General features: G+C 37.7%; 55 protein-coding genes and 1 riboswitch (2 of these 56 cut by a window edge). Of the genes, 8 read left to right on the forward strand and 47 right to left on the reverse strand.

Annotated features, from left to right (window positions below; genetic code table 11):
• The 9 genes from IGM04_RS10010 to ssnA all read right to left on the reverse strand — a co-directional run.
• Positions 1–1134, reverse strand: partial view of a nucleobase:cation symporter-2 family protein gene (locus IGM04_RS10010; protein WP_002356594.1) — the 5' portion only. The gene continues 186 nt to the left of window position 1, outside the view; only the first 1134 of its 1320 coding nucleotides appear in the window; its start codon is at positions 1132–1134; its stop codon lies off the left edge, out of view.
• Between the two features lie 93 nt (positions 1135–1227).
• Complete coding sequence (locus IGM04_RS10015; RefSeq protein ID WP_002362244.1) at positions 1228–1608, reverse strand: RidA family protein; 381 nt, start codon at positions 1606–1608, stop codon at positions 1228–1230.
• 14 nt (positions 1609–1622) lie between these two features.
• Positions 1623–2567 (reverse strand): carbamate kinase, encoded by a 945-nt coding sequence (gene arcC, locus IGM04_RS10020; protein ID WP_002362589.1) that lies wholly within the window; start codon positions 2565–2567, stop codon positions 1623–1625.
• A 240-nt stretch (positions 2568–2807) separates the two neighbouring features.
• Positions 2808–4001 (reverse strand): knotted carbamoyltransferase YgeW, encoded by a 1194-nt coding sequence (ygeW, locus tag IGM04_RS10025; protein WP_002359643.1) that lies wholly within the window; start codon positions 3999–4001, stop codon positions 2808–2810.
• A gap of 38 nt (positions 4002–4039) precedes the next feature.
• On the reverse strand, positions 4040–5365 hold the full coding sequence (locus tag IGM04_RS10030; RefSeq protein WP_086318032.1) for a YgeY family selenium metabolism-linked hydrolase: 1326 nt from the start codon (positions 5363–5365) through the stop codon (positions 4040–4042).
• Entirely contained in the window at positions 5356–6549 is a 1194-nt protein-coding gene (gene dpaL / locus IGM04_RS10035; RefSeq protein WP_086318031.1) for a diaminopropionate ammonia-lyase, read from the reverse strand. The genes IGM04_RS10030 and dpaL overlap by 10 nt, the downstream gene beginning before the upstream one ends.
• A 23-nt stretch (positions 6550–6572) precedes the next feature.
• Positions 6573–7946 (reverse strand): dihydropyrimidinase, encoded by a 1374-nt coding sequence (gene hydA / locus IGM04_RS10040; RefSeq protein WP_002376596.1) that lies wholly within the window; start codon positions 7944–7946, stop codon positions 6573–6575.
• A gap of 29 nt (positions 7947–7975) precedes the next feature.
• Complete coding sequence (gene ygfK / locus IGM04_RS10045; protein WP_002356587.1) at positions 7976–10981, reverse strand: putative selenate reductase subunit YgfK; 3006 nt, start codon at positions 10979–10981, stop codon at positions 7976–7978.
• A 30-nt stretch (positions 10982–11011) separates the two neighbouring features.
• Positions 11012–12346, reverse strand: a complete 1335-nt coding sequence (gene ssnA, locus IGM04_RS10050) for a putative aminohydrolase SsnA (RefSeq protein WP_086318030.1) — start codon at positions 12344–12346, stop codon at positions 11012–11014.
• A gap of 403 nt (positions 12347–12749) precedes the next feature.
• On the opposite strand from ssnA, the gene IGM04_RS10055 reads away from it, so the two are divergent.
• The 5 genes from IGM04_RS10055 (at position 12750) to IGM04_RS10075 (ending at position 17387) form a co-directional block, all read left to right on the forward strand.
• Entirely contained in the window at positions 12750–13388 is a 639-nt protein-coding gene (locus tag IGM04_RS10055; RefSeq protein WP_002381503.1) for a helix-turn-helix transcriptional regulator, read from the forward strand.
• Positions 13389–13593: 205 nt separating this feature from the next.
• Positions 13594–14946: a Mur ligase family protein gene (locus tag IGM04_RS10060; protein ID WP_086318029.1), complete on the forward strand. Its 1353-nt coding sequence runs from the start codon at positions 13594–13596 to the stop codon at positions 14944–14946.
• A complete protein-coding gene (locus IGM04_RS10065) occupies positions 14936–15628 on the forward strand; it encodes a type 1 glutamine amidotransferase (protein WP_002356583.1) in 693 nt (230 codons plus the stop codon). The genes IGM04_RS10060 and IGM04_RS10065 overlap by 11 nt, the downstream gene beginning before the upstream one ends.
• A gap of 114 nt (positions 15629–15742) precedes the next feature.
• Positions 15743–15787, forward strand: a riboswitch (PreQ1 riboswitch).
• A 77-nt stretch (positions 15788–15864) separates the two neighbouring features.
• Positions 15865–16839: a nucleoside hydrolase gene (locus tag IGM04_RS10070; protein WP_086318028.1), complete on the forward strand. Its 975-nt coding sequence runs from the start codon at positions 15865–15867 to the stop codon at positions 16837–16839.
• Between the two features lie 2 nt (positions 16840–16841).
• Positions 16842–17387 (forward strand): ECF transporter S component, encoded by a 546-nt coding sequence (locus tag IGM04_RS10075; RefSeq protein ID WP_086318027.1) that lies wholly within the window; start codon positions 16842–16844, stop codon positions 17385–17387.
• 55 nt (positions 17388–17442) lie between these two features.
• Here IGM04_RS10075 and manA read toward each other — a convergent pair whose 3' ends face one another.
• From manA to licT, 10 genes are all read right to left on the reverse strand, one after another.
• Positions 17443–18414, reverse strand: coding sequence for a mannose-6-phosphate isomerase, class I (gene manA / locus IGM04_RS10080; protein ID WP_002356580.1), 972 nt, complete (start codon positions 18412–18414; stop codon positions 17443–17445).
• Positions 18415–18455: 41 nt separating this feature from the next.
• The gene (locus IGM04_RS10085) at positions 18456–19499 is read right to left on the reverse strand and encodes a serine hydrolase domain-containing protein (RefSeq protein WP_086318026.1); all 1044 of its coding nucleotides are present in this window, start codon (positions 19497–19499) and stop codon (positions 18456–18458) included.
• A gap of 129 nt (positions 19500–19628) precedes the next feature.
• Positions 19629–20498: a VOC family protein gene (locus tag IGM04_RS10090; protein ID WP_161970843.1), complete on the reverse strand. Its 870-nt coding sequence runs from the start codon at positions 20496–20498 to the stop codon at positions 19629–19631.
• Between the two features lie 162 nt (positions 20499–20660).
• The gene (locus IGM04_RS10095) at positions 20661–22529 is read right to left on the reverse strand and encodes an ABC transporter ATP-binding protein (RefSeq protein ID WP_086318025.1); all 1869 of its coding nucleotides are present in this window, start codon (positions 22527–22529) and stop codon (positions 20661–20663) included.
• Positions 22526–24253: an ABC transporter ATP-binding protein gene (locus IGM04_RS10100; protein WP_002356575.1), complete on the reverse strand. Its 1728-nt coding sequence runs from the start codon at positions 24251–24253 to the stop codon at positions 22526–22528. The genes IGM04_RS10095 and IGM04_RS10100 overlap by 4 nt, the downstream gene beginning before the upstream one ends.
• A gap of 20 nt (positions 24254–24273) precedes the next feature.
• Positions 24274–24951, reverse strand: a complete 678-nt coding sequence (locus IGM04_RS10105; protein ID WP_002367146.1) for a TetR/AcrR family transcriptional regulator — start codon at positions 24949–24951, stop codon at positions 24274–24276.
• 147 nt (positions 24952–25098) lie between these two features.
• Positions 25099–25668 carry a guanylate kinase gene (locus IGM04_RS10110; RefSeq protein ID WP_002384153.1) on the reverse strand — a complete coding sequence of 190 codons (570 nt, stop codon included), beginning with the start codon at positions 25666–25668 and terminating at the stop codon, positions 25099–25101.
• A gap of 181 nt (positions 25669–25849) precedes the next feature.
• Positions 25850–27295: a glycoside hydrolase family 1 protein gene (locus IGM04_RS10115; RefSeq protein ID WP_002395714.1), complete on the reverse strand. Its 1446-nt coding sequence runs from the start codon at positions 27293–27295 to the stop codon at positions 25850–25852.
• 24 nt (positions 27296–27319) lie between these two features.
• Positions 27320–29200 (reverse strand): beta-glucoside-specific PTS transporter subunit IIABC, encoded by a 1881-nt coding sequence (locus IGM04_RS10120; protein ID WP_086318024.1) that lies wholly within the window; start codon positions 29198–29200, stop codon positions 27320–27322.
• Positions 29201–29362: 162 nt separating this feature from the next.
• The gene (licT, locus tag IGM04_RS10125) at positions 29363–30205 is read right to left on the reverse strand and encodes a BglG family transcription antiterminator LicT (protein ID WP_002359608.1); all 843 of its coding nucleotides are present in this window, start codon (positions 30203–30205) and stop codon (positions 29363–29365) included.
• Positions 30206–30506: 301 nt separating this feature from the next.
• On the opposite strand from licT, the gene IGM04_RS10130 reads away from it, so the two are divergent.
• A complete protein-coding gene (locus IGM04_RS10130; protein WP_002367152.1) occupies positions 30507–31133 on the forward strand; it encodes an FMN-dependent NADH-azoreductase in 627 nt (208 codons plus the stop codon).
• Positions 31134–31194: 61 nt separating this feature from the next.
• On the opposite strand, the gene IGM04_RS10135 is transcribed toward IGM04_RS10130, so the two are convergent.
• From IGM04_RS10135 to groES, 28 genes are all read right to left on the reverse strand, one after another.
• On the reverse strand, positions 31195–32364 hold the full coding sequence (locus tag IGM04_RS10135; protein ID WP_002381494.1) for an AI-2E family transporter: 1170 nt from the start codon (positions 32362–32364) through the stop codon (positions 31195–31197).
• 4 nt (positions 32365–32368) lie between these two features.
• A complete protein-coding gene (locus tag IGM04_RS10140; RefSeq protein ID WP_002356567.1) occupies positions 32369–32737 on the reverse strand; it encodes a PTS glucitol/sorbitol transporter subunit IIA in 369 nt (122 codons plus the stop codon).
• Positions 32738–32864: 127 nt separating this feature from the next.
• Complete coding sequence (locus IGM04_RS10145) at positions 32865–33041, reverse strand: DNA-directed RNA polymerase subunit beta (RefSeq protein WP_002356564.1); 177 nt, start codon at positions 33039–33041, stop codon at positions 32865–32867.
• Positions 33042–33054: 13 nt separating this feature from the next.
• Entirely contained in the window at positions 33055–34356 is a 1302-nt protein-coding gene (gene murA, locus IGM04_RS10150; protein WP_002356562.1) for a UDP-N-acetylglucosamine 1-carboxyvinyltransferase, read from the reverse strand.
• Between the two features lie 102 nt (positions 34357–34458).
• Entirely contained in the window at positions 34459–34695 is a 237-nt protein-coding gene (locus tag IGM04_RS10155) for a DUF1146 family protein (protein ID WP_002356560.1), read from the reverse strand.
• Between the two features lie 188 nt (positions 34696–34883).
• Complete coding sequence (locus IGM04_RS10160; RefSeq protein ID WP_002356559.1) at positions 34884–35303, reverse strand: F0F1 ATP synthase subunit epsilon; 420 nt, start codon at positions 35301–35303, stop codon at positions 34884–34886.
• Between the two features lie 16 nt (positions 35304–35319).
• Positions 35320–36726, reverse strand: a complete 1407-nt coding sequence (gene atpD / locus IGM04_RS10165; protein ID WP_002356558.1) for a F0F1 ATP synthase subunit beta — start codon at positions 36724–36726, stop codon at positions 35320–35322.
• Between the two features lie 73 nt (positions 36727–36799).
• Positions 36800–37708 carry a F0F1 ATP synthase subunit gamma gene (locus IGM04_RS10170; protein WP_002359606.1) on the reverse strand — a complete coding sequence of 303 codons (909 nt, stop codon included), beginning with the start codon at positions 37706–37708 and terminating at the stop codon, positions 36800–36802.
• Between the two features lie 15 nt (positions 37709–37723).
• Positions 37724–39280, reverse strand: coding sequence for a F0F1 ATP synthase subunit alpha (gene atpA, locus IGM04_RS10175; protein WP_002356555.1), 1557 nt, complete (start codon positions 39278–39280; stop codon positions 37724–37726).
• Positions 39281–39308: 28 nt separating this feature from the next.
• Positions 39309–39851, reverse strand: coding sequence for an ATP synthase F1 subunit delta (gene atpH / locus IGM04_RS10180; RefSeq protein WP_002356554.1), 543 nt, complete (start codon positions 39849–39851; stop codon positions 39309–39311).
• Positions 39838–40368: a F0F1 ATP synthase subunit B gene (gene atpF / locus IGM04_RS10185; RefSeq protein WP_002365031.1), complete on the reverse strand. Its 531-nt coding sequence runs from the start codon at positions 40366–40368 to the stop codon at positions 39838–39840. The genes atpH and atpF overlap by 14 nt, the downstream gene beginning before the upstream one ends.
• A 137-nt stretch (positions 40369–40505) precedes the next feature.
• On the reverse strand, positions 40506–40727 hold the full coding sequence (atpE, locus tag IGM04_RS10190) for an ATP synthase F0 subunit C (protein ID WP_002356552.1): 222 nt from the start codon (positions 40725–40727) through the stop codon (positions 40506–40508).
• A gap of 48 nt (positions 40728–40775) precedes the next feature.
• Complete coding sequence (atpB, locus tag IGM04_RS10195; RefSeq protein WP_002356551.1) at positions 40776–41495, reverse strand: F0F1 ATP synthase subunit A; 720 nt, start codon at positions 41493–41495, stop codon at positions 40776–40778.
• Positions 41496–41797: 302 nt separating this feature from the next.
• Complete coding sequence (gene smpB, locus IGM04_RS10200) at positions 41798–42262, reverse strand: SsrA-binding protein SmpB (RefSeq protein WP_002356550.1); 465 nt, start codon at positions 42260–42262, stop codon at positions 41798–41800.
• Positions 42263–42274: 12 nt separating this feature from the next.
• Complete coding sequence (gene rnr, locus IGM04_RS10205) at positions 42275–44644, reverse strand: ribonuclease R (protein ID WP_002356549.1); 2370 nt, start codon at positions 44642–44644, stop codon at positions 42275–42277.
• The gene (locus tag IGM04_RS10210) at positions 44644–45417 is read right to left on the reverse strand and encodes an alpha/beta hydrolase (protein ID WP_002384145.1); all 774 of its coding nucleotides are present in this window, start codon (positions 45415–45417) and stop codon (positions 44644–44646) included. Before IGM04_RS10210 ends, rnr begins: the two co-directional genes overlap by 1 nt.
• 145 nt (positions 45418–45562) lie before the next feature.
• Positions 45563–45799, reverse strand: a complete 237-nt coding sequence (secG, locus tag IGM04_RS10215) for a preprotein translocase subunit SecG (RefSeq protein ID WP_002356546.1) — start codon at positions 45797–45799, stop codon at positions 45563–45565.
• 167 nt (positions 45800–45966) lie between these two features.
• The gene (locus IGM04_RS10220) at positions 45967–46242 is read right to left on the reverse strand and encodes a GNAT family N-acetyltransferase (RefSeq protein ID WP_002356545.1); all 276 of its coding nucleotides are present in this window, start codon (positions 46240–46242) and stop codon (positions 45967–45969) included.
• The gene (locus tag IGM04_RS10225) at positions 46232–46516 is read right to left on the reverse strand and encodes a (4Fe-4S)-binding protein (protein ID WP_002356543.1); all 285 of its coding nucleotides are present in this window, start codon (positions 46514–46516) and stop codon (positions 46232–46234) included. The genes IGM04_RS10220 and IGM04_RS10225 overlap by 11 nt, the downstream gene beginning before the upstream one ends.
• 91 nt (positions 46517–46607) lie before the next feature.
• Positions 46608–48437 (reverse strand): heavy metal translocating P-type ATPase, encoded by a 1830-nt coding sequence (locus IGM04_RS10230; RefSeq protein WP_002384144.1) that lies wholly within the window; start codon positions 48435–48437, stop codon positions 46608–46610.
• Between the two features lie 167 nt (positions 48438–48604).
• Positions 48605–49432 (reverse strand): ammonia-dependent NAD(+) synthetase, encoded by an 828-nt coding sequence (gene nadE / locus IGM04_RS10235; protein ID WP_002356540.1) that lies wholly within the window; start codon positions 49430–49432, stop codon positions 48605–48607.
• A 2-nt stretch (positions 49433–49434) separates the two neighbouring features.
• Positions 49435–50919, reverse strand: a complete 1485-nt coding sequence (locus IGM04_RS10240) for a nicotinate phosphoribosyltransferase (RefSeq protein WP_086318023.1) — start codon at positions 50917–50919, stop codon at positions 49435–49437.
• A gap of 77 nt (positions 50920–50996) precedes the next feature.
• On the reverse strand, positions 50997–51407 hold the full coding sequence (locus IGM04_RS10245) for a GtrA family protein (protein WP_086318022.1): 411 nt from the start codon (positions 51405–51407) through the stop codon (positions 50997–50999).
• A 218-nt stretch (positions 51408–51625) separates the two neighbouring features.
• Positions 51626–53173 (reverse strand): glucosaminidase domain-containing protein, encoded by a 1548-nt coding sequence (locus IGM04_RS10250; RefSeq protein WP_086318021.1) that lies wholly within the window; start codon positions 53171–53173, stop codon positions 51626–51628.
• A 16-nt stretch (positions 53174–53189) separates the two neighbouring features.
• On the reverse strand, positions 53190–53900 hold the full coding sequence (locus IGM04_RS10255) for a hypothetical protein (protein WP_086318020.1): 711 nt from the start codon (positions 53898–53900) through the stop codon (positions 53190–53192).
• Positions 53901–53923: 23 nt separating this feature from the next.
• Complete coding sequence (locus tag IGM04_RS10260) at positions 53924–54643, reverse strand: response regulator transcription factor (protein ID WP_002356534.1); 720 nt, start codon at positions 54641–54643, stop codon at positions 53924–53926.
• A gap of 302 nt (positions 54644–54945) precedes the next feature.
• Positions 54946–56571 (reverse strand): chaperonin GroEL, encoded by a 1626-nt coding sequence (groL, locus tag IGM04_RS10265; protein ID WP_002362559.1) that lies wholly within the window; start codon positions 56569–56571, stop codon positions 54946–54948.
• A 57-nt stretch (positions 56572–56628) separates the two neighbouring features.
• On the reverse strand, positions 56629–56913 hold the full coding sequence (gene groES, locus IGM04_RS10270) for a co-chaperone GroES (protein WP_002356531.1): 285 nt from the start codon (positions 56911–56913) through the stop codon (positions 56629–56631).
• A 232-nt stretch (positions 56914–57145) separates the two neighbouring features.
• On the opposite strand from groES, the gene IGM04_RS10275 reads away from it, so the two are divergent.
• Positions 57146–57322 (forward strand): hypothetical protein, encoded by a 177-nt coding sequence (locus IGM04_RS10275; RefSeq protein ID WP_002356530.1) that lies wholly within the window; start codon positions 57146–57148, stop codon positions 57320–57322.
• 18 nt (positions 57323–57340) lie between these two features.
• A protein-coding gene (locus IGM04_RS10280) for a CPBP family intramembrane glutamic endopeptidase (RefSeq protein ID WP_002356529.1) crosses the window boundary here: on the forward strand, positions 57341–57671 show its 5' portion. 323 nt of this gene lie beyond the right edge of the window; 331 of the gene's 654 nt are visible here — the first part of the coding sequence; it begins with the start codon at positions 57341–57343; the stop codon falls past the right edge of the window.

Below are 57671 nucleotides of genomic sequence, written 5' to 3' on the forward strand. Positions count from 1 at the left end.
TCGAGGAGTCATTTCCTGCGAAGCAATCATCCGAATACCTGTCATAGAAATAGAAGCAAAAACTGAAATCGTTGCGCCACCAATTACCGCGTAAGGAATTGTAGTTAATAATGCAGCTACTTTCGGAACAAAACCAGCAATTAATAATATAACTGAAGCGAAAACCAGAACATATTTATTAATCACTTTTGTTACCGTAACCAGACCAACATTTTGTCCAAAAGTTGCCACTGGGATTGATCCAAATAAACTGCCAATAAAGTTAGTGAAACCACTCCCCATAATTCCGCCAGATAATTCTTCATCCGTTGCATCCCGATCCATTGCCCCAACCGTTGTTGCTGTAAATTGACCGATGGCTTGAACAGCATCAACAATAAACATCACCACAAGCGTAAAGATTGGTACCAATTGAAAATCCAGTCCAAAGTGAAACGGGGTAATTACCTGAACGATTTTAGCATTTTGAACTGGCTCAAAACTAACCATCCCTAAAGCTAAAGAAATCAAATAGCCAATAACCATTCCGTTTAAAATTGCGGATAACTTCAAAAATCCTTTTGCAAAATAATTGAAGTAAAAGACAATCGCAAAGGTTAATAATGCAACTAACCAATTCCGGGCTGAACCAAAATCAGCACTACCAGCTCCTCCTGCCATATACTTAATCGCAACAGGAAACAGGGATAGGCCAATACTTAAAATAACCGTTCCTGTTACTAAAGGCGGAAACAACACACGGATTTTTTTAATGAACAAACCAACAATAATAACAAGAATACTGCCAACTAATTGGGAACCAAAAATTGCTGCAATTCCAAAATCAGCTCCGATGGCCATCAAAATCGGTACATACGCAAAACTTGCCCCCATCATAACTGGTAACCGTGAACCCACTTTTCCAAAAATAGGGAAAAGTTGAATTAACGTTGCAACTGCTGAAAAAATCAATGATGTTTGAATCAAAATAGTCGTATCACTAGGACTTAATTGGCAAACTTTGGCAATCATAATTCCCGGTGTGACAATCCCTACTACTGCTGCGACAACGTGTTGCAATCCCATCGGAATTGCTTCAGAAATTGATAGTTTCGCATCATATTCAAATAATGCTTGCTCTTTTTTTTCATTCATAGGATCGTTTCCTTCTTCTTTTTATTCTAAAAGGATTGTTCCCCTTAATCTGTAAAGAATGCAATCCTTTTTCCCTCAGAAACATCTTAAAAATTATCCTTTGACAGCAACTGCTTCAATTTCAAATAAACCATCTTTTGGCAACTTGGCTACTTCTACACAAGAACGTGCAGGCAAAACTTCTGAAAAGTAATTCCCATAGATTTCGTTAATTTTGCTAAAATCAGACATATGTTGTAAAAACACCGTTGTTTTCACAACATTATCATAGGTCATCTCGACCTCTTTTAAAATCGAACCTAAATTGATAAAAGCTTGTTTTGCTTGTTCTTCCACTGTAGTCTTCATTTCGCCCGATTGCGGATCTAATCCTAGTTGTCCAGAAATGTACAACGTATTTCCCGCTAAGACAGAATGTGAATAAGGCCCTACAGCAGCTGGTGCCTGTGCAGAATTAATCATTTTGTTTGTCATCGTTTTCCTCCATTCTATGATTCTTTATTTTCAATTAAAGTCCCTGTTTTTCCAGATAATCCTTCTTTGGCTTTTTCTAATAACGTAATCAATGTTTTTCGACCTGGCTTAGATTCAGCAAACTTAATCGCTGCTTCAACTTTTGGTAACATTGAACCTGGAGCAAACTGACCTTCTTGCGCATATTGTTTCATTTTTTCTGTTGAAACATTCCCTAAGGCTTCTTGATTTTCTTTACCAAAATTAATACAAACTTTTTCAACTGCTGTTAAAATCACGAGCAGATCAGCATCCACTTGTTCAGCCAGTCGTTCACTACAAAAATCTTTGTCGATGACTGCATTGACACCTTTTAGTCGGTTCCCTTCTTGAATGACTGGGATGCCACCACCGCCGCCAGCAATGACTGTTTGGCCAGCATCAACCAATGTTTGAATCGTGAGAAGTTCGACAATATTTTTGGGTTTAGGAGAAGCGACGACTTGGCGATAACCACGGCCAGCATCTTCCATCACTTGTATATTTTTTTCTTTGACTAATTGTTCTGCTTCTTCTTTTGTCATGAACCGACCAATTGGTTTCGTTGGTTTTTTGAACGCCGGATCATTTTCATCCACGACCACTTGAGTGACTATGGTGGTGACGGCTTTACTTATATTTCGTTGACGCAACTCTTCTTGTAGCGCATTCTCTAAATCATAGCCAATGTAACTTTGACTCATGGCTACGCACATGGATAACGGAACAACTGGATATTGTGGATTATTAAAGGAAAATTCTTCCATAGCTAATTGAATCATCCCCACTTGAGGACCATTGCCATGAGATAAAATAACTTCATATCCTGCTTCAATCAAATCTGCAATCGCTTTGGAGGTCTGTTTTACGGCAGTCATCTGCTCCGTCAAATTATTTCCTAAAGCATTGCCACCTAAAGCTACTACGACGCGTTTGCCCATTGCTTCACCTCATTTTCTGTTTTATAAAAAGGACGATGCTTTTTCTTTTTCACAACGAGTTTTCGTATTAACTGTCTGTTGTCGTTGCATGAAGTCAACGCACATGACTAAGCGTTCTTGACTCGAGACAATCACACATTCATGAATAGACTTGGGAAGGTCTTATTTGTTCATGTTGAAGAGGCAACTTCTAATGATTCATTGTGTAAAGAAAAAGCATCTGTCTTCATGCCAAATTCATTATTTTACTTCTCTTGGTGTCGCTTTATCCGCTAAGTCTGTTAAGGTTTTTTGCGGATTTTTTACTTTACTTAAGAAAATCATAGCCGCAATAACATACGGTTTGTAGCTAGCTTCTTTGTAAAGTTCGACCCGATAACGATCGAAAACAGAAGCTTCCACTTCACCTTCTTCACAACTTACACCAGTAATATCAGCTGGTAGACAATGCATATACAAAGCTTTGCCGTCTTTCGTTGTTTTCATCAATTCTTCAGTACATTCCCAATCTTTGTGCTTTTTATTTTGAGAAAGTAATTCTTGTTCTAATTGATCAATTCCTGCTTGGTCACCATTGCCATATAATTCAGTTCGCTTTTCCATTGCCGCAAAAGGTGCCCAGCTTTTCGGATAAACAACATCCGCATCTTTGAATGCTTCTGCCATACTATTCGTTTTAGTAAAGTTTCCACCAAATTCTGCCGCATTTTTCTTCGCAACTTCTTCTACTTCTGGCATAATTTCATAACCTTCTGGATGTGCTAAGACGACATCCATTCCTAAACGGGTCATTAGACCAACAATTCCTTGAGGAACAGATAATGGTTTTCCATAAGATGGTGAATACGCCCAAGTCATGGCAACTTTTTTCCCTTTCAGGTTTTCAATACCACCAAATTCATGAATTAAATGCAGCGCATCTGCCATTGCTTGTGTCGGATGGTCAATATCACATTGTAAATTCACTAACGTTGGGCGCTGTTCCAATACCCCATCTTTATATCCTTCTTGGACAGATTCTGATACTTCGTGCATGTAAGCATTGCCTTTACCAATGTACATGTCATCACGAATACCAATGATATCAGCCATAAAAGAAATCATGTTTGCTGTCTCACGAACAGTTTCTCCGTGAGAAATTTGACTTTTTCCTTCGTCTAAATCTTGAACTTCTAAGCCCAAAAGATTACACGCTGAAGCGAAACTAAAACGTGTTCTTGTAGAGTTGTCGCGGAATAAAGAAATCCCCAAGCCACTATCAAAGATTTTAGTTGAAATATTATTTTCTCTTAAATAGCGTAATGTATCGGCAACTGTGAAAACAGCTTCTAATTCATCTCTTGTTTTTTCCCAAGTTAGGAAAAAGTCATTTTCGTACATTTTTTCAAATTCTAATTTATCTAATTTCTCAATATATTCTTTAAACGTTTCCATTCCATCTGCTCCTTTTTTCTTGTCTAATAATCCTTTACTTAACCACAATAGACCGTTGGTAATGCCGCATAAACGGCTGCACAACGAACCAAATCATCTTTCCAAGTTTTTTCATTTGGTGCATGTGCTTGTGCTTCCGCCCCTGGCCCGAAACCAATACAAGGAATACCATTACGTCCCATAATTGAAACGCCATTTGTTGAGAAGGTCCACTTATCTAACAATGGGCGTTCTTCACGCATTTCCACTGTTTCTACAGAGCCTTTCCGTGTTTCTCCATAGAGATTTTTATGCGTTTCCATCAAGGCTTTTGTTACATCATGATTTTCTGGAATGACCCACGTTGGGAAATAACATTCAATTTCATAAGTTAAATCAGTATAAGAAGGACGATCATAGTTGTACATTGAAACCGTCACATCATCTCCATATTTTTTAACAGCTGGTAAATTGCGAATTTCTTCTAAACAACTTTCCCAAGTTTCTCCAGCAGTCATTCGACGGTCTAGTGAAACGGTACAGCCATCCGCAACAGCACACCGACTTGGTGAAGAATGGAAAATTTGCGAAACAGTCACCGTACCACGACCTAAGAAACGGGCTTCTTGCCACTCTGGATTGTACTTAGGATCTAACATACGAACTAAACCACGAATCGCTGTGCTTTCTGTATCTCCATTGTTGTTTAAGGCACGAACATCTTGTAAGATATCCGCCATTTTGTAAATGGCATTATCTCCACGTTCTGGAGCTGAGCCATGACACGAAACGCCTTTGACATCAACTTTAATTTCCATTCGGCCTCGTTGACCACGATAAATCCCACCATCTGTTGGTTCTGTTGAAACAACAAATTCTGGACGGATACCGTCTTCTTTGATAATGTATTGCCAGCATAAACCGTCACAGTCTTCTTCTTGGACAGTAACTGTTACTAAAGCAGTATATTTTTCTGATAATAGACCTAAATCTTTCATGATTTTAGCGCCATAAATAGCCGAAACAATCCCGCCTTCTTGGTCAGATGTACCGCGACCACCGATCTCAGTTTCTGTTTCATAACCATCGTAAGGATCAAATTTCCAGTTACTCATTTCACCAATTCCGACAGTATCCATGTGCCCATCAAAAGCAATTAATTTTTCACCAGACCCCATATAACCAAGTAAATTTCCTTGAAGATCAATGTCAATTTTATCGAAACCTAATTTTTCCATTTCGGCTTTTGCTCGCGCAATTTTGTTGCCTTCTTCTGCACTTTCTCCTGGAATTTTGACAAGGTCTCTTAAAAATTTGACCATATCTTCTCTGTAACCTTCTGCTGCTGCATTTACTGCATTAAAATCCATTCCTTTTACCTCCATAAAATTTTTTTATAATTGTCTGGATCAGTGTCCCCTTCGGTAGAAAACATTAAAACGTTTGACGTCTCATCCAGTTGCAATGCCTCACGTAATTCTTGATAGTCGGTATCTTGCATCACTGTAGCTACTAAGCCCATTGCTACTGCCCCAGATTCGCCTGATACAACTTGCGGATCCCCTTTTAATGGCGCTCCCAACATACGCATTCCCTTTTCAGAAACCCAATCTGGTGCTGAAACAAAGAAGGATGTATGATTTTTTAGAATATCAAAAGAAATCGTATTAGGTTCTCCACATGCTAGGCCAGCCATAATTGTCTGTAAATCACCATCGACAAAGCGAATTTCTCCGTCTTTTTTAATTGCTGATTGATATAAACAGTCAGCCGCCTGTGCCTCAACTACGACCATAATCGGTGGGTTTTCTGGAAAAGCATTAGCAAAATAACCAATCACCGCACCAGCTAAACTACCGACACCAGCTTGAACAAAAACATGACTAGGTCGTTCAGAGCCAAATTTTCTTAATTGTTGAGAGGCTTCTAACGCCATCGTTCCGTATCCTTGCATAATCCAAGTCGGAATTTTTTCATATCCGTCCCAAGCGGTGTCTTGAACCATGACACCGTTTTCAGTTTCTTCGGCCATTTTATTAGCCATTCGCACACATTCATCGTAATTAACTTCTTCGATTGTGACGGTTGCGCCTTCTTTTTCAATATTTTCTTTTCTCGTCTGTGTTGAACCCTTCGGCATGAGTACAACTGATTTTTGGCCTAATTTATTCGCAGCCCAAGCGACTCCTCGTCCATGGTTACCATCAGTTGCTGTAAAAAACGTAGCTTGTCCAAAAGCTGATCGTAATTGATCAGAAGTTAATTCATCATATGTTAGTTCCGAAACATCTTTCTTTAATTTTTCGGCAATATAGTTAGCCATGGCAAACGAACCACCTAAGACTTTAAAAGCATTTAAACCAAAGCGATAAGATTCATCTTTAACAAAGAAATCATTTAACCCCAGATAAGCGGCCATATGATTCAATTCTGCTAATGGTGTTTCTGAATACTGTGGAAAACTTTTGTGAAAAGCCAAAGCTTTCTCAATTTTTTCTTTAGACATCAGAGGTAAGTACTTATCCTCCGTCTTCGGCATTTCATTTACTGTCCATTTAATTTTTTCCAAAAATACTTCTCCTCCTTCTATTTTTAAGTTGCTTTACGAAAAACAAATTTTCCTTGATTTGCCAAGATGACTTGCCCAGCTTCAGCAACTTTTTGACCTCTTAAATAAACCATTCGAGCCTGTCCTTGTGTTTCAAATCCTTCATACGGCGTATAATCGACATTTTGTAACTGCGTTCTCGCAGCAATCACGCCGGTTGTTCTAGGATCCCAAACAACTAAATCGGCATCACTGCCTTCTTGCACCACACCTTTTTGTGGATACATCGAGAATTGTTTAGCAATATTTTCAGAAAGCAGAGCAACCATTTTTTCCAAGGTGATTCGGCCCTTCGCCACACCTTCCGTGTAAATTAATTCTGGTCTCGTTTCAACACCTGGCATCCCATTGGGAATTTTACTAAAATCATCTTTGCCAACTGTTTTTTGTCCGTGAAAATTAAAACTGCAGTGATCTGTCGATATTGTATTGATTGCCCCCTCTTTAATTCCTTGCCACAAAGCCTGTTGATCCTCTCGTTTGCGTAGTGGCGGTGAGCAGACATATTTTGCTGCTTCAAAATTAGGCGCATCATACAAGTGATCATCTAGTAAAAGATATTGAGGGCAAGTTTCTACATAGACTGATTGTCCTCTTTGACGAGCCCGTTCCACCGCTTCTAACGATCGTTTTGTGCTTAAATGCACAATATTAACCGGCAAATCAGCCATTTCCGCTATCATCAAATATCTTGCTACCGCTTCTGCTTCAACAGCCGCCGGTCTTGATAACGGATGATAGTGCGGGGCTAACTTTCCTTGAGAAACATATGATTGGATTAATTCATCTACTAAATCACCATTTTCACAATGAACGCCTAACATTCCATTAACTTTTTTTATTTCCTTCATCGCTTCAAAAATTTCCGCATCTGTGGTTCGCAAATTATCATAAGCCATATACATTTTGAAGGAAGTAATACCTGCAGCAATCATTTCCTGAATTTCAGCAGCTATCGTTGGTTTCCATTCAATCATGGACATATGGTAAGTATAATCACATGAACTCTTGCCTTCAGCCAATTGATTCCAAGTAGCTAAACAGTCTTTCAATGAGCCGCCTTTATTAGGTGTAGCCATATCAATAACCGTAGTCGTACCTTTGGCCACCGCCGCTTGGCTTCCAGTGGTAAAGTTATCCGCCGTACTTAACGAACCTTTGCCATTATTTAATTCCAGATGCGTATGCGCATCAATAAAGCCTGGTAATACATAACACCCCGTAACATCCTCAATCTGAGAATTTTCTACTGGTAAATTTGCCCCCATCTCTACAATTTGCTCGCCGTCAATTCGAATATCCAATTGACGACGATTATATGCAGATACGACGGTTCCACCTTTGAGCAGAATAGACATTTATTTATCCCCCAGTCGTAAATTTCCTTTTATGCTTGCATACAATAAGCATATTCTTCAATCATAGTTACCATTAATGCAATTAAATCTTCTGGTACATCTAATCCTTGATCTGTTAATTGAATCGTTGACACTGTTCCCCATAGACGCAGTAAACAAATTTTATCCACAGGATTTTGAACATAGAAACCTGAATTAGTACTGTCATAAAAATCAGATTCACTATTAAATAAGGTAAATTTGTCTTTGTAAGGGGCACTTGCATAAGGGCAAAATGTTTCACAGTTACCACATTCGTTACACATCCGATCAACATGGACAATTTGTGGTTTTCCTTCGACATACACAACAATATTTGCTCGGTTTGGACAGACATCCATACAAGATTCACAAATTGTGGAGCATTCTAAGCAACGACTAGCTTGACTACAAGACATCTCGTCTGTCACAAGGATACCCCGTTTGTTTCTAACAAATGCGACATCACTATTTAAATTATCTTTTTCATAGTGATGATTGTGGACAAGACAAATATTATTGGCCGCTTTGGTTGCATCAGCGATTGCTTCAACAATTGTAGCTGGTCCTAAATTAGCGTCACCAATGACATAGACGCCTGGTATATTTGTTTCCAATGTTTCTTGATTTGAAACGACTTTCCCATAGTTGTCTGTGTGAATGCCTAATGCTTGGTAAAATTCTGTATCTACTTTTTCACCAACAGCGGCAATCACTGTATCAGCAGGAATATCAATCATTTCTCCTGTACCAATTGGTCGACGGCGTCCAGAGGCATCTCGTTCACCTAGGACCATTTTTTCACAAGTTAATTGTTGATTTTCATGTTTAATTGGCGAAAGTAATTCTAAAAAGTCAACGCCATCTTCTAAGGCTAAATAAAGTTCTTCTTCATCTGCTGGCATATTGCGTTTATTCCGACGATAAACCACTGAGACTTTTTTAACACCAGGTAATGTTGTGGCTGCACGAGCACAGTCCATAGCTGTATTTCCGCCACCAACGACGACAATCTGTTCTCCGTAAGGATTAATCGTTGGATTTTCTCGATTTGCTTTTAAAAATTCTAACGAGTTCAATGCTCGACCAGATTCTAAACGAAGGACCCCATGTTTCCATGCACCAATGGCATAAATAACATTCGTATAGCCTTGGTTTTTCAATTCCGCCAATGATGGCGCCTCTTGTCCTGTACGGAATTCGGCTCCCATAAATTCCGCTAACTGAACGTCTTTTTGAACAGATTCCATAGAAATTCGAAATTCTGGTACAATCTGGCTACAAACGCCCCCAATTGTCTCGGATTTTTCAAACACAGTAACAGGCATGCCTTCACGTGCTAATAAATACCCAGCAGAGATCCCTGCAGGACCTCCACCCACAACAGCTGTTTTAGGTGCATTTTCTTTTGGCTGTGGCTTTTCTAGTGTCGTCAATAATTCATCATAAGCATGTTCAGCTGCTTCTAACTTCACTTCCCGAATATGAATAGATTCTTCATAAAATTGACGTGTACATTTAGTCATACAAGGATGTGCACAAATGGTTCCAGTAATAAAAGGCAACGGATTTTTATCGACAATTACTTGCAAGGCCTTTAAATAATTGCCTTCACTTACATAACGAAGGTAAGCAGGAATATCCTGATTGATTGGACAACCACCGTCACTTCGACAAGGAGCGATATAACAATCTGTTAGTGGAACTGTTTTTCTTAGTTTGGTACTTTCTGGTAATTTAATTGATTTTTGGTAACGCGCTTGTGTTTTAGCTTTCTCAACAACTTGGGCTAATTTATCCAAGTTGACATGAACCATCTGAGGATATTCTGCTGCGCTTAATACATTAGCAACTTGATTCATTCGTTGATAGCCACCAGGTTTCAATAGCGTCGTTGCCATAGTGATTGGCCAAATCCCAGCATCAAATATTTCTTTACTATTGAAAATATCTGCACCGCCAGAATAAGAAATTTGTAGTTTCCCATCAAATGCTTCTGATAATTTTTGTGCCAATGAAATACTAAGAGGAAATAGCGAACGTCCTGACATGTACATTTCATCACCAGGTAATTCATTTGCTGCAATCGTTACCGGGAAAGTGTTCGTAATTTTAACTCCGAAGCTTAGATTTTTACTATTGGCTAATAATTGTAGACGTTGTAACATCGGTACTGCTTCTTCAAATTGTAAATCTTCTTTAAAATGGTGATCGTCAAAAACCATATAATCAAACCCTAGCTCATCCATCGTTTGACGCGCATATTCATAACCTAACATGGTTGGATTACATTTAATAAAGGAATGGAGCCCTTTTTCACTTAATAAATAGGCCGCAATTCGTTCAATTTCGTCTGATGGACAACCGTGTAAAGTCGACAGCGTAATAGAATGACAGACTTTAGGACTAATTGCTTCGATATATAAGTCATCTACTTTTTTAAAATAAGATAGATATTTTTTGGCAGCTGCTTGGCATTCCGCCCAAATCGGCGTTCCTTCTGCGTTCTGCATTTCGTTAATATAACGATCAATTTTTGGTGATTGAATCCCTGCCAAATCATAGCCAACACTCATATTAAAAATGAAACCATTCGGGTCACCTAGCTCGAACTCTTTACTAAGTAACTTCAAAACGAACCATGCTTTGACGTATTCATCATAAGCTTGGGGAACGCGCAATTCTGTGGACCACTCAACGTTGTAACATTCATCTGCTGCTGCGATACATGGTTTACTCACAGGTAAATCTTCTCCATCCAGTATCTGGACTGTCTTAACTTCAAAAAAACGAGAACCTGTTAAATAGGCCGCAATAATATTTTGTGCTAATTGTGTATGAGGACCTGCTGCTGGACCACAAGGGGTTTCCATTTTTTCTCCAAATAACGAAATCGTTTTTGTAGGATCCGCATGATAAAATTTACGAATGCCAAAAATTGTGCCATCTTGTTGATACTCACTAAAAATCCAATTTAATAAAGCCTCAATTGAGATGGGATGCATAATATCACTCATTAACGTCACTCCTTTTATTTATAATGAAAGCTATTGATTTACTCGTTTCCAGAAAGATTGTGCTTGCGTTTGCGCATCATGCCAAACTTTCTCTTCATCAATTCCTTGAACTTCACGATTACGCATCCGAATTTCTCCATTAATCACCGTGTCAGTGACCATCCCACCATTCATGCCGAATAAAATGTGCATGTTATAATTCTCTTTTGTCATTGGTGTCGGGCCATGATAATCAACAATAATGACGTCTGCTGCTGCATCAGGTTCTAAAACGCCTAGCTTTGTTTTAAAATAGCGATTAGCCATTTGCGGATTATTATCAAACAGCATTGTGGGAATTTCTGCCCAACCCGCATTTGGATCAGCTAAATGATGTTTGTGGATAACATTTCCTACCTTATAAGATTCCGTCACATCATTCGTATAACCATCTGTGCCAAGACCCATCAAAATACCATACTCATTAAACATGCGCATCGCAGGCGGGCAGCCGACCGCATTCCCCATATTCGACTCTGGATTCGTGACCACCATTGTGTCTGTATCTCTTAGTAATTCCATCTCATGAGGTCCAATATGGATGCAATGGCCTGCCATTGTCTGTTTTCCTAAAATTCCTAAATCAAATAATCGGTTCACAATCGGCTTCCCATATTTTTTCAAAGAATCATGAACATCGGCTAAATCCTCTGCAATATGAATATGATAACCAATCCCATCTGGCGTATTGGCTGCACATAATTCTAAAGAAGCATCTGATAAAGTAAATGCTGCATGCATACCCATCATCGCTTTTTGCATATCATCATTTCTTAAGGAACTGGCTTTAATAAAGGCGGCATTTTCTTGAACTGCTTCCTGTATTTTCTGCTCACCATCGCGATCAGAAACTTCATAACAAAGGCAGGTTCGAATCCCTAACTCGTCCGCTGCATTAGATAATTGGGTTAAACTCCCTGTAATTTCTCCGTAACTAGCATGATGATCAAAGACAGTTGTAACGCCGTTGCGAATACTATCTAAATAAGCAACCTTACCACTTTGATAAGTGTCTTCTAATGTCAAGGCACGATCAATTCGCCACCATTGATCTACCAAAATATCCATGAAATTTTTAGGATGATAATTCGTTAAACTTAACCCACGTGCAAAGGTACTATAAATATGATTGTGCATGTTAATAAAGCCTGGCATAATCACTCCACCTTTAGCATCAATAAATGTCGCTTCTGGATAAGCTTGTTTTAATTCTTCTGTCGTTCCGACTTGTTTCACAACTTGACCATCAATCGCCACACACCCATTTTCAAAAAAATGATTCTGCGCATCCCGAGTGATTAAACGCCCATTTCCAATTAATAACATGTATTCTCCTCCTATTTTTCAACCTATTCCCCACAAGTGGCAAACGCTTACAAATCAATCGCTCAATCATTCACGAATATAGCTTGATTAGCTTTGCTAATCTACATTCCTTACGAAAAGCATTTGAAGCGCTTGCATTTTTTTACTAACGAACTCATTAACTTGATTAAAGTATATCACCTTACCTTAAAAAAAACAATGCTACCTAAAAAATATTTTTTAGAATTTTGACAGCCGTTATCTTGTATTATTATTTTTATCATGCTATCATTATTTTTCAGAACAGGCAGTACGCGACATTAAAGGATTTAGCCCTGCCTATTCCATTTAAAAATATTATGTTAAATTTGACACAATCTTATAAAAACTGTTTGTGCCAGGCACATTAGAAAGGAGCTTATTTATGTTATCCGACGAAAAACTTACTTTTTTAACACAAATTGCTAAAGGTTTAGCTGGTCAATTTGGGGAAAACTGCGAAGTCGTTATCCACCAAATCAATGAAGACAATATTAACAATTCTATTGTTTCCATTGAAAATGGTCATGTCTCTTCTCGTCATCTGGGCGATGGACCTTCTCAAGTAGTCTTAGAAGCCTTAAAAAAAGACCCTAGTGAGTTGAATGATCATATTAACTATCTGACCCGCACCCATGATGGTCGTATTTTAAAATCTAGTACAATGTATTTTAAAGATGAGAATGGTCAACTCGATGGTATTTTTGCTATTAACTACGACATCACTACATTGATTGCTGCAGAGTCGAACTTAAAATCTTTGATTTCCACTGCAGAACCTGAAGAAGATAAAGACCCTGATTACATTCCTCAGGATGTTAATGAGTTGTTAGACGATTTAATTCACGAATCAGTCAAATTAGTTGGTAAGCCGGTCCCATTAATGACGAAGGACGATAAAATCAAGTGTATTCAATTTTTAAATAATAAAGGCGCCTTCTTAGTCACTAAATCTGGGGACAAAGTTTCTAACTTCTTCAATATTTCTAAATATACGCTATACAGTTATATTGATGCGAAATAAAAATGGAAATCAATGGACGATTTGTTGTTAAGACAAGTCGTTTATTCTCTTTTTTTCTTCACTATTCTACTTTTTCTAAAAGACTTTTTAAATAATAGTAAGAAAAAGTAAAAGGAATTAATTTTTTATTTTAGTTATGGTATGATAGATTGAGTTTAATTTAAAATAACGAAAAATTAAAGATATAGAAATTGGGGGACAACAAATGGGGATTCGAAGTCATTTAGCAATTGCTGCAGGAAAAACTTCGCAATGGGTTTTACAAACATTTTTTAAAGGCGGCAGTAGCTACCCAGGGAAATTAGCCCTAAAAATCGATCCTAAAATTTTAGATACATTGGCAAAAGACTATGAAATTGTCGTAGTCACTGGAACGAACGGCAAAACATTGACAACTGCTTTAACTGTTAACATTTTACGCCAAGAATTTGATGAGGTATTAACAAATCCAACGGGTGCTAACATGGAGCAAGGAATTGTCTCTACTTTTTTAAATGCCAAGGCGAAAAAAGGGCAAAAGAAATTTGCGGTTTTAGAAATTGATGAAGCAAGTTTAAGCCGTGTCACTAAATATATTCAACCAAAATTATTTGTTTTTACGAATATTTTCCGCGACCAAATGGATCGCTATGGTGAAATTTATACGACGTATCGCTTAATTATGGAAGGCGCCGCCGCTGCTCCTGAAGCAACTATTTTGTGCAATGGTGACTCGCCAATTTTTAATTCAAAAGAAACTGTAAATCCTCGCAAATACTATGGATTTAATCATTTACCACCGAAAGAGCAATTAGCTCATTACAATACAGATGGGGTTTTATGTCCAAAATGTAATCATATTCTTCATTATAAAATGATTACGTATGCTAATTTAGGTGATTACTATTGCCCAAATTGTGGCTTCAAACGCCCTGAATTGGATGTGCAGTTAACGGAAATGGTCCGGATGGATAATACATCTGCTGATTTTGTGATTGATGGCGAAGAATATGGCATTGCTGTTGGTGGGATGTATAATGTTTATAATGCGCTAGCGGCCACAGCGGTAGCAGAATACTATCAGGTGGCACCAGATAAAATCCGAGCAGGCTTAGCTTATGATGAAAAAGTTTTTGGGCGTCAAGAAACTATTAAAGTTGGCGATAAAGAATGTACGTTAGTTTTAGTAAAAAATCCCGTTGGTTTAAATCAGGTCATTGATATGATGGGCTTAGCCCCTTACTCTTTCTCGCTGGTTTCATTATTAAATGCCAATTATGCAGATGGAATTGATGTCAGTTGGATTTGGGATGGTAATCATGAAGCCTTTGCTGATATGGACATTCCAAAAGTAATTGCTGGCGGTGATCGCCATGAAGATATGGCCTTGCGTTTAAAAGTTGCGGGTATTCCTGAAGAAAAATTACTAGAAATTGCTGATTTAGAGCAAGTAATTTCAGAAATTAAAAGGTTGCCGACAGATCATGTCTATATTTTGGCAACCTATACTGCTGTTTTGCAATTAAGAAAATCATTAACAGCCCAAGGGTATATTCAAGGGGGAATGAATGGTGTCTAAAGAATTAGTCGTTTGTCATTTATATGGCAACTTATTAAATACTTACGGAGATAACGGAAATTTATTGATGCTTAAATATTTAACCGAAAAAATGGGCGTTACCTTCCGATCAGAAATTATTAGTATCTACGAACCGTTTGATCCCGAAAAATATGATTTAGTCTTTGTTGGTGGCGGTCAAGACTTCGAGCAACTGATCATCTCAGAAGACATTCAGAATAAAAAAGAAGCTTTGACTTCTTATATTGAAAATGACGGCGTCTTGTTAGCTATCTGTGGTGGTTATCAACTTCTAGGACATTACTATGTCGGCGCACAAGGCGAAAAAATTAAAGGAATCGGTGCATTAGATCATTACACTTTGAGCCAAGACAACAATCGTTTCATTGGTGATATTGAAATTTATAATGAAGAATTTGATGAAACGTATTATGGTTTTGAAAATCATAATGGCATGACTTTTTTAGGCGAAGGTGAACGACCTTTAGGAACAGTCAAACAAGGCAAAGGCAATAACGGTCAAGATAATGGCGAAGGCGTTGTCTATAAAAATGTGTTTGGCTCCTACTTCCACGGTCCAATCTTAGCACGCAACAAAAATCTAGGGATTCGGTTAATTCGGACCGCTTTAGAGAAAAAATATGGTGAACCGATCGCTATTCCTGAAACGCTTTATAAATAAAAGAAGAATCTAGTTCCTACATATAGGGCTAGATTCTTTTTCATTTCTCCAACAACTATTTACATCTTTACAAAATATAGTAAGATAAAGAGGTGCATTTAAAATCGAGAATTTCTCGGACTGGTTCGGAAACTTCCCAGAATAAAAAACTAAGTATCTCTCAATACTAACTCAAGTCATAGCTTTTTTAACAAGAGTTATCATTTGCAGTTAACGAAAAAGGAGGATTGGAAAAAATGCAAAAAGTAATTATTGATTGTGATCCTGGAATTGATGACACGCTTGCTCTCTTGTATGCACTTGCTTCACCAGAGCTAGATGTCCAAGCGATTACAGTTGTTTGCGGAAATGTCCCTGTGGAGATTGGCATGGAAAATGTTTTTAAATGTTTGGAAAAAGTTAATCGCTTAGATATTCCTGTCTACCAAGGGGCTGCTAGCCCTTTAAAACGGCCATTTGTTAGTGCACAAGATACACATGGCATGGATGGTTTAGGTGAAACATATTTCCCCAGAACTAGCAAAATCCAAGCACAAGCGCTTTCCGCTGCTGACTATTTAGCACAAACCTTTCAACAAGCTACCGATTGCTCAATCATTGCCCTTGGTCCTTTAACAAATATTGCTTTGGCTTTAAAAAAAGAACCTCTTCTGGGGCGAAATCTTCAACGTTTTGTCTCAATGGGTGGCACCTTTAAAAGCCACGGCAATTGCTCTCCTGTTGCAGAATTTAATTATTGGTGTGATCCTGATGCAGCAGCTTGGGTTTTTGAGGAATTAGGTGCAAAAATCGAGATGGTCGGCTTAGATGTCACACGAGAAATTGTTTTTACACCAACAATTCTCAATTATTGCCAACGACTCAACCCCAAAATGGGGAATTACCTCGCTGAGATTACTCAATTTTATTTTGATTTTCATTGGAAATATGAACGTATTTTAGGGTGTGTTATCAACGATCCCTTAGCGGTTGCTTATTTTATTGATTCTACGCTCTGCCAAGGCTTTTCCAGTTACGGACAAATTGTTCCTGACGGCATTGCTATGGGGCAATCAATGATCGATCAATATCATTTCCAGCAGCAACCAGCTAATTGTCATGTCTTGACTACGGTTGATAGTCAACAGTTTTTCGTGAAGTTTCTATCCATTCTTTTAAATGTACAAATAGATGAGATCGAAAGAGATTTCAAAAATTTAAGGATGGGATAACCATGAAAAAAATAACACCACGAATCATTACAATTATCGCTTTTAGTGTTGCTTTAAATTACCTTGGCAGTACCATTGCATTGCTCCTTCGCTTACCAATCTATCTTGATAGCGTGGGAACTATTTTTACAGGTGCGTTATTAGGCCCACTCTTTGGTGCACTGACAGGTATTTTAACAAGTCTACTAACTGGATTGACAACGGATATCTTTTCTCTATATTATTCACCTGTCCAACTCTGCACAGGAATTTTAGCAGGTTTGCTCCTTCATCAGCAGTTAAAAGTAACCAAATTACCATTTAAAACGTTGTGGTTAACGATACCAGGAACAGTAATTTCTTCCTTGATTACAGTTTGTTTATTTGGTGGAATAACTTCTGCTGGCTCCAGCATAATTGTCCAATTTTTATATGGTTTAGGCTTAAATCAGTTAGCAAGCGTCCTGTTGGTTCAATTGATAACAGATTACGGGGATCGTCTGCTATCAGTCATCATCGTCACAGCTTTTATCGCTGCCTTACCTAAACGTTCCTTTATAACAAAATAAACTGTTTTAATGCCAAAAAAAGAGGAAATCATCTGTTGATGATCTCCTCTTTTTTTTAGCGACTGCCAGGTTCTGAAGCTATAATCGTTAGATCACCTTCAAAACGCCAGCTCGGAATATCTGTCGGAAAGATAAAGCTATCGCCTTTTTTCAAATCAAAAGTAGCCACATCTGCTTTTGCAGCATCTTCTGTAATCAATCGACCCACACCTTCAATAACTGTTGCTAATGTATAAGGTGCTTGTTTTTTAACTTTTAGAATCCCACTGACACGCCACTCATAGACATTAAAGAAATCCGTTTTTACATAAGTAACAATGCTTGATTGTCCTTGATTTTCTTGTTGAATAGAGAGGTCAGGATCCTTTGCCGGAACGGTTGTCACATCAATGGATTGTTGAATATGCAATTCCCGGGTCTTTCCTTGATCATCTGTTCGATCATAATCATAAACCCGATACGTAGTATCACTGCTTTGTTGCGTTTCTAAAATTAAAATACCCGAGCCGATGGCATGAATAGTGCCGCTTGGTACATAATAAAAATCGCCTTTTTTCACTGGTACTTTTCTTAAAAGATCGTCCCAACGACCTTCTTCAATCATTTCAGCTAGTTCTTCTTTTGTTTTCGCGTGATGTCCATAAATGATTTCAGCGCCAGGTTCTGCATCAATAATGTACCAACATTCAGTTTTGCCTAGCTCGCCTTCATGTTTTTGGCCATATGCATCATCGGGATGAACTTGCACGGATAAATCATCTTCAGCATCTAAAATTTTCGTTAATAATGGAAAGACAGCGCCACCTGCATGACCGAATAACTCTTGATGGTCTGCCCACAATTCATCTAATTTTTTTCCTTTAAATTCGCCATTTAAAACAGTACTAACGCCATGTGGATGTGCACTGATTGCCCAATCTTCACCAATTTTATCGCTCGGTAAATCGAAACCAAATAGCGTGTGTAGACGATTGCCGCCCCAAATTTTTTCTTGAAAAACAGGTTGTAAAAATAATGGTTCTTGCATTGACTGTGACCTCCCAAATTGAATTCGCTCTCATTATATCACTAAAAACTAGTCATTTCATCTGAAACTGATGATTTCTCTTTTAAATAGGTTGCCAACAACTGATCTCTTTCTTCGATATAAGTGTTCCGGTGGTCCTCTGGATGGACTCGATTAGATAAAAAGATAAACGCTGATTGTTTTTGCACATCAATTAGCAAAAAAGTGCCTGTATAGCCTGTATGGAATAATAATGGCCGTTGCGTAGCTACATCATATTTAAAATCCCAGCCTAGAGAACGTGGTTTATCTGCAGCTGGCACTTGGTTAACTAGTAACAAATCAATTGTCTCTTTTTTCAAGAATTGGTGATTGTGATAACTGCCTCGATTTAAATACATTCGAACAAATTTTGTTAAATCATAGACATTGCTAAACAAGCCAGCATTCCCTGCATGTTCCCGTAAAACGAATGCCTTAGGATCATGGGTTGCACCTCGAATCAACCCTCTTTGTTCATGTAATTCTGTTGGCACACAGTTTAAAGGATTCTTTGGTAGAAACGTACTTTCGTTCATCCCTAAAGGAAGCAATACTCGCTCAGATAAAATTTCTATCATTGATTGCTGTATCATTTCTTCTAACATAAAGCCTAATAAAATAGTCCCTGCATCTGTATAAACAACTTTTTTACCTATCGCTGTGCCTGCGTGAAATGAATGATTGTAGGCGTCTTTTAATTCTTGAGCATTCAGCTGATCACGATTAGGAATATAGCCTTGTAAATCTGCCGTATGTGTCAACAAATGCCGGATTGTAATATTAGGATCTTGAAAAGAGGGATAATAGGTTTGTAATGATTGATCTAGAATAATTTTTCCTTCTTCCACTAATTGTAAAATAACGGTGGTGGTGCCGACTACTTTGGTTAAAGAAGCCACATCAAACAGCATGGCCGAAGTTAATTGTTCTTTGGTGGGTTTTATTTGTGCGAGTCCCCAACAATTGCTCTCCTCTTTTTCACCTTCAATGAAACAAAAACTAGCCCCCGAAAAAACACCTTTTTTCATCATTTTTTGAATTTTCCACTTTGTTTTTTCGTACATTTTTTCACCTTCTATTTTTAATATTAAAGGAAAAGTCTAGAATAAGTCCCGAACAAAAGTAGCGTTAAACTTTTATTCAGACTTTATTCCAGACTTGCTAAAACAAGCTTATTTTGTCTGTCTGAGCGTTTATTTTAAGACAAACCACCATTCCAAGCCAATTGGATCAAACACAGTGACAATCGCTTTTTTCTGGTCAATAAAGAACTCTTGATTTTTTGCCGTTAATTGTTGCTCCATTGCTAAAATATGGTCTTGATCAGAGAGCTTAATGGTAAAGAAATCTAAACCTAAGTGTGGATCAGGTAATTGATCCACTTCACTTGTTTCAGGTTTTTGGAATCCAATAGTTGCTTTGCCATCTTCTAAAACAAATTGATCTTTTTCATTGTGTTTTAAACCCAGAACTTCCTCATAATATGTTTTTATTTCTTTTTGATTGTTTGTTTTTAATTGCACATGCGCTAAATATGACCCAGCGGCTAACCCTTGATGTGGCTCTAAGTCCTCACTGATAAGATCTTTAAGCACAATCGGTTGCTTTTCAGAAGTCGAATTTGCTGTTGCTTCATCGTGAAAAATCTCAAATTGATTGCCTTCAAGATCAGTAATGAACATGCTTTGACGTGTGCCAATTTGGAAACTTTCATCAATTGGGTAGTCTTGTTCAAGCACTCGTTGAGCAATTTGTAAAAATTCTTTTTCCGTAGGAACTTTAATTGAAAAATAAGCCATTTGCTTTTCTTCATTATGAAAATCTTCGGCTTTTCTAGTTTCTTCTAAAATTAATAATTGCGTTCCTGCTTCACGTGTACCCCAGATAGACAGGTTATTTTCTTCTGACTTTAAAACAAAACCCATTACTTTTTTATAAAAGTCGACCATTTCGCCAACTTTTTTCGCACGAATGGCAATTGTTTTTAATGTCGCAGCTTTTTCTAATTGAAATTCAGTCATTTTTTCTGTTACCTCCATTTTCTTCTCTCCCATTTTATACATCTCTTGCTATTTCATCAAGTAATATCCTGTTTTTCTCAAAAGAAAATAGAAATTTTTCAATTTCGCTAACTTTTTGTTAAAAAAATAAGTCTTCAGGAACCAGTCTTTACGACTATGGCTCCTGAAGCCTCATCATGAATTACTATTTTTTTGCTTCGCCTTTTAGGCTACTTCTTCTGAAAACTGACTGTTATATAAGTCAGCATAAAAACCGTTTTTCGCCATTAATTCATCGTGGGTTCCTGTTTCTACAATTGAACCTTCTGCCATAACGATAATCGTATCGGCATCACGGATAGTTGACAAGCGATGAGCAACTACAAAGCTGGTCCGATTTTCCAATAAACGATTCATTGCTGCTTGAATCAGTATTTCTGTTCGAGTGTCCACACTTGAGGTGGCTTCATCCAAAATTAAAACGTCTGGATTTGCTAAGAATGCTCGAGCAATTGTAATTAATTGTCGTTGACCTTGAGAAATATTGCTGGCTTCTTCATTTAGAATCGTTTGATAGCCTTCTGGTAATTTTCTGACAAAATCATCCACATGGGCTGCTTTCGCCGCACGGATCACTTCTTCTTCGCTCGCTTGCTCATTACCATAATGAATATTGTCATAGATACTTCCAGTGAACAACCAAGTATCTTGAAGAACCATTGAAAAGTGTGCTCGCAACTCTTCGCGAGATAAATCGCGCGTATCTACGCCATCATATTTGATGCTGCCGCTACTAATATCATAGAAGAGTTCCAATAAGTTAATTAGGGTTGTTTTCCCAGCACCTGTTGGGCCCACGATTGCGACCATTTCCCCAGGTTTAACATTTAAATTGAAATCTTTCATTAATAATTTCTCTGGTGAATAGCCAAAAGCAACATGTTCAAAAGAAACACGATAAGGACTATCTGTTTCCACTGGTATGCCAGAAGGTTCATCCACCATTTCTTCTTCATCTAATACTTCAAAGACACGTTCTGCCGAAGCCACCGTAGCTTGGATTGTATTCATTAAATTAGCGATTTGAGTAATCGGTTGTGAAAATTGATTGGTATATTGAAGAAATGCTTGGACATCCCCTAAATCCATCATACCATTCGCTACTTTTACGCCACCAAGGACTGCAACAAACACATAGCCTAGATTTTTGATAAAGTTCATTAAAGGCATAATGATCGCTGAAATAAATTGTGCTTTGCGACCAGCATGATATAATTTTTCATTTTCTTTTTCAAATACTTCTTGATCACTTTCTTCGTGGTTGAAACTTTTTACTACTACGTGACCACCGTAGGTTTCTTCGACTTGGTTATTCAATAATCCTAAGCTTTTTTGTTGAGCCGCAAAATGTTTTTGCGAGCGAGGCGCCACAACCATCACAACAATTAAACTTAATGGCACTGTTGCTAAGGCAATTAGTGTTAACTGCCAGCTAATGGTCAGCATCATCCAAAGTACGCCCACAAATGTCACGATACTGGTAATTAATTGGGTTAAGTTTTGTTGTAAAGTACTCGCAATATTATCCATGTCGTTAATTGCCCGTGACATAATGTCCCCATTACTATGAGTATCATAATAGGAAATTGGAACTTTGTTCATTTTCGCTTCTAATTCTTGACGTAATTCATAAACTGTTCGCTGTGAAACACGTGTCATAATTACTTGCTGCAAGAAATTAAAGACAGCAGAAATAAGGTACATGGCAATAACAATTAATAAAATTTGACCGATTTTGTCAAAATCAATTGGAAAAGATGTTATTTTTAAGCCTTGTTTCATTTCAGCAGCGCCTTTCATGACGCCTTTAAAAATTTCAGTTGTTGCCTGTCCTAATACTTTTGGTGTTTGAATTTGGAAAACGACGGCTGCGATTGCTAACACTAAGACAGCAATAATTGACAGCATTCGTTTAGACATGTACCGAAATAAACGTTTCACTGTTTTCCAGAAATTTTTTGGTTTTGGCCCTTTTGCGCCAATGTTGCGTCCTGGTCCACCGCCCATTGGTCCGCCTTTTGGTCGACTACTCATGCAAGGTCCTCCTCTCTCAATTGAGAATGTACAATTTCTTGATACGTTTGGTTATTCGCTAATAACTCTTCATGCGTTCCTTTACCAACTAATTTTCCTTCGTCTAATACTAAAATTGTCGATGCTTCCATAACCGTACTTACACGTTGGGCCACTAAAACGACAATTGCATCCGTCATCTGCTCTTTTAAGGCTTTTCTTAAATTAGCATCTGTTTTGAAATCCAATGCAGAAAAGGAATCATCAAAAACATAGACATCTGCTGGTTTTACTAAAGCACGAGCAATAGCCAACCGCTGGCGTTGTCCGCCAGAAAAATTACCGCCGCCTTGTTCGACATGACTATCCAAACCTTCTGCCAATTCTGAAACAAACGCCTTCGCCTGCGCAATTTCTAAAGCTTGCCAAATTTCTTCATCGGTCGCATTTGGGGCGCCGTATTGCATATTTTCACGAATCGTTCCTGTAAATAAAACAGCCTTTTGCGGTACAAAGCCAATCATTTCTCGTAAATTATGCTGTGACGTATCTTTAATGTTTTTACCATTTAGCAAAATCTTGCCAGATTCAACATCATAAAAGCGTGGTAAAAGATTAACCAGCGTTGTTTTCCCAGAACCAGTCCCACCAATAATCGCGACCGTCTCCCCAGATTTTGCTGAAAAATCTATATCTTCCAGTGCTAAGTTTTCAGCATGCTGGTAACGATAATTAACATGTTCAAACGCCAATGTTGCTTTGTCGCCTTTTAGAGAGAGTAGTTCTGGATTGGGTACATCTTTGATTTCTGAATCAGTATTTAGCACCTCATTAATCCGATCAGCAGAAGCTTGCGCCCGCGGTACCATGACAAAAATCATGGATAGCATCATGAAACTCATCAGAATTTGCATGGCATAAGTCATAAAGGCGATTAAGTTCCCTACTTCTAGTTGCATTTCCGCAATATAATGACCGCCAAACCAAGTGATTGCAATATTGGTACCACTCATAATGAGTGTCATTAAAGGAATCATCAAAGCGACAATCGTATTCACTTTAATCGCCGTTTGTGTATAATCCTTATTGGCTTCATCAAAACGTTGTTCTTCATAGTTTGCTTTGCCAAAGGCCCTAATCACACGAACCCCTGTCAGTCCTTCACGAAAAACTAAATTTAAACGGTCTGTTTTCTTTTGCATGCTTTTAAATAACGGAACCGCTAAAAACATGATACCTCCCACTAAAACAGCCATAATTGGTAAAACATATAGAAAAATTTTCGTTAATTGTGGGTCCTTGTTATACGCCATAAAACTTGCACCAATTAACGTTAAAGGTGCGTTAATCATTAAACGTAAAAACATTTGCATAACCATTTGAATCTGATTGACATCATTGGTTGTTCGTGTAATTAGCGAAGCTGTCCCAAATTTGTCAAATTCATTATTAGAAAAATTTTCAACTTTTCGATAAATATCGGTCCGTAATTTTTTACCTAAACTTTGTGATTCTTTGGTGGCAAAAAAGGTATTTCCAATAGAAGCGACAATGCTAATCAAAGAAAAGCCTAACATGACAACTCCTGTACTCCAAATATAGTTAATATCTCCTTTAGCGACACCGTCATTAATGATATTAGATGTTAATGTGGGCAGATATAAATCTGCGATAATTTGCACGATCATAAATAAAACCGCTGCAAAGACCGACCATAACGACATCCGTTTGACTAGTTTAATCAACTAACTTCTCCTCCTTTTTGCTACTTATAAGCGCCATTTTTCAACCAATTTAATTTCATTTTTAATTGTTTGACTGCTTCAGTTGAATCATAGGCAGTATTCTCTCTTTGTTGACGATACCCATCAACAATTGTTGAGAAAACGGCATGCATCGCCGTCTGCATGAACCATGTGAATTCTTTTGGCGTTTCAATGGTTAATTTCGAACGATCGATTATTTGATAAAGATGTTCTGCATAGGCAGCATGGCCTTTTCTTCCTCTATGCTTATGACAGTGCTGTTTCCTATTTTTTTCCTCTTCCCCAGTCGCTAAATTATCCGTCACCCGACGTGAAGCACGATAGTCCATGTTGACAAATAAATTCCGATAGAAAGAAGCATTCTCTCCAGTTAGCACTTCGACAATCATTTTGGAGAAATAGACATCCATGGCTTCGATTAAATCACCATTTTCTGCAATAATTTGTTTCTCTAAATCTCGTTCACTATTTTTTCTTAATGTCGCAAAGTAATAAAAATACAAATCTTCTTTGTTCTCAAAATATTGATAAAAGCTACCGCGTGGAATTTCCGCTAATTTAACAATATTTGCAATTGACGCTTCTTGTAAAGAATGGCGCGAAAATTCAATTTGCGCAGCATCTAATAAGCGTTGTTGCTTTTCTTCTGGCAAATGAAAAAACGTATTCGTAGGCATATTTGTGTTCCTCCCTTTTATGACACATTGTCATATGACACCATGTCATTATAGCACTCTCTATTCAGAATGCAAGTTTTTTACAAAAAAAATCAAGCACCCAGCAAGACAAAATTAATGTTAGATTCTGTCTCACCAGTTGCTTGATTAATAATAGTGTTTGATGCATTCTTGTAACAAGCCAGCGACCTCTTTTATAGGTCCATTGGCATCTATTCGTTGATAATTAGGATATTGTTCCAATTGGTTTTTGATAAGAATTTCTTGATCATAAAGGTTTAAACGTTCTTCAATAATTTTAGGATCAGATTCTCGTTGCTTTAAACGTTGATAAATATTTTCTTTTGAAACGTCAAAAAAAACTGGAATGACGGACTCGCCAAAACGCTCAAAGACCGCTTGAAAGCCTGGAAAAGTTAACGCATTATAGGCTGGATGCTCTTTCGTTGTTTCAACGATGGCATCTACACCGACACCGTAATAGTTTCCATGGTAAAAATCATACTCCACTAACTGATTGGTTTCAATCAAGGTTTGAAAACTTGCTTTTGTTTCAAAATAGTAATCCACACCATCCACTTCATCCAATCGTTTTTTCCTCGTAGTATGCGAGATAACTTTATAGTTTTTCGGAAAAACCTTACTTGTAATTGCGGTCTTGCCAGAACCACTCGGACCCATAATAACAAAAAATGGATGTTGTAATTGCTTAATCATTAGAAACGCTCCTCTCAGTTGTTTCTATTATAACGTATTGTGCACTATTTTGAAAAATTGACAAAAAAGAGCTTGGGCCAAAAATCACTTTGGATTTTTGGCCCAAGCTTAACAATTAATAAACGGCGGGAACAGAAGCAACAACCTACTACGCTTATCTTGTTTTGTTTAATTACAATAACTAGTCTAAGTTTTGTCCATTAGTTTCAATAACTTGTTTGTACCAATTAAACGATTTTTTTTCATAACGGTTTTTAGTACCATTTCCTTCATCGTCTAAATCAACGTAAATAAACCCATACCGTTTACTCATTTCACCTGTGGAAGCACTGACTAAATCAATACAGCCCCACGGCGTATAGCCCATTAAATCGACGCCGTCTGCAACTGCTTCTGCCATTGCTTCAATATGACGACGTAAATAATCAATCCGATAGTCGTCTGCCACATAGAAATTTTCGTCTACTTTATCAATTGCACCTAATCCGTTTTCCACAATAAATAAAGGTTTTTGATAACGATTATATAATTCATTTAGGGCGATTCGTAAGCCTTCGGGATCAATTTGCCAACCCCATTCACTTGCTTCTAAGAAGGGATTTTTAACGCCGCCTAAAAGATTCCCATTTGCTGTATCGTTGGTAGTACCAGTAACATCGACAGCAGTCGACATATAATAACTAAAGCCAATGTAATCCACTGGGTATTCTTTTAATAATTCTAAATCTCCTTCTTCAATAACTAAGTCTTTCACAGCATATTTTTGATACATGCGTTCTGCGTATGCTGGATATTCACCACGAACTTGAACATCTGTACAATAATAATTAAACTCTTGGTTTTCAATCATTGTAGCAACTTGATTGACTGGATTCGAATCAATGCCATACGTTGTTGCATAAATAATCATACATCCAATTTTTAATTCTGGATTTAATTCATGGCCAATTTTTACAGCTTTACTACTTGCAACAAATTGATTATGCCATGCTTGGAAAATGTTTTGATAATCATTGGCTCCATTGCTTTTTACCAATCCTTGACTAAGTGCTGGGAAATGAAAAGCTGAATTAATTTCATTGAATGTCATCCAATAGTTAACTTTTTGGTGGTAACGTGTTAAAACAGTTTCCGCAAAACGTTCATAAAAGTCAACTAATTGACGATTTTTCCACCCGCCGTATTCTTTCGCTAAATGCAGTGGCATTTCATAATGAGAAATCGTAATTACTGGTTCAATGTTATAGCTTAAACATTCATCGATAACCGCATCATAAAATTTCAAGCCGGCTTCATTCGGTTGTGTTTCATCTCCTTGTGGAAAAATACGCGACCACGCAATTGAAAAGCGATAACATTTGAAGCCCATTTTAGCAAACAACGCAATGTCCTCTTTAAAGCGATCATAGTGATCAATTCCTGTATGATTAGGGTAGCGATATTTCGTTTCGTCAATCGTCCAATCAAACGCTTCATCTCCTAAAATAGCGAAACGTTGTTTTCCTCCAGGCATCGCATCTGCCACAGATAACCCTTTACCATCGGCTAAGTAAGCCCCTTCTAATTGATTGGCTGCGGTCGCACCGCCCCATAAAAATCCTTTTGGAAATTTTGTCGTTGTTGTCATACTTGTTCCTCCTCCAATTGTCTTTTATTTAATAATGGCTAAAAAGTCTTCACCATGTAACACGTCTGTTTGGTTCATATCCAAAACATCTAAATAATCATTCGTATTCGTTACCACAATCGGTGTAACTACTGGATAACCAGCTTCTTTAATGGCAGCAATATCAAAAGTAACCAGCAAATCTCCTTTTTTAACAGAATCACCTTGTTTCACTGATAATTCAAAGCCTTTACCATCTAATTCGACCGTATCCATGCCAATATGCATTAATAATTCAACGCCCTCTGTTGTCGTCAAGCCAACAGCATGTCCTGTCGGAAATAATGTGGTGATTTCACCATCTGCGGGTGCATACAGTTTGCCTTCAGTCGGCTCAATTGCAACACCTTTTCCTAAAGCACCTGAAGCAAAAACAGGGTCTTGTACTTTTTCTAGCGGTAAAATTTCACCTTGAAGTGGACTTGCTAAAATAATTTTGTCTTCTTGATTCGTTTTTACAGGTGCCACCATCTTATCAGTTTCTGTTTTTTCAGTTGCTGTTTCTGGATTAGGTTGATCTTCAAAACGTAAGACAAACGTTAAGACAAACGCAATGATAAAAGCAATTCCGGCACCAATTGCACCAGTAATCATCGGTGCAGTATCTTTTGTCTCTGCAGGAATAAACCCAGGTAAGCTCAACATACTAACCAAGCCAAACGTAAAGTTTTTCACGTGATTCATAGCTACAAATGCACCACCGATACCGCCACCAATACAAGCTGCAATAAATGGTTTTTTCAATGGTAAAGTCACGCCATATACAGTTGGTTCAGTAATTCCAAAAATAGTCGTAATACTTGAAGACAAAGCCAAACCTTTTAGTTTCACATTTTTTGTTAGGAAAAAGACAGCTAAAGCAGCCCCGCCTTGTGCAATAACGGCTGGTAATAACATTGGTACCATCGTATCGCCACCTTGTGTTAAGTTTAACATCATAATTGGTACAAAGCCCCAATGCATACCAAACATTACCAAGACTTGCCACAACGAACCCATTAATAACCCTGCGATAATTGGACTAAAAGCGTAAATTGCGTTGTATCCTTGTCCCAACCAATCGCCGATGACCGTCCCGATAGGACCAATAGCTAAGAAGGTAACAGGTGCCATAATAAGGAAAACAGCTAACGGAACGCAGATAATTTGTAGAAAACTCGGAATTACTTTTTTGAAGAAACGTTCCACATAACTTTGTGCAAAAACAGCCAAAATAATTGGTAAAACCGAAGAAGTATAGCCACTTGGCCCAATAATCACTGGAAGACCAGCAAAGCTAATTGTTTTGCCTGCTAAAGCAGTAATGCTGGGATGAACTAAGGCCATCGCCAAAGCAACCGCTAAAAAGGGATTAGTATTGAATTTTTTAGCAGCCGTAAACGCTAACATAATTGGTAAGAAAGTAAATAAACCATCTGCAATCGAAAAGAGAACAAGATATACGCCTGAAGTGTCAGCTAACCAGCCCATAGTTACAGCCAATGTTAAGAAGCCTTTTAGAACCCCAGCGCCGGCCATTGCACCTAAAAACGGTGTAAAAATAGAAGAAATAATATCAATTAAACGGTTAAAGATATTTCCGCCACTTTCTTTTTCTATATTATCAGAATCATTACCTAGTCCACTGTTGGCCATCAAATCCTTATAGACATCACTAACGTGACTGCCAATAACCACTTGATATTGTCCTGCACTTTGAACTACCTGAATAACATCTGGGTCAGCATTCAATGCAGCTGTATCTGCTTTATTTTCATCTTTTAATTTAAAACGTAAGCGTGTAGCACAGTGAACAACACTATTAACGTTGCCTTCGCCCCCAACAGCTTTTAACACACGTGCTGCAATTTCTTGATTTTTACTCATCTCTAGATCCTCATTTCCATTAATTTTTAATATCAAAAAAACCTACATTGAAAAAGAGCCAGATCCTTCTCTTCACAGCTGCGCAGTCTGCGAAAATCGTTATCGGTTTTTTCAATCTAGGTTTTGCCTGCATTATCAGTAACAATCCGCGATTATTGGTTGTTATGCTTTTTTATCATTGACCACTCTTTGGATATGAATGGTTAAATAAATCATTTCCGCTTGATCAATTGGTCGATCATAGCTTTTTAATAAATACTCATTAATACGTTGGACCGCTTGAAACGCCTTAGGATACTTTCCTTGGACCAAAGCAAAAAGAAATTCGTCCTCCTCATCATGCGCTTCTTGTTTTAAATAACGTTGCGCAAAATATTGAAGATGTGTAACAATTCGTTGATAGTTCAATGAATCTTCATCAAACACCTGTCCAAAGTAGCGACTAATAATCGTTAAAATATCACGAACCATCTTGGTTGCTTCCATGGTAACTTCCATATTGCCATTTCCTTGTTCAGCATTCACAATATGAAAAGCAATGAAGCCCGCTTCATTTTCTGAAAATTGAACCCCTAGCTTTTCAGCAATAATCGCTAATGCTTGCTTTGCGATTTCAAATTCTTTAGGATAAAATTTGCGTGTTTCGAATACAAGAGGATTCGGAATATCAATTCCTTCTTTGGCTCGAAGTAACGCATAGTGAATATGATCCGTTAAAGTTAAATAAATATTTGATGAAAGCTCAATCGCTAGCGTTGTTTCTGCTAAATCAACGATTTGTTTGACGACTTCTACTTCTTTGGTGGGGACGTCTTCAAACAGCTGCTGGAATTGCCCTGCCATAGCGGAGTCCTTTAACACGAATTCCTTTTCAACATAATCTGGATTGATCGTGTCTCCAATCTTCTTTTGAAAGGCTAAGCCGCGTCCCATATAAACAATTTCTTCGCCTTGCTCATTTCTTGAAAGCACGACATTATTATTTAAAACTTTTTCAATCCTCATGATGAATGCAACCTCACTTTTTTATAAAAAAAGCCCAGAATCCCTCCACTGATTGTGTTAATGGAAGACTCTGGTTTTGCCTGCAAAGCAGTAACAATCCTTATTTACAAAGTAATAATAGCATGCTTTTTTTTAATATGCAAGCCTTTCCAAAAAAATATTTTTATTTATTTTTTACTCTGTTGATCCATTTTAAAAAAAAGTTTACTAAAAGTAAAAAAAAGACTTGCTTTCTCTTACTTTTTATTAGTAAAATAGAGATGTTGAATTTTTAAACTATTTATTTTAAGGAGATTACACAATGTCAAAATTATTAGTTGTTAAAGCACATCCATTAACAAAAGAAGAATCACGCTCAGTTCGTGCGTTAGAAACATTTTTAGCTTCATACCGTGAAACAAATCCATCAGACGAAATCGAAATTTTAGATGTTTATGCACCAGAAACAAACATGCCGGAAATCGATGAAGAATTATTATCTGCTTGGGGTGCACTTCGCGCTGGCGCAGCATTTGAAACATTAAGCGAAAACCAACAACAAAAAGTGGCTCGTTTTAATGAATTAACTGATCAATTTTTATCTGCAGACAAAGTAGTAATTGCTAATCCAATGTGGAACTTAAACGTACCGACACGCTTAAAAGCTTGGGTAGATACAATCAACGTTGCTGGAAAAACATTCCAATATACTGCAGAAGGACCAAAACCTCTAACAAGTGGTAAAAAAGCCTTACACATCCAATCAAATGGCGGCTTCTACGAAGGAAAAGATTTTGCTTCTCAATACATTAAAGCGATTCTAAACTTTATTGGCGTTGATCAAGTTGACGGATTATTCATCGAAGGAATCGATCATTTCCCTGATCGTGCGGAAGAACTTTTAAATACTGCCATGACCAAAGCAACTGAATACGGTAAAACATTCTAAATTTTCCGAGTGATTTACATCAAAAAGAGACAAGCAGTTCATTCACTGCTTGTCTCTTTTGTTACGTAGATTCTTGTTGATCTGGCTTATCTTCATCATACAAACCGGAAACAATTTGGTACCACTCAAAAATGTGTGTAATTATCACCTTAGCTGCGGCATAAACAGGAATTCCTAAAATCACCCCGACAATCCCAAATAGTTTACCAGACGTTAATAAAACAACCAAAATGGTGACTGGATGAATGGATAACTGACTGCCTAGGACAAGTGGTGAAATAAACCGACCTTCGACCGTTTGCTCAATGGCAAAAACAATCAAGACTTTAATTAACAAAGCTGGCCCGCTGACAATTCCTAAAAAGACTGCTGGAATCATGGCTAAAAATGACCCTAAATAAGGGATTAAATTTAAAAAGCCTGCTGCAATACCTAAAGTGACTGCATAATCTAAGCCAATGACAGAAAAACCAATCATAAACATAATTGCCACTGCGAAAGCGACAGTTAACTGTCCTCTAATATAAGAAGAGACTTGATCATTGACTTCTGCAAGAACTTTTAAGGTTGGTTTACGCATCTTCACTGGTAAAAACTTCATTAAATATGGCGCTAAGTTTTTGCCATCTTTCAGTAAATAAAATAGAATAAAGGGCATCGTAATGATGGCGACAAAGATCGTAGCCACCGCCCCAAAGAAATTACCAATTCCTTGTACTGTGAACGTTGAGACGTTTTTAATGATGGTACCTAACGAACTGACAACTTTATCGCCTGCCGCTTCAAGTTGTTCTCTAAATTGCGCGAAAAGTGGATCACTTAATATTTCCTGCGATTTTTGATCAATTGTATCAATATATTGAGGAAAATGATTCACAAAGCTGACAGATTGCTCACGAATTTTAGGAACGATTACAATACCACCCCAAATGAGTAGTGCCACAATTAAAATAAATAGGCCGATAATACTCCAGACACGTGAGATTTGTTTTTTCTCTAAATAATCGACAATCGGATTTAATAAATAATATAAAATCCCCGCCATAATTACTGGTAAGCCGACAACGCCGAAAAACTGCCAGACGGGCTTAAATAAATAAGAAACTTTCGTAAAAGTTAGAATAATTAACAGCACCAATAAGACAATCAGTAAGGCTGTTACTACTTGATTATTTAAAAACCAACGCCAAAACCAAGACAGGCGTTTATCAGTCGTTTGTTTTTTATCCATTGATTCACGCTCCATTTACTAAATAATCAATTGTTGTTCCAATGGTTATCTTTGGTAACTGATGGGGCGTTAAATAAACACCATTTCGGATAACATCATCCTCATCGGTGGGTGCATCAGCAAAGATTAAAGTGCTGTGAGCGATACTTTGCAAGTTACTATTGGCAAAAGAACCCACTTTTGTGATTGTATAGTTTGTATCGCCAATTTTCAGATGATCTCCTTCTGCCAAGGTAACTTGGTCTTTTTCTGGGAATGATTGAATAACTGCATGTTGCTTCAAGGTATCGGTAGCAGTTTCTCCAAAAAGAATAATCATTTTTTCTGAATCATCGATTGCATGTTTGCCTATTTCTGTTACGGTTGCTTGCATCTTCCATCCCACTCCTTCATTATCTTACTTCTATTATTATAGCATAGAATAAAATAGATATTCAGGAAAAAGAAAAGACGATGAACAATCGTCAATTGACTTCTGTTCACCGCCTTAAAATAAGTTTTTATTTAAAGAAGTTCATAATATGAGTCCAAATTTTTTCATCAAAGACATCCATTGGATTCCCATTTCCAATCAAACCATAACCAATCATTGTTCCCACAACAAATAAGATAATGACTAACGAAATGACCACTAGAATTTTCAATAATGTTACTAAAATATAACGAAATGAACTCATACGTTTGACTCCTTTAGATTACTGTCGTTGCTTGTTTTTCTTCAATTTTTTCATCATTGACACGTTCAACGTTCGCGCCTAATTTTTGAAGTTTTTTATGGAACTCATAATAGCCACGATCTAAATATTTCAAATTAGAGACACGTGTAATGCCATTTGCACGTAACCCTACTAAAATCAATGCGGCAGCTGCCCGTAAATCAGTGGCTTCCACTGCTGCTCCTTGTAACTCGTTGCCACCATTAATAACGGCAATGTTGCCGTCAATTTTTAAGTCAGCGTTCATTCGACGCATTTCCTCTAAGTGTTGGTAACGATTTTCAAAGACTGTTTCTGTCACGATGCTTGTTCCTTCAGCAAACATTTGGATCGCTGTCATTTGCGCTTGCATGTCTGTTGGGAAACCAGGATGCGGCATTGTCTTAACATCTGTTGGTTTTAGATGTTTTGGTCCAATTACACGGATGCCATTTTCTTCTTCTTCAATGATTGCACCCATTTCAGTTAATTTAGAAATTAGCGGACGATTATGTTCAGAAATTGCTTCTTCAATTAAAACATTGCCCTCAGTCATTGCTGCAGCTACCATGAACGTACCTGCTTCAATTCGATCTTGAACGATTGAATGCTCTACAGCATGTAATTTATCGACGCCTTCGATACGCATCGTTTCTGTCCCAGCACCGATAACATTGGCACCCATTTTGTTTAAAATGTTTGCTAAGTCAACGATTTCAGGTTCACGAGCAACGTTTTCAATGATAGTTGTTCCTTTCGCACGAACAGCAGCCATCATAATGTTTTGCGTAGCGCCGACACTTGGGAAGTCTAAGTAAATAGTGTTACCGATTAGTTCATCCGCAATTGCTTCAATATAACCATTTTTTTGGATGATTTTTGCACCTAATGCTTGGAAGCCTTTTAAGTGTAAATCAATTGGTCGTTTGCCAATGGCACAGCCGCCTGGCATTGCCACTTTGGCATGGCCATTACGAGCCAATAAAGGTCCCATTACAACGATAGAAGCACGCATTTTACTAACGTACTCATAGTTTGCTTCGATTCCTAAAGGTTGTGTTGCGTCTATTGTTACTTCATTCGCGTCTTCATCAAAATCAATGGCTACATTCAAATGCTTAATTACTTGATTCATTGTAAATACATCAGATAAAATTGGTACATTTTTTAAAGTAGTAACGCCTTCTTCAGCTAAAAGAGTAGCTGCTAAAATTGGTAAAACAGCGTTTTTGGCGCCTTCAATTTTTACAGTTCCTTCTAATTTTGTATTACCACCATGAACAATAATTTGTTCCATTTTGTTCCCCCCAAAAAAATGAGAATAGGTATTCCTATTCAAAATCTTTACTATTATACCATTATTCAACTAAAAATTGTACCTTTTTTTATTTTTCAATTTTTAAGGAAAATACACAATGAAAAGATTTCGACAAAGTGCAATCAATTCTAAAGCAAACGAGCTAACTGTGTATCCGATAGCGATGGCGAAAAATACCATCAACATTCTGATTTGCGGTGTAAATTGGGTTTTGAAAAATTGCTCAATACGCAATGATTGCAACGCCCAAAAACTTATGTAAATGAACATAAGATGACTAACGATTCGAACAATAGCATCTACTCCATAGTATTGCATAAGGAGCCTCCTTTTTTCTAACGTAGGAACATTTTATCACAAAATAATAAAAACCGATAATTAATCCACTTGAAATGCCAAAATTTGACACTATTTATTAAAAAATACGAAGAAATAGAGTTTAAAGCACCTGACTCAATAGCAAGCGCCTTAAACTCTACAAAAGTGACTGAATCCTTCAGCCTTTTTTACCCATGTTTCGATACATTGATCCGGTTGATTGCACGATGCAAAGCAACAGTCGCACGACGTAGTTGATCGCGGTCGTCTTTTGCTTTGGCTTCTTCAATTAAACGCTCTGCTCGTTGTTTTGCTCGTTCAGCACGAGGTACATCGATATCTCGTTCACGTTCGGCACTATCGGCAATAATAGAAACGACATTATCACGGACTTCCATGATACCACCATTTACAGCTACCCAGTCAACATGTGTATCTGAATCGGTCCGTTTGATGCGGACTTCATCAATCGCTAGCGGAACGATGATTGGCGCATGTTTTGGTAAAATACCAATTTCACCATCTGTTGTTTTCGCCACAACGATTTTTGCATGGTGGTCATAAACTAGACCATTAGGCGTTACTACATTCACAGTAAGACTATCCATTGTGTTTGCCGCCTTTCTAGTAGTTTAATTGTTTCGCTTTTTCGATGGCATCTTCAATTTTACCGACACTACGGAAGGCTTCTTCTGGCAGATTGTCATGTTTACCTTCAAGAATTTCTTTAAAGCCACGAACTGTTTCCGCAACTGGTACATAAGAACCAGGTTGACCTGTAAATTGTTCAGCAACGTTAAAGTTTTGAGATAAGAAGAATTGAACACGGCGTGCGCGACCAACAAGTACTTTTTCGTCATCTGATAATTCGTCCATCCCTAAAATAGCGATGATATCTTGTAATTCACGGTAACGTTGTAAAATATGTTGCACTTCGGTAGCCACTTCGTAGTGTTCTTCTCCAACAATTTCAGGAGCCAAGGCACTAGAAGATGAAGCTAACGGATCTACCGCTGGATAAATCCCTTGTTCGGTTAATTTACGTTCCAAGTTAGTTGTTGCATCCAAATGGGCAAACGCTGTTGCTGGCGCTGGATCGGTATAGTCATCGGCTGGAACATAGATTGCTTGAATAGAGGTAATTGATCCTTTTTTCGTTGAAGTAATCCGTTCTTGTAATTGTCCCATTTCAGTCGCTAAGGTTGGTTGGTAACCAACGGCTGACGGCATCCGACCTAAAAGGGCAGAAACTTCTGAACCGGCTTGGGTGAAACGGAAAATGTTATCAATAAATAATAGCACGTCTTGTCCTTCCACATCACGGAAATATTCAGCAATCGTTAACCCAGTTAAGGCCACACGCATCCGTGCACCTGGTGGTTCGTTCATTTGACCAAAAACCATGGCTGTTTTTTCAATAACGCCTGAATCTTTCATTTCATAGTACAGGTCGTTCCCTTCACGTGTCCGTTCACCAACACCAGTAAAGACGGAAATCCCTCCATGTTCTTGGGCAATATTATGAATTAATTCTTGAATTAAGACGGTTTTACCAACACCGGCACCACCGAAAAGTCCGACTTTACCACCTTTTAGATAAGGTGCTAATAAGTCAATAACTTTAATCCCTGTTTCTAAAATTTCATTACTGGTACTTAATTCATCAAATGCTGGCGCTTTTTTATGAATCCCACTACGTTCAGCATCTGCAGGGAATGGCGCTTCTAAGTCAATTGTGTCTCCTAAAACGTTAAACACACGACCTAATGTATCTTTACCAACAGGAACTGAAATTGATTTTCCTGTATCGATAACTTCCATTCCACGTTGTAAACCATCTGTCGATTCCATGGCGATAGAACGAATCACTCCATCACCTAGTTCTAAAGCGACTTCAAGTACTACTTTTTGTTTTGCTTCGCCATTTTTATAAACGACTAAAGCGTTGTTAATATCGGGTAAGGATTGATCTAATGAAAATTCCACGTCAACAACGGGACCGATTACTTGAACAATCTTTCCTGAACTCATAATTTCTTTCCTCCAGTCTTCATAAAGTCACACGCTTTGAACGTTTTTATAAACGTTCAAACGTAAGACTAGATTATTCTAGTGCAGCTGCACCAGCAACAATTTCTGTAATTTCTTGGGTAATCGCCCCTTGACGAGCACGGTTATAAGAAATTGTTAAATCGCTAATAATATTTTGCGCATTGTCAGTGGCTGTTTTCATGGCGGTCATCCCAGCAGCATGTTCTGCTGTTTTCGCATCAATGATCGCCCCATAAATTAAGCTTTCTGCATATTGTGGTAATAATTGATCCAAGATTGCTTCAGGTGAAGGCTCTAAAAGATATTCTTGTTCGTAAGAGGTCGCCTCTGATGGATCTAAATCAGTAATTGGCAACATTTTTTCCACACGAAACTGACTCGTTAGTGAGTTAACGTGGTGATTATAACAAACATACAATTCATCAAACACTTCGTTTTGGTACATAGTCGTTGCCGTTGTCACAATCTTACGGACTTCTTCAAACGTTGGTTGATCCGTTAAGCCTCTTAGCTCATAGGAAACATCGATTCCGCGTGCTTTAAAGAAATCCGCCCCTGTACCACCAATGGCGATTAAGGCATATTCTTTATTAGAATCATGGTCTTCTTGAATCATACTCATGGTTTGTTTTAAGATTGAGCTATTGTAGCCACCAACTAACCCTTTGTCAGAAGTGATAACGATATAGCCTGTTTTTTTGACAGGTCGTTGTGCTAACATCACATGATAGTTCCCTTCACTAAGAGAAGATTGTTCTGTTTCACGTAATTCACTTAACTGAGCAGCTACTAAATGCGTAACGACACTACGAATTTTTGAAGAATATTCTTGAAAGCTTTTAGAGGCGCCTTCTGACTTGGTCAATTTGGCTGCAGAAACCATTTGCATCGCTTTGGTAATTTGGCTTGTCTTTTTTGTTGATGCAATGCGTTGTTTGATTTCGTTTAATGAAGCACCCAATGTTGCTCACCTCTCTTATGCGTTATCGATTTTTTCTAAAGCTTCTTTGGCTGAATCTCCGCTGTTGTTTGCCGCTGCAAACATTTCAGAAAACTCTGTAATCGCTGCATCTAATGCATCAGTATCTGGTAAGTCTTTCGTTGTACGAATGGTTTCCAATAAGTCTGCATGTTTGCCATCAAAATAATCGAATAAATCTTGTTCAAAGTGTAAAATTTTATCTACGCTCACGCTATCTAAAAAGCCGTGTGTTAACGCATATAAAATTAAGACTTGTTTTTCTACAGGCAGTGGCGCATGTAGTTTTTGTTTTAAAATTTCTACCGTACGACGACCACGGTTTAATTTAGCTTGTGTTGCCGCATCTAAATCAGAGCCAAATTGTGTAAAGGCTTCTAACTCACGGTAACTAGCTAAGTCTAAACGAAGCGTTCCGGCAACTTTTTTCATTGCTTTGATTTGCGCTGATCCTCCGACACGAGAAACAGATAACCCAGCATCAACGGCTGGACGAGTGCCTGCATAGAACAAGTCGCTTTCTAAGAAAATTTGTCCATCAGTGATTGAAATAACGTTTGTTGGAATATAAGCAGAAATATCGCCTGCTTGTGTTTCAACGAATGGTAAGGCTGTCATTGAACCGCCACCTAATTCATCACTTAATTTAGCTGCACGTTCTAACAAACGTGAGTGTAAATAGAAGACATCCCCTGGATAAGCTTCACGACCTGGTGGACGGCGTAATAGTAGAGAAAGTTCACGATAAGCCACGGCTTGTTTTGATAAGTCATCAAAAATAATTAAGACATGTTTGCCGTTATACATGAATTCTTCACCCATTGCAGTTCCTGCATATGGTGCAATGTAAAGTAATGGTGCTGGTTGTGAAGCCCCTGCAGTCACAACGATTGTATAATCTAAGGCACCAAATTTACGAAGTGTCTCTACTTGGTTACGAACAGTAGATTCTTTTTGACCAATCGCTACATAAATACAAATTACATCTTGTCCTTTTTGGTTAATAATTGTATCAATTGCAATCGATGTTTTCCCTGTTTTACGGTCTCCAATAACTAATTCCCGTTGTCCACGACCAATTGGTACTAGGGCATCAATGGCTTTTAAGCCAGTTTGCATTGGTTCAGCAACAGATTGACGTTGCATAACACCGGGAGCTGTTGCTTCCACAGGACGTGTTTTGTCTGTTTTAATTTCGCCTAAACCATCTAATGGTTGACCTAATGGATTAACAACACGGCCAATCAAAGCTTCCCCAACGGGTACTTCCATGATTTTGCCTGTGCGTTGTACTTTATCTCCTTCACGAATGGTTTCAAAATCGCCAAGGATAATAATCCCTACATCATTTGTTTCTAAGTTTTGTGCCATTCCGTATGAACCGTTTGAAAACTCAACAAGTTCTCCACTCATGGCATTTTCTAAACCGTGGGCGCGGGCAATTCCGTCACCGACGTAAGTGACTGTTCCAACTTCTTCAACAGCAAGCTGTTGTTGATAGTTTTCGATTTGTTCTTTGATCAAGGCACTGATTTCTTCTGCTTTGATAGCCATTCAATTCACCTCTTTGTAGTCCTAAAGATTATTTTAATAACTTCTGCTGCATATGTTCTAATTGTTTGCGGATGCTGCCATCGATTACTTGATGGTTTGCTTCAATAACCACTCCGCCGACAATTGACGGGTCAATTAAATTGACTAAATGCGCTTGTTCATACCCTAATAATTGGGCAGCTTTTTCTTCCATTGCTTGATGTTGTTCTTTTGATAAAGGAATGGCTGTTGTCACTGAACCCAAAATTAGTCCTTGGTGCTCATCATAACGTCGTTCATATTCATCAATCATCAAGAGCAGATCGTACATGCGACGATATTCGTAAACCACTCGCAAAAAGTTTTGCATCATTTCACTAAAACCTGTTACTAGTTTTTCCATGATGCTGTCTTTTTCATAAGGTTCTAAGCGATCATCACTTAAAATATCGCCAATACCAGGTACTTGGTGATAGACTTCGCGAAGCGTCAATAATTCTTGATAAATTGCTTCAGCTTGGTTCTTTTCAACTGCCAACTCAAACAAAGCCTTGCCGTAGCGTTTACCAACTGTATATTTATCTAGTTTCATTTGCTTTACCTAAACTTTCAATATAAGAATCAATCAATGCTTCATGTGCATCTGGTGTTAATTCTTTATTTAAAATTTTGGCTGCAATTTGAAGAGAAAGATCTGCCACTTCATTTTTTACTGAAGACAATGCTTCTTCACGTTCTTGAGAAATATCTGTCCGAGCTTTTTCGCGTAAGCGAGTAACTTCCGCAGTTGTTTCTTTTAATGTTTTTTGGCGAGTCTGTTCTCCACTTTCTTTCGCGTTTTTAATAATTTCAGCTGCTTCTGATCTGGAAGAAAGTAATTGTTGTTGACGTTCTTTTTCCATTTTCGCTGCTGCTACGCGAGATTGTTCTGCAGAGTCTAAATCGTTGGCAATTTTTTCTTCACGTTGTGTCAAAATATCTACGATTGCTCCCCATGCATATTTCTTTAATAAGAGCATCAAGATTAAAAATGCACCACTGACAACAATCATCGTGCCTAGTGTGGTACTAGGAGCCGTTTCACCGACTACCAATGTAGTAAGTAGCATGAAGTCTCAACTTCCTTTCCTGCAAAAATCGATTTAGCTTCTTCAACTGCTTTAACACCAGCTATTGAAAAGGCTAAAGATAGAAGAAAGCAGTGACGGTCCCGATAATAATCAGCGTCCTGCCTCCATTTTATTGCTTATCTGAATAAAAGTAATAAAGAAACAACGACACCTAAAATTGGCACAGCTTCGATTAAAGCGACCCCGATAAACATTGTTGTTCTTAATTGACCAGACATTTCTGGTTGACGAGTCATTGACTCGATTGTTTTTGAAATAACTTGTCCGTTACCGATAGCGGCTCCGATAGCTGAACCGAAAATTGCAATTGCTGCTGCGATAAAATTTAATCCTTCCATTGTGTAAAATCCTCCTAAAAGATAATTTTTGTCCTTCGTATTTCTTGATTATTCTTCTGTTTCAATTTTGTGTGACATATAAACCATTGAAAGTGTCACAAAGATAAACGCTTGGATACATCCAATAAAGATTGAGAATGCTACCCAAATCATTTCTAGCGGAATTGCTAGTGGGATAACCCATAATCCGACGCTTGCAACGGTTCCAGCAATTAAGCCCAATAGAACTTCGCCGGCAAAAATGTTTCCGTACAAACGCAAGCCTAATGTTAATAGATTCGTGAATTCTTCCATTAATTTTACCGGTAGTAAGAAACCAACGGGTCTTAAATAACTATTAACTAGATAGCCTTTAAAACCAAAGCGTTTCATACCAAAGAAGTGTGTTAAGACAATCATCATCATCGCTAACGTTAAGGTTACGATTGGATCGGCGGTTGGACTTTTCCAAACGCTGAGATCGTCGCCCACAACGATTTTTGTAACGAGACCCAAGATGTTTGAAACAAGTACAAACATGAAAAGGGTAAACGCCATTAAATGAAAATTGCTCACTTCTTTACGAGGTAAATTGTCTGTAATGATTCCACGAATAAAATCCACTAACCATTCGATGACCGTTTGTTTGCCTTTAGGTCGTAGCTTCATATTTCTCGTACAAGCATAGACAAAGGCGAAAACAATGATACACGTCAACAGCACCATCAAAACAATGGTTCCATCAAACCAAATTGGTCCGATATTGAAGAGTAATTTCTTCTCTTCCAAATCAATTCACCTCTTTTCCAACAATCTTTCAGAAGTTTCATCCTACTCCTGAGTGATAATCCCTGGCAAAGCTATCGTACCACCACTTGTTGATAATTTACAAATAGTTTACTTTTAAAATTTCATGTGTTGAAAATTGGTTGGAAAACCTTTTCCATAAACCAATCTAATGCAGGGTGGTACTGCTTTCCGAAGCGATTAAAAAACGAATCATTTACATTCATTTACTCAACACTTACCAGATTTTACACCTAATCCGAAGAAAGGCAAGCAAATATGCGAAAAAGAATAAATTTACATTTTTAACGTCGGTTATTTTTTAATGTTCGGCTGATTTGTCGGTCAACTTCCTTACGTTTCAAGTCTTCACGCTTGTCGTACTGCTTTTTCCCTTTAGCTAAACCAATCAAAACTTTGGCATAGCCGTCTTTAATATAGACCTTCAAAGGTACTAATGTGATACCTGTATTTTTGGTTTCGCCGATTAACTTATTAATTTGTTTTTTGTGTAATAATAATTTTCTGGTACGTAATGGGTCATGATTAAAAATATTGCCTTGTTCATATGGACTAATATGAACATTATACAAAAAGGCTTCTCCGTTTCGAATTCGTGCAAAACCATCTTTTAAATTGATACGACCATTTCGAATAGATTTGATTTCTGTTCCTTGTAAAACAAGACCTGCTTCAACCGTATCGATAATTGAATAATCATGTCTAGCTTTGCGGTTTTGTGCGATTAATTTTCCTTCCCCTTTTGGCATAAGCGACCTCCTCTACTTCTTCTTTTTTCCTTTTTTATTTTTTTGTTTCATTGCTTCTTTATAAAAAGGTTGTTTTTTGCCTTTGCCTTTTTTCTTATTTTTCTTTTTCTTACCATCAAATGATTCATCTTTTTTATTTCTTCGTTGATTATTTGAACGAGTTGAAGAATTGGCTTTACCTTTTTTACGTCCTTTTGGTCCTTCGACTGGCGCAACTTCTTCAGCTGAAATCAATTCAAAATCAACTTCTCTTGTTTCTGGATCAGCTTTTTCAACACGGATTTGAACTTTCTGACCAATTTTCAAAGTCATTCCCGTCCGTTCACCAACTAACGCCATATGATTTTCAATAAAGTGGAAATAATCTTGTTTTAAGTTGTTCACGTGAATTAAGCCTTCTATTGTATTAGGCAGTTCCACAAAGATACCAAATTTTGTGACTGAGCTGATAATCCCGTCATACGTTTCTCCCACTTTATCTACCATAAATTCGGCTTTCTTCATGGCGTCCACTTCACGCTCTGCATCAACTGCGCGACGTTCCATACTTGAACTATGATTGGCAATTTCTGGTAATGCTTCGTTCCATTTTTCTTGATTTTTTTCAGATTGATCTTGGCTATAGCTGCGAATCAAACGATGCACAATTAAATCTGGATAACGACGTATTGGTGAAGTAAAATGCGTATAATATTCAGCCGCCAACCCATAGTGTCCGTAGTTGTCTTCTGAGTATTTCGCTTGTTGCATACTTCTTAGCAACATCGTATTGATAACCACTTCTTCCGGCTTATTTTCAACTTGCTCTAAAACTTTTTGTAAATCTTTCGGTGAAATGTTTTCTTTTGTTCCTTTAACAAGAATGCCAAGTACTGCAGCAAAATCAAAGAAACGTTGCATTTTTTCTTCTTTTGGTTGTTCATGAATCCGATAAATAAATGGCAGTTTTAAGTCATGATAATGACGCGCCACAGTTTCATTCGCTGCCAACATAAAGGATTCAATTAATCGTTCACCCACGCCACGCGTGCGTAAAAGAATATCTTGGGGATGACCATTTTCATCAACTAGGACTTTGGCTTCACGATCTTCAAAAGAAATCGCACCACGGCGCATACGCATCTCTTCTAATATATGGTGCAGCTCGCCCATCTCTTTAAACATGGGAACTAGCTCTTTGTAGCGTTCTAACGTTTCAGGTTTTTGCTCTTCTAAAATTTCATTGACTGCTGTATAGGTCATTCGCTCCGTTGTTTGGATTACACTTTGGAAAATTTCATGCGAAATAACTTCTCCTTCTGGTGTAATTTCCATCTCACAACTCATGGTTAAACGTGGAACATGTGGGTTTAGCGAACAAATCCCATTTGATAATCGCTGCGGAATCATTGGCACAACTCGGTCTGTCAAATAGACACTTGTGCCGCGTTCATACGCTTCCATATCCAATTGGCTTCCTTCAGTTACATAATAAGAAACATCTGCAATATGCACCCCTAAAAAGAAATTGCCATTTGCTAACTTTTGTACCGTTACTGCATCATCTAAATCTTTCGCATCTTCTCCATCAATCGTCACAATCAACTGATCACGTAAATCCCGACGACCGACTAAATCGCTTTCTGCAATAGTTTCTGGTACTTGGTCCGCTTCAGCTAAAACTTCATCAGGAAATGCTGTGGGAATTCCATGAGCCACCACGATTGATAAAATATCCATTCCTGGATCATTTTTATGACCAATCACTTGTTTGACTAGTCCTTCCATACTCGTTGGATATTCTTGATCTGGATAATAGGTAATTTCAGCAATGACAATGCTACCATCTACTGGCTTAATCCCTTCAGGTGCAATTGATACAGTATACTGATTCAATTTCTTATCTTTGGGAATCATGTAGCCATACAGTCCCATTTCTGCCATTTCTTCTTCACTATATGCCACAAATTCTCCGACAACTTGGCTCACTGCTCGCTCTTTAATTTCTTTGACTTTACCTTCTGCGCCGCGATCTGAAAAAGGATCCGCATGTTGGATCACGTCGATTAAAACCGTGTCCCCATCCATTGCAAAGTTCGTTGCCTCTTTCGGAATATAAACATCTGGTTCTTCAGGATCGATGGTTACAAAACCAAAGCCTCGTTCATTTGCACGAAACGTTCCTTCTATTAATAAGTCTTTCATTGGTAACAGGACTTTGCCTTTTTTGTTGAAACTAACTGACTTTTCTCGTTCCATTTGTGCAATGGTTTGCACTAAAATTTTAAAATCTGAACTTTTTTCTAAATTCAAGCCTTGTGCAATTTCTTCCATTGAAAAGCTTTTCTTTTTTTGGCTTTCCATGAAATGTAAAATTTGCTCTTTAATTGTTTGTTTTGTCATTATTTCTCCTCATTCCAAGGTAGTGTTGCTAAAAATTGCACCACATCTTGCTCTAATTGTTTGTGTTCTCCACTCACCGTAATGACATGTCCGCTGTTTGGGTACCATTGTAAGGTCACACGTGCTTGTGTTAGCGCTTGGGCCGTTTGATAGACGCCCATTGGCTCAATCATTTCATCTTTGCCAGCTTGCGCTAAGAAAAGAGGTGCGTGGATTTTGTTTAGTTTGTCAGCCGTCTGACTAGCAATCGTTTCAATCGCTCCTAATTGTTGTTTGACTCGTTGCTCAATCGATTGCAACCGGCTTTGTTGTTCCTCTGCAGGAACTTCTGCGATTTTCATCACATTTTCTGCGTATAATACGAAATTTTCTGGGACTTTATTTTCGACAGGGTAGATCGGTGAACAGAAAAATCCACCACCAATTAATCCTGTTAATTGTTCCGTTAATGCATGCATACTGAAAATCCCGCCCATTGATAAACCAAAAATGGCAATTTCTTGGTAACCTCTTTCTCTCAAAAAAGCGACTGCTTCTTGTGTATCTTGCCACCATTGTTCCGTTGTTTGATCTAAAATATCTTCAGGAACTAGCGTGCCATGTCCTGAAAAATTAGGCGAATAGACAGTATAATTTTCTTTTTCTAAACGTCTGCTTAACATCCGTACATCATTACTGCTGCCAGAATAAGCGTGTAATAAAAGGACCGCCCGTTTTCCTTTTTCTGAAAATAACGGCTTCGGTAAATTGATTTTTTTTGCCACTTCGCTCACCTCAGCTTCATTCTATCATATTCTCAAAAGAAAACCTTCCGAAATGATAAGTTTCAAAGACTTTTTCAGAAAGAAAAAGAACAGAAAAATAAGTGTCCGCACTCATCTCTCTGTTCTAAACTTGTCATTTTAAAAGATTACGTACTTATTTTGAAGATAAGAACGCCAAAACAAATAATAAAATCATCCAAATTGCGCCAAGAACTGCTGTTGAGCGTTGCATAACAGCTTCAAAACCGCGCGCTTTTTGCTTCCCAAATAATTTATCTGCACCGCCAGTGAAGGCACTTGCTGCACTGTTTTGTTTGCTTGGTTGCATCATAACAGTAATGACGATTAAAACAGATAAAATGATGACCAACGTTAAGATTAGATTATACATGCGTTAATTCTCCTTTTTATACAAATATGCGAAATTCATCTACTTTAATGTAGCATATTTTATCTGTAAACACCAGTGAAATTTAATGTCTTTCCCTATTTGTCTCTAATAGCAACAGCCGCAAGTAGGAATCAGATTTCTACTTGCGGCTGTTGCTAGTTTCTTCTTTATTTTCTCAATACGTCTCCGTATTCAGGTTTAGTATCAAATTCTTTTTTGGCAAATGGACATAGCGGAATAATTTTTTTATGCTCTTTTCTCGCTTTTTCAACACCGGCTAAAACAAGTTTTTCAGCTAATTTTTGTCCACGATAAGTTGGATCAACAAACGTATGATCAATAATCATCATGCTTTCGCCAGCATCTGACCAAGTCATTTCACCAATTTCTTGGTTTTCATCGTTATATAGAGCAAAACGATTGTTTTCTTCTTTAATTTGCATATTCGTTCCCTGCTTTCCGAATATATTTTAGAGCACCACTTGGACATGAATCAACTACAATCATGTCATTTTCAACACTTCCGTTATCTGGAATAATCCATGGTTTCCGACCAACTTCAAAGACTTCTGGATTTCCACGAACACAATTACCAATATGTTCACAAATATCTTTATTATAAAAGATATCAATTCCTTCCCCAGTATATTTACGGTAGCCTTCTTTTAATAGTTGTTCTTCCGTGACTGGTTGCCCATCTATTTGGTTTCCTTTCATTGCACAATCTCTCCCCTGTAACTTATTAATATTAAAAACGTACCTTTATTTTACCACTAAGCTGGACATTCAGGCAATTAATTGTTCCACCTTACTTGCCAATTCGACGAGCACGCAAAGCAGATAAGATTGACACAGTGTCCACGACTTCTTGTAGCATAGCCCCGATTAGCGCCGGAATGATCCCGGTACTAGCAATTAGCATTAGTAAAACGCAAATAAAAATTCCGATTAATACAGATTGTTTGGCAATTTTCATGGTATCTTGGGCAATTTCGACCGCTTGGCTGACTTTACTTAAGTCATCTTTTAAAATAACAACGTCAGCAGTTTCACTAGCCGCAGTAGCTCCATGAGCGCCCATAGCAATACCTACGTCTGCAGCGGCAAGCGAAGGTGCATCATTTACACCATCTCCTACCATGATGACTGGATGGTTTTCTTTGGGCAATTCTTTTAGAATAGTTAATTTATCTTGTGGTAAACATTCCCCATGTACTTCGGTAATTCCTACTTCTGCAGCAATCGTTTCTGCGACGGATTCTTGATCCCCCGTCAGCATTAAAATTCGTTGAAGATGTAATTGGTGTAATTTTTCCATAGTCTCTTTTGCTTCTGGGCGTACAGTGTCTGTAAAAGTAATTCGGCCTAAATATGTGCCATTACGTGAAATATGAATAGTCGTTTTATCAATTTTTTCAGTTTCTTGAGACTCTTGTGTCACAAAATTCTTTTTACCTACCCGTATCTCAGCACCATCCACAAATGCCTTCACGCCAGCACCAGAAACTTCCGCTAGATCTGTAATATTTTTTAATGGGACATCTTGCTTTCTGGCATAAGCAACAATTGATCTAGCTAAAATATGACTTGATTCTTGTTCCACGCTTGCTGCCAATCCCACTAATTCAGCAGCAGTTATTTCCGCATTGATTGGTTGGACTTGATCAACAGAAAGTTGTCCTTGCGTAATCGTGCCTGTTTTATCAAACGCAATCGTTTTTGCAGAAGCTAATTTTTCGACCATCGTTCCCGATTTAATAACGACCCCATGACGACTTGAACGACCCATCCCTGCCACTAAAGCAATTGGGGCAGATAGAATTAAAGGACACGGCGAAGCAACAACTAAGACTTCCGCAAAACGCGTCGGACTTTTTGAAACAAACCAAGCAACACCTGCAATTAGGTAGGCAACTAGTGTAAAAGGTACCGCATAGCGGTCTGCTAAACGTACAAAATGAGCTGGACGTGCCGCAGATTCTTTCACTAAGTTCACAATTGTTTGATATTGACTGTCGGCTACAGTTTTTTCAGCAACCATTTTCAAAGAGCCATCACCATTCACGGAACCCGACATTAATTCATCCCCAGGATTTTTTTCAATTGGTTTTGATTCTCCTGTTAATGAAGATTCATCGACTGTTGATGTCCCGGTTTTTACCAAGCCATCAACTGGAACTAGTTCCCCTGGTTTTACTACTAATTCATCGCCAACATTGATTTCCTCAACAGAAACATCTTCTAAATTTTCGCCATTCAAGCGATGAGCTTTTTGTGGCGAGTTATCCAATAATGACTTCAGCTCTTGGTTAGCTTTTCCAGCGGCATAGTCTTCTAATGAATCACCACCAGTCAACATAATTAAAATCATCAAACTGGCCCAGTATTCTCCCACAGCTAAGGTTGCAACGATAGCGGTAATCGCTAAAATATCGACACCATATTTTCCTTCACGTAAGGTTTGAATCATTTCCCAGAACATCATTAACGCCATTACAGAACCTGTTATTAAAATAATACCATACGCCCAATTCGGCTGATGTAAAATAAATTCAAATAATAATGCCAAAACTCCTGTTATAATTGTAATCCCCAATTTTGTTACATGCTTCATCTCTTTTTCTCTCCCATCATTCACTTTACATTATTGAGCGTACCTTTTCTGTTTTGAAAAAGAAAGTGAAAACGCCTAAATGAAAACGACTTTCATTATCATAGGATAGTTGCTGTAGCAACGTTTACTTTCTGAAAAGTAGTTATGTAAAAAAAAACAGACCATCGTTCATTCGCCGATGGTCTGTGTTTTTATTTCCAAAAATCATCAAAAATTGTAATGGGTAAATGCCGTTTGTGTTGTCCTTTTTTATACCAGTTTTCAATTGTTTGTTGATCTGTTTCCGAGACTTTTTTGCCTTCCAAATAGTCATCAATGGCATCATACGTGACACCTAAGGCAACTTCATCTGCAACTAACGGTTTGTCATCTTCTAGATCAGCTGTTGGTATTTTTAGATACAAGGCTTCTGGTGCCCCAAGTTCTTTCAGCAAAGCTTTTCCTTGGCGCTTATTTAAACGAAATAACGGTAAAATATCCGCTCCGCCATCGCCATATTTGGTGAAGAAAGCTGTCACATTTTCGGCTGCGTGGTCTGTGCCAATTACTGCGCCAGCATTTTCGCCAGCTACTGCATATTGTGTAATCATACGTTGACGTGCTTTCATGTTTCCTTTATTAAAATCGCTAATTTGAACGCCAGCGTTTTCTAGCGAACCAACCATTGCATCCACTGCTGGTTTAATATCCACTCGTAAAGAAACATCTGGCTGGATAAAGGCTAGCGCGGCTTGTGCATCAGCTTCATCTGCTTGCTCACCGTAAGGAAGGCGAATCGCAATAAATTGATACGACATATCTCCTGTTTCTTCGCGCATTTCAGTCATCGCTAATTGTGCTAAGCGCCCAGCTAATGTTGAATCTTGTCCGCCACTAATTCCCAAGACAAAGGTTTTTAAAAAAGGATGTTTAGTTAAATAAGCTTTCAGAAAATCAATACTTTTACGAACTTCTTCTTTTGGATCAATTGTCGGTAACACACCTAACTCTTGAATGATTTTTTCTTGAAGTGTTGTCATTTCTAGGCCTCCTTATTCACCGTTTCCGTTAAATATTTAACGTCTTTACGCACTTTTTCCAATAAATTCATTTTGTGGTTCCAACAATCTGTTGAAAGGTCCACTGGATATTTCTGCGGATTCAAGTCCCGCTTGTATTCTTCCCAAAGTGAATCTAAATTTTCTTTTGCATATTGTTTAATTTCATCTAAAGTTGGTAATTCGTACACACGTTTTCCTTCAACGAAAATATCTTGGAGTACTGGCCGTGCTTCAAAATCACGGACATACTTATTAATAAAGGTATGAACGGGATGGAACATATAAATTTCTTCTTCTTGGCGAAGATCTTCGTTCCAAAGTGTCACATAGTCCCCTTCTGACTTTTTATCAGATTTACGTGTAATGCGCCAGACTTGTTTTTTTCCTGGTGTTGTCACTTTTTCAGCATTGCTAGATAGTTTAATGGTATCTTTCATTTGACCATCTTCACCTTCAATTGAAACTAATTTAAACACCGCTCCTAAAGCCGGTTGATCATAGGCGGTAATCAGCTTGGTACCCACGCCCCATACATCAATTTTTGATTTTTGCATTTTTAGATTCAAAATCGTATTTTCATCTAAATCATTCGATGCATAAATTTTTGCTTCAGTAAAGCCAGCTTCGTCCAGTTGTTCACGAACTCGTTTAGAAATATAAGCCATATCGCCACTATCAATCCGCACACCTAGGAAATTAATTTTATCACCCATTTCTCGAGCTACTCGAATTGCGCTTGGCACTCCCGCTTTCAAAGTATCATACGTATCAACAAGGAAAACGCAATCCCGATGTGTTTTGGCATACGCCATGAATGCTTCATAATCATTTCCATACGACTGAACCAATGAATGGGCATGAGTCCCACTAACCGGAATACCAAAAATTTTACCAGCACGAACATTACTTGTCGCGTCCGCCCCACCAATATAGGCGGCTCTTGTGCCCCAAATGGCAGCATCTAATTCTTGTGCCCGGCGTGTTCCAAATTCCAATAAAGGATCATCGCCTATCACGGATTTAATTCGAGCCGCTTTTGTCGCAATTAATGTTTGGAAATTCACCATATTTAGCAAAGCTGTTTCTACCAATTGACATTGTGCCAAAGGACCTTCAATTTGAATTAACGGTTCGTTATTAAAAACCAAATCCCCTTCTAAAGCAGAGCGTACAGTACATTTAAATTCAAAATTTGCTAAATACGTCAAGAAATCTTCTGGATATTCTTCAACTTCTCGGAGATATGCAATATCAGATTCTGTGAACGTTAAATTTTCGAGATAATTGACCAAACGTTCTAAGCCTGCAAAAATTGCGTAGCCATGATTAAAGGGCATCTCTCTAAAGTAACATTCAAAAACAGCATGTAAATCTGCTCTCCCTAATTCCCAGTATGTTTGCATCATATTGATTTGATACATATCTGTATGCAATGTCAAACTATCATCTGCATATGTATAGTCCATCGTTTTCTACCTCTATTCTTTGTATTAAAAACTTGTTTATATTATAACAAAAAAATTTTTTTTAGCCTAAAATCTGCTTAGACCTCTTTTTCTTTAAAAATGAAAAATTTACTGAAGAAATAATTTAAAATCACTACTACAACTTGTGTAATCATTTTCGCCCAAAACGATGAAAAATGAATGCCATCAATTAGGAGAATCATTAAACCCATATCAGCCACAAAAGATAAAATTCGGTACCAATAAAATAAGCCCATTTCTTTAAAAAAACCAGCTATGCTTTCATGCTTACTTGCGAATACCCAATATTTATTCGTGAAAAAGGCAAATAGAACAGATAAAAACCAACTAATTATGTTACTTATCTTGTAATCCAGCCCTAACACATTTTGACAAACAAAAAACACAACTAAGTTGACGACCGTCGTTGCACCACCAAAAAATAAATAAGCCAGTACTTCTCGGTATTTACGAAATAATTCTTTCAATTTTCACGCATCCTTTCAACTAATCATTTTATCAAACTTCGGCAAGAAAACCTATCTATTTTGTGTAAAGACACAATTCTCTTGCTAATTTTACTATTTATTAAGTATTTATGAAAAACATAGTAAGAGTAGAGGAAAAGTTCATCCATGAATGAACTTTTCCTCTACTCTTCGTCTAATAATATATTGACTCTATCGACCAATAAGTTAAATCAGCATTAGTCCTTTAGCTTAGGAAGTGCTATCGTTTGTCCTTCGGTTAATACAGAATACGTTAAGCCATTTGCCTGCTTGAGTGCGGTTAAGGAATAGCCCGTTTTTTTAGCAATTTTTGCGAGTGTCTCTCCTCTTTTTACTTCATAATACTCAGTAGACTCTGTTTTTGAGGCATTCGCTGTACCATTTGATTGCTCTGCTGTTTCCAAAGCATTAGTCACCGATTTACTGATTATTAGTGATTGAAGTAACGCTTGTTCTTTCGGTTCTAGAGAAGTCGCCGCTGTTTGCTGAGGAATCGTAATCTTTTGGCCAATATAAAACATTTCTTGAGTCTTTGAATTTTGTTTTAAAATGGCTGTTGCTGACACACCAAACGTCTGGCTAATGGTGGCGAGAGAATCTCCTTTGCTTACTTCATAGACGACTGCTTCTTTTTTTAGCTGTGCCTTGACTGCTTCCTTATCAAACGAAGGTTTCTTTTCTTCTGCCAAATTAGTCACTACTGGTTGCTTCTTTTCTTGATCGTATTCAGTTAATTGATAGGTTTCAATCAACGCGTTTAATTTTTTATCGTAATATGCATCCGTTGCATAACGACCTGTTAAAAATTTTGTTGCCTGCTGATAATTCGTCGTGTTTGCTTTCAAAACGCCGTGATAAAACGTTGGATTACCCGCCAGCCCATTGATGATTAATTTACTATAGTCTGTTAAAGACTCTTTATAGGAAGGATACTGACGAAAATCGGCATGAATGGTGGTCATCTTCCCTTTACCATCATCTTCTTGTGTGGGAAAGCTGACACTTTGACCTTGATAAGCGCCTTTAATGCCAAACAAATTATAATTTGGCGGCGCGGCTAACGCACTATTGCCCGAGCCACTCTCTAAAATAGCTTGAGCTATCATGACAGAAGCGTATAGATCATGTCGCTGACCAATAACTCGTGCTTCTTCACCGATTTTTCTAATAAACTCAGAAGTAGAAGCATTCTCTTGGACAACAAAATTTGCCTCGGCTTGTTGTTGAATTCCTGCTTGCTTTTCCTTTTCTTGACTATTGTCTACCTCTGAATGTACCAACGGCTCTTTGGTCTTTTCAGTTAATGTAGAATTTTGTGGTTCCTGATTATGAGGTAACTTCTCAGTGAGCGCTTTACGCTCTTCAGATACTGGTTGCTCATTTTGTAACGATTCGGTTGGTTTAGTACTAGCAATTGTCTTTTCTTGTGGCGGTAAACTATTTTCAGATTCTAATGGTTCCACATTATTTTCCTGATGGTCACTGCTGTCATTTTGTGTTGAACTTTCTTGTTGTTCAGACGAACTTATTATTGTTTCGTTCAGCGTTGAAGAAGTAAGGGTTCCTTGGTCTTGATTGGCTTGGTCCGCTCTTTTTTCTTCCAGCGATAGCTGTCGACTTTCGTCCCTCGTTTCGGTCTCCTCTTGAGCGATTAATGGTTCTGAATTGTAGTAACTGGCGCCCGCATAAGCCCCTAAGACTCCAAGACATACCAACTTCAAATATCTTGCCTTTCTTTTTTTCATCGCATTTCTCCTTCATTTACCTCTTTATTTCTGCTAATAATTGCTCTATCTGTTGGTACATTCCTGTTGATTCATTCTTGATGGTCAGCATTTGTTCACAATAAGCTTGGTACTCTCTTGCCACTTGCTTCATGCGTGTTAAAGTTGCTAAACGTTGTTCCATCTCTTCATGAACTGTTGCAACTTGTTGTTTGGCTTGACTAATTGTTTCTTTTGCTTGACGTTTGGCTTCTAATAACACTTCGCCAATTTCTTTTTGAGAAAGCGTAACGGCTGTGTCTAAATTCTCTTCACTGGTCTGTCTCTGTTGCATCTTTTCTTCAGACAATTGTTTCTGTAAAGAAGTGATAGTTGTTTCTTTATCACTTAATGTTTCTTTAACATGTTTAAGTTGAACATCTTTTTCGACTACTTGTTTTTGTAATGCTTCCACTTCATTGGTTTGCATTAATAATTGCTCCGTTAGCTTTTTAATGGATTGCTGATATAGTTGATTTTCTTCTTCTAGTTTTTCAACAAAAGAAAATGACTCTTCTGACAGTTCAGTCGGCACTTGTTGCTGGACCTGTTTTACTTTTGCGGATTGCTCTTTTGCATAAACGACCTCGTCATCAAAGATTGCTTCTTCTGTTACCGTTGGTTGTGCTTTCATCGATTGTTCATTTTCAAAATCCGGCATCTTCTCATACTCCTCATCTTCATTGTTTTTAGTCAAAAATTGCCACATCTTTTTCTCCTCCTTCGTACCTTTTACACCGTTAACATATAGCCTTTTGAACGAATTGTTTTGATATATTGTGGTTTGTTCACATCTTGTTCAATTTTTTTGCGCAAATGGAAAATCACATTAGCGACACGATATTTTCGTTCATTCGCAGTATCTTTCCAGACATTTTTGTAGAGTTCTTCATATGTAATTGTTTGTCCTGCGTGTTTGTATAAATACTCTATTGTGAAAAATTCCAATTTTGTTAAAAGAATTTCTTCTCCACTTCCCAAGCAAACACTCAAATTTGGCGCAATTAAATACAATCTCTCAGAAAGATTCTTAGTAACTGTTTGTTCCTCGTTTGCAATAGCTAATTTAGGATAAAAACGTCTTTTTACACGTTGCAATAAATTACTCATGCTTAACATGCATTCTTGACGATCATAAGAATGATCAAAAACGCCATCTGCACCTAATTGTAAATAAATAATTCGATTGACTTTACTAATTACTTCTGTCCGAGAAAATAACCAAATCGGTAAATCTGACTGCTTGCGAATCGTCATTAATAACTCACAACAAGTATTTACTTGCTGGTGGTCAGTAACTTCAATCACTAATCCATCAATATGGTGCAAATGAAGAAGTATATTTGTTCCTTGGATGATCTGACATTCTACTTGATTACTAACAAACCAATTTTGACAGTATTCTTTTGTTTCAATTGTCAAAGGAACGACACCAATTGTATATTTTTCCATTTTTCCACCTCAATCTTCCTAATATTCCCCTTCAAAATATAATAATTTTTATTTATATTCTATTAATAAATAAAAATTACCAACTACTAGTTTTCAAAAAATGATTGTTATTACTAAATTTTATCGAATAAAAACAAGGCTGTCTAGCTAAAACGAAGCCTTTAAATTATCATCTTTTTTGTTAATTGAGTAAATATTTGAGAAAACACCATAAGCAAAGATATTATTTAGATTATTTATTCTTTATGTAAAAAAAAGCTTACGATTTTTCAATCGTAAGCTTTTAGAATACTTTTTTATTTTTACATCATACCGCCCATGCCCATTGATGGATCCATCATAGGAGCTGGTGCAGCTGGTTCTGGTTTGTCTGCAACAACTGCTTCAGTTGTTAATAATAAAGCTGACACAGAAGCTGCATTTTGTAAGGCAGAACGAGTTACTTTTGTTGGGTCAACAATACCGGCTTCAACCATGTTTACCCATTCACCGTTAGCTGCATTGAATCCGATACCTAAGTCAACATTTTTTAGTTTGTCAACAATCACTGATCCTTCATAACCAGCATTTTCAGCGATTTGACGGATTGGTTCTTCTAATGCACGAACGACAATCTTGATCCCTGTTGCCACATCGCCTTCAGCTTCTAGCGCAGCGACTTTACCAATTACATTGACCAGTGCGGTACCACCACCAGAAACCATGCCTTCTTCTACAGCGGCACGTGTTGCGTTTAATGCATCTTCAATTCGTAATTTTAATTCTTTTAATTCTGTTTCAGTTGCAGCACCGACTTTAACGACAGCAACCCCGCCAGCTAATTTAGCTAAACGTTCTTGTAATTTTTCACGATCAAAATCAGACGTTGTTTCGCCGATTTGGTTTTTAATTAAATGAACGCGGGCATCAATGGCTTCTTTTGAACCAGCACCTTCGACAATTGTTGTGTTATCTTTGTCGACAACTACTTTGCTAGCATTTCCTAAGTTTTCAATAGTTGTGTCTTTTAACTCTAACCCTAAGTCGTCAGTGATTACTGTACCACCTGTTAAAATAGCAATATCTTCAAGCATCGCTTTGCGGCGGTCACCAAATCCTGGCGCTTTTACTGCGACAACATTAAATGTACCACGGATTTTGTTCAATACTAATGTTGGTAGAGCTTCCCCATCAACATCATCCGCAATGATCAATAGTGGACGGCTTTGTTGTAGAATTTGTTCTAATAAAGGTAAGATATCTTGAATATTTGAGATTTTTTTGTCGGTAATTAAGATATATGGATTTTCTAAAACAGCTTCCATTTTATCGTTGTCAGTAACCATGTATTGAGATAAATAACCGCGGTCGAATTGCATTCCTTCAACCACATCTAATTCTGTTTCAATCCCTTTTGATTCTTCAATGGTAATTACGCCGTCGTTACCAACTTTTTCCATTGCATCAGCAATTAATTGGCCGACTTTTTCAGAACCTGATGAAACAGCAGCGACTTGTGCAATCGCTTCTTTTGAATCAACTACAGATGAAATATTGTGTAATTCTTCTACTGCTGTTTTTGTTGCTAATTCAATCCCACGGCGAATACCTAATGGGTTAGCTCCAGCAGTTACGTTTTTTAAGCCTTCACGAACAATGGCTTGTGTCAAAACAGTCGCTGTTGTTGTTCCGTCACCAGCAATATCATTCGTTTTAGAAGCAACTTCTGAAACTAATTTTGCGCCCATGTTTTCAAAATGATCTTCCAATTCAATTTCCTTAGCAATTGTTACTCCATCGTTAGTAATCAATGGTGAACCAAATGATTTTTCTAAAACAACGTTACGACCTTTAGGGCCTAATGTCACTTTCACTGTATCTGCTAATACATCTACTCCGCGTAGCATTGCTGCACGTGCATCTTCTGCAAATTTAATCTCTTTTGCCATGATTTCTTCACCTCATAATTTTTTTCTTCTATTATACTATTCTGTAAAAGTTGTTTATTATTCAACAGTGGCAATAATGTCTTTGGCTGATACAATTAAGTATTCTACGCCTTCGTATTTCACTTCTGTTCCTGAATATTTTTCAAACATTACTGTGTCACCAATTTTTACTTCCATCGGAACTTTTGTGCCATTTTCAAGCACACGACCTTCACCTACTGCGATAACTTCACCTGTTTGTGGTTTTTCTTTTGCAACGGATGCAAGAACAATTCCTCCAACAGTTTTTTCTTCTTCTTTCGCGACTCTAATTACGACGCGATCGCCTAATGGTTTTAACACAATAAATCCCTCCAAATAAAAAGTTTTCGCTTATTTTAGCACTCGATACATAAGAGTGCTAACTCACACTATTTATAATACTCATTTCACTCTAAAAATGCAAGTCTTTTCTCTCTTTTTCTTGTCAATTATAAGATACGCATTTTTTATTGAGTATTCTTTTTTCATGGAATGTTTTTCCAATCCTTTAATTCATGGTAAAATAAATTGACTACGATTGGAGGCGAATAAAATGAAACAACGTTTACTTACAGCACTAATAGCAACCTTCGTTTATTTTGTGATAGCGAATTTAGGAAATCTTGTTTTCAGTGTCACAGAAGGAATTGTTTCGACACTTTGGGAATCTCTTTTCTTTTTCTTATTCGTTTTTCTTTTATTAGGATATCGCAATAATCGTAAAAAATAATTATAGAAAGGATTAACCATGACCTTAAGAAAATCAAGTTTATTTATTTTAGTCACATACATTATCGCTTTTTTCGGGCCGTTACTTTTTTCGGGTATTTCCCCCAATGCAGCGATTAATGTGACAACTGCTCTCTACATTATTGGCGCCCTTGTAATGATTGGCATCTTTTTAAAAACAACAGAACCTTCTCCTTTAGAGGAAACAGCAACCTTGAAATCACCTATTTTTATTTTTTTACTAGGTGTTAGTGGGATTTTCATTGCCATGCTGATTCAAGGGGTTACTTTTGCCATTGAAGTAGCCATCACAGGAGAACAAGCTACTTCTCAAAATACACAAGCTATTG

Source organism: Enterococcus sp. DIV2385, assembly GCF_051711925.1.
In the GTDB taxonomy this organism is placed as follows: domain Bacteria; phylum Bacillota; class Bacilli; order Lactobacillales; family Enterococcaceae; genus Enterococcus; species Enterococcus faecalis.

Coding starts and splice junctions, on each gene's coding strand:
- IGM04_RS10015 (WP_002362244.1), bottom strand. CDS start 1,608: ATGACAAACAAAATGATTAATTCTGCACAGGCACCAGCTGCTGTAGGG.
- arcC (WP_002362589.1), bottom strand. CDS start 2,567: ATGGGCAAACGCGTCGTAGTAGCTTTAGGTGGCAATGCTTTAGGAAAT.
- ygeW (WP_002359643.1), bottom strand. CDS start 4,001: ATGGAAACGTTTAAAGAATATATTGAGAAATTAGATAAATTAGAATTT.
- IGM04_RS10030 (WP_086318032.1), bottom strand. CDS start 5,365: ATGGAGGTAAAAGGAATGGATTTTAATGCAGTAAATGCAGCAGCAGAA.
- hydA (WP_002376596.1), bottom strand. CDS start 7,946: ATGTCTATTCTGCTCAAAGGTGGAACCGTCGTATCTGCATATAATCGT.
- ygfK (WP_002356587.1), bottom strand. CDS start 10,981: ATGAGTGATATTATGCATCCCATCTCAATTGAGGCTTTATTAAATTGG.
- ssnA (WP_086318030.1), bottom strand. CDS start 12,346: ATGTTATTAATTGGAAATGGGCGTTTAATCACTCGGGATGCGCAGAAT.
- IGM04_RS10055 (WP_002381503.1), top strand. CDS start 12,750: ATGTTATCCGACGAAAAACTTACTTTTTTAACACAAATTGCTAAAGGT.
- IGM04_RS10060 (WP_086318029.1), top strand. CDS start 13,594: ATGGGGATTCGAAGTCATTTAGCAATTGCTGCAGGAAAAACTTCGCAA.
- IGM04_RS10065 (WP_002356583.1), top strand. CDS start 14,936: ATGGTGTCTAAAGAATTAGTCGTTTGTCATTTATATGGCAACTTATTA.
- IGM04_RS10070 (WP_086318028.1), top strand. CDS start 15,865: ATGCAAAAAGTAATTATTGATTGTGATCCTGGAATTGATGACACGCTT.
- IGM04_RS10075 (WP_086318027.1), top strand. CDS start 16,842: ATGAAAAAAATAACACCACGAATCATTACAATTATCGCTTTTAGTGTT.
- manA (WP_002356580.1), bottom strand. CDS start 18,414: ATGCAAGAACCATTATTTTTACAACCTGTTTTTCAAGAAAAAATTTGG.
- IGM04_RS10085 (WP_086318026.1), bottom strand. CDS start 19,499: ATGTACGAAAAAACAAAGTGGAAAATTCAAAAAATGATGAAAAAAGGT.
- IGM04_RS10090 (WP_161970843.1), bottom strand. CDS start 20,498: ATGTATAAAATGGGAGAGAAGAAAATGGAGGTAACAGAAAAAATGACT.
- IGM04_RS10095 (WP_086318025.1), bottom strand. CDS start 22,529: ATGAGTAGTCGACCAAAAGGCGGACCAATGGGCGGTGGACCAGGACGC.
- IGM04_RS10105 (WP_002367146.1), bottom strand. CDS start 24,951: ATGCCTACGAATACGTTTTTTCATTTGCCAGAAGAAAAGCAACAACGC.
- IGM04_RS10110 (WP_002384153.1), bottom strand. CDS start 25,668: ATGATTAAGCAATTACAACATCCATTTTTTGTTATTATGGGTCCGAGT.
- IGM04_RS10115 (WP_002395714.1), bottom strand. CDS start 27,295: ATGACAACAACGACAAAATTTCCAAAAGGATTTTTATGGGGCGGTGCG.
- IGM04_RS10120 (WP_086318024.1), bottom strand. CDS start 29,200: ATGAGTAAAAATCAAGAAATTGCAGCACGTGTGTTAAAAGCTGTTGGG.
- licT (WP_002359608.1), bottom strand. CDS start 30,205: ATGAGGATTGAAAAAGTTTTAAATAATAATGTCGTGCTTTCAAGAAAT.
- IGM04_RS10130 (WP_002367152.1), top strand. CDS start 30,507: ATGTCAAAATTATTAGTTGTTAAAGCACATCCATTAACAAAAGAAGAA.
- IGM04_RS10135 (WP_002381494.1), bottom strand. CDS start 32,364: ATGGATAAAAAACAAACGACTGATAAACGCCTGTCTTGGTTTTGGCGT.
- IGM04_RS10140 (WP_002356567.1), bottom strand. CDS start 32,737: ATGCAAGCAACCGTAACAGAAATAGGCAAACATGCAATCGATGATTCA.
- IGM04_RS10145 (WP_002356564.1), bottom strand. CDS start 33,041: ATGAGTTCATTTCGTTATATTTTAGTAACATTATTGAAAATTCTAGTG.
- murA (WP_002356562.1), bottom strand. CDS start 34,356: ATGGAACAAATTATTGTTCATGGTGGTAATACAAAATTAGAAGGAACT.
- IGM04_RS10155 (WP_002356560.1), bottom strand. CDS start 34,695: ATGCAATACTATGGAGTAGATGCTATTGTTCGAATCGTTAGTCATCTT.
- IGM04_RS10160 (WP_002356559.1), bottom strand. CDS start 35,303: ATGGATAGTCTTACTGTGAATGTAGTAACGCCTAATGGTCTAGTTTAT.
- atpD (WP_002356558.1), bottom strand. CDS start 36,726: ATGAGTTCAGGAAAGATTGTTCAAGTAATCGGTCCCGTTGTTGACGTG.
- atpA (WP_002356555.1), bottom strand. CDS start 39,280: ATGGCTATCAAAGCAGAAGAAATCAGTGCCTTGATCAAAGAACAAATC.
- atpH (WP_002356554.1), bottom strand. CDS start 39,851: ATGAAACTAGATAAATATACAGTTGGTAAACGCTACGGCAAGGCTTTG.
- atpF (WP_002365031.1), bottom strand. CDS start 40,368: ATGCTACTTACTACATTGGTAGTCGGTGAAACGGCTCCTAGTACCACA.
- atpE (WP_002356552.1), bottom strand. CDS start 40,727: ATGGAAGGATTAAATTTTATCGCAGCAGCAATTGCAATTTTCGGTTCA.
- smpB (WP_002356550.1), bottom strand. CDS start 42,262: ATGCCAAAAGGGGAAGGAAAATTAATCGCACAAAACCGCAAAGCTAGA.
- rnr (WP_002356549.1), bottom strand. CDS start 44,644: ATGACAAAACAAACAATTAAAGAGCAAATTTTACATTTCATGGAAAGC.
- secG (WP_002356546.1), bottom strand. CDS start 45,799: ATGTATAATCTAATCTTAACGTTGGTCATCATTTTATCTGTTTTAATC.
- IGM04_RS10220 (WP_002356545.1), bottom strand. CDS start 46,242: ATGCAAATTAAAGAAGAAAACAATCGTTTTGCTCTATATAACGATGAA.
- IGM04_RS10225 (WP_002356543.1), bottom strand. CDS start 46,516: ATGAAAGGAAACCAAATAGATGGGCAACCAGTCACGGAAGAACAACTA.
- nadE (WP_002356540.1), bottom strand. CDS start 49,432: ATGACAACACTTCAAGAAAAAATCATTCAAGAGTTAGGTGTGTTACCG.
- IGM04_RS10240 (WP_086318023.1), bottom strand. CDS start 50,919: ATGGACTATACATATGCAGATGATAGTTTGACATTGCATACAGATATG.
- IGM04_RS10250 (WP_086318021.1), bottom strand. CDS start 53,173: ATGAAAAAAAGAAAGGCAAGATATTTGAAGTTGGTATGTCTTGGAGTC.
- IGM04_RS10255 (WP_086318020.1), bottom strand. CDS start 53,900: ATGTGGCAATTTTTGACTAAAAACAATGAAGATGAGGAGTATGAGAAG.
- IGM04_RS10260 (WP_002356534.1), bottom strand. CDS start 54,643: ATGGAAAAATATACAATTGGTGTCGTTCCTTTGACAATTGAAACAAAA.
- groL (WP_002362559.1), bottom strand. CDS start 56,571: ATGGCAAAAGAGATTAAATTTGCAGAAGATGCACGTGCAGCAATGCTA.
- IGM04_RS10275 (WP_002356530.1), top strand. CDS start 57,146: ATGAAACAACGTTTACTTACAGCACTAATAGCAACCTTCGTTTATTTT.